Genomic DNA, 56,030 nt, shown 5'->3' on the forward strand with positions numbered 1-56,030 from the left:
GAAGTCCGCGCCCAGGCCCAGGCTGACGGCGCCGGCCGGCAGGGTGAAGATCTCGGTGGACGCGCGGACGTCGGCACCCTTGAGCGTCGTCGACGCTTCGCGGATCGTGCCGTGGTAGATCGAGTCGCGGATCAGCTGCTGCGTCGTCGCGCTCTGGTTGCCGGACGGCACGAACGGGTCGAGCGCACCGGTGGCGAGGATGTTGTTGAACTCCTTGGCCTTGAAGTAGCCGCCGACGTACTTCTCGTTGAGCGAGTTCTCCGACCAGGTCAGCGCGCCATTGATGGACCAGTCGCCGAATTCGGCGTCGGCACCGACGACGACATGCTTCGCGTCGGTGATGGTCTGCGAGTCGCGCGTGCCGAAATCGGTGGCGCGGTAGCTGGCGGACACCGTGTCGATGTGGGCGATCTGGGCCGGCGTCAGGTACGGGGCGACGTACTTGGTGAACAGCGGCGAGGTGGTCGCGATGGGCACCGGCACCGGGTTCGGCGCGATGCGCGCGGTCAGATCCAGGCGCGTGAAGGCCACGTCGGAGAACAGCTTGATCTTGTCGTTGATCTTCAGTTCGCCGGTGACGAACACCGAGTCGCGGGTCGATTCGGGATAGACGTCGATCGTGCTGACGAAGTCGAACGCGCACTGGGCGGTGCCGTTCTTGCTCGTCGAGTTCGCCGGGATGGTGTTGGCCAGGCTGTAGACGTTGTTCGGCGCGCACTGGCCGTTGACCATGCGGTACGGGTTGAAGGCGTACGCCGGGATCGTGTCGATCTTGGCTTCCTTTTCGCCGGGCAGCTGCTTGAACACGACCGAGGCGTTGGCCGGATCGGCCGACGGGCTGGTGCGGTCGTAGGCGTAGTTCCTGCCGTTGAAGGTGAACGGCAGGAAGGCGCTCTTGGCGAAGGAGCGATCGCCGGACTTGAGCTGCTTCTGCTCGTCACGGCGGTACGTGGCCATGACGTTGAAGCCGTCGCGCTGCAGGTCGCCGAAGCCGTAGCTGCCGCTGACGTTGTAGGCGGTGCCGCCGTTGCCGACCGGATTGCTGTAGTTGGCGGTGAGGTTGCCGCCCTGCACGTTCTTCTTCAGGACGAAGTTCACCACGCCGGCGATGGCGTCGGAACCGTACAGCGCGGAGGCGCCGTCGGTCAGCACCTCGATGCGCTCGATGGCGCTCATCGGGATGGAGTTCAGGTTGATCCGGCTGCCCGAGCCCGTCGGGGCGATGCGGCGGCCGTTCAGCAGGACCAGCGTGTAGCTTTCACCGACGCCGTGGATCGAGGCGGTGGCGATGCCGCCGGAGTTCGAACCGATGGCGACATCGCCGATCGTCAGGTTGCCGCCCATGGCGGGCAGGCGCTGGATCAGGTCGGCGACGTTGTTCGCGCCCGAGGCCTTGATTTCTTCCTGCGTGATCAGCTGGACGGGCAGCGCCCCTTGGTTGGCGACGCGCTTGATGCTGGAGCCGGTGATCTCGATGCGCTCGAGCTGGGTGCTCTCCTGAGCGTGGGCGGCGCCGATCGAGGCGGCGAGCAGCGCGGCGGCGAAGCTCACGCGGCGGAGTTGAAGCGAAGAGGTCATGCCGGATCCGTGAAATGGCAAAAATGATTCCAATGCTGATGACTTTGTGTCATCAAACACTGCGTTTAAGTTAACAAACTTTAAGTAACGATCATTCGTCGCCATCTCAGGGCCGGCCCCTAAGGGTTTTCCATGCTTGAAGGACTGGATTTACCGCACGGCGTCATGACCAAAAGCAGCCCTATTCCAAAAGTCATGGGTCGCCGTTTCACCTAAATGATGAAATCGGTAACCGACGGAAAGAAAAAAGCGACCCGCGGGTCGCTTTCTTGGTGGACGCGTACACCGCACGATGGCGGTGATTCGCGGGAGATGGGTACCGTTGTCTGAATGATCAGCGGGCGACGGCGGTTGCTGCCGCCTTGCGCTTCTGCCGCCAGGCATGCAGCAGCGGTTCGGTGTAACCGCTGGGCTGTTCACGCCCTCTGAACACCAGCGCCAGCGCGGCCTGATACGCCATGCTGTTCGGATGACCGGCCATTGGTTCGTACGCCGTGTCGCCCGCGTTCTGACTGTCGACCACGGCGGCCATGCGTTCGAATGTCGCCCGAACCTGTTGTTCGGTGACGACGCCGTGATACAGCCAGTTCGCCACGTGCTGACTCGAGATGCGCAAGGTGGCACGGTCTTCCATCAGGCCGACCTGGTTGATGTCCGGCACCTTCGAGCACCCGACCCCTTGATCGATCCATCGCACCACGTAGCCGAGGATGCCCTGGATGTTGTTGTCGAGCTCCTGCTGCTTCTCGGTGTCGGTCCAGGACGGGTCGGCGGCCACCGGGATCGTCAGCAGGCGCTGCAGCAGGTCGGCGCGGTCGACGTTCGGCGCCTCGGCCTCGATCTGCTGCTGGACCTGCGCCACGCTGACCTGGTGATAGTGCAACGCGTGCAGCGTCGCGGCGGTCGGGCTGGGCACCCAGGCGGTATTGGCGCCGGCTTTTGGATGGGCGATCTTCTGTTCCAGCATCGCGGCCATCAGGTCGGGCATCGCCCACATGCCCTTGCCGATCTGGGCGCGGCCGCGCAGTCCGGCGCTCAGGCCCGCCAGCACGTTGTTGCGCTCGTAGGCCTGGATCCAGGCGCTGCTTTTCATGTCGCCCTTGCGCAGCATCGGACCGGCGAGCATCGCGGTGTGCATCTCGTCGCCGGTGCGGTCGAGGAAGCCGGTGTTGATGAAGGCCACACGGCTCGGTGCCGCGGCGATGCAGGCGGCGAGGTTGACGCTGGTGCGGCGTTCCTCGTCCATGATGCCCAGCTTGACCGTCGAGGCCGGCAGACCGAGCAGCTGCTCGACGCGGCCGAACAGTTCGTTCGCGAAGCCGACCTCGGCCGGGCCATGCATCTTCGGCTTGACGATGTAGATCGAGCCGCGGCGCGAGTTGCGCAGCCCCGAGCCCGACAGCTGCTTCAGGTCGTGGACCGAGATCAGCGTCGTGATCACGGCGTCCAGGATGCCTTCGGGGATCTCGCGATCGCCCTCGAGCAGGATGGCCGGGTTGGTCATCAGGTGGCCGACGTTGCGCACGAACAGCAGCGAGCGGCCCGGCAGCACGACGTCGTCGCCGCCGCCGGCGGCCTTGTAGACACGGTCCGGATTCAGGCGCCGGACGAAGGTCCGGCCGCCCTTGCTGACCTCCTCGGTCAGCGAGCCGCGCAGGATGCCCAGCCAGTTGCGGTAGGCCAGCAGCTTGTCCTCGGCGTCGACGGCGGCGATCGAGTCCTCGAGGTCGAGGATGGTCGACAGCGCCGACTCCATCAGCAGGTCGGAGACGCCGGCGGCGTCCGTCTGGCCGATCGTCGAGGCGCGATCGATCTGGATCTCGAGGTGGATGCCGTGGTGGCGCAGCAGGACCGCCGTCGGTGCGGCCGCGTCGCCCAGATAGCCGGCGAACTGGGCCGGATCGGCCAGCGCGACCGTGCGGCCGTCCTTCAGCGACACGGCCAGGGCGGTGCCGTCCACCGCATAAGCCGCCGCATCGGCGTGGGACGCGCCCGCCAGCGGCGCGGCCTGGTCCAGCACCTGACGCGCGAAGGCGATGACCTTCGCGCCGCGGACCGGGTTGTAGCCGCCGGCGCGCTCGGCGCCGTCGGTCTCGGGGATGACGTCGGTGCCGTAGAGCGCGTCGTAGAGCGAGCCCCAACGCGCGTTCGCCGCGTTCAGCGCGTAGCGCGCGTTCAGGATCGGCACCACCAGCTGCGGACCGGCCTGGACGGCGAGCTCGGCGTCCACGTTGGCGGTCGTCGCCTTCGGCTCGGCGGGCAGCGGCACCAGATAGCCGATCTGCGTCAGGAAGGCCTGGTAGGCCGCCATGTCGGCGATCGGGCCGGGATGGGCGCGATGCCAGCCGTCGATCTCGGCCTGCAGGCGGTCGCGCTCGGCCAGCAGCGCGGCGTTCTTCGCCGACAGCTCGTGCGCCAGCGCGTCGAAGCCCTGCCAGAACGCCGCCGGCTCGACGCCGGTGCCGGGCAGCGCCTCGGTCTCGATGAAACGGGCCAGGGCGGCATCGACCTGGAGACGGTGGTGTTGGCTGCGGACGGTCATGGCGGCTCCGAAAGACGGTTCAACGGTGCGTCGACTGTAGGGCGTGAGGCGGTGCCGATTCATGTCGGCCGCGGTCGAAGATCCCTGACTTTTTTGCACAAATAACAACGACAAGGGTCGTCATTCATTGCTTGCGGCGATGCAACGGTCCAACAATCGCCGCTCATGGATCGCCTCAAACAGATCGAGTCCTTCGCGCTCGTCGCGACGAAGGGCAGCCTGACGGCCGCCGCGCAGGCCGAGGGCGTGGCACCGGCGGTGATGGGTCGGCGGCTCGACGCCCTGGAGGCGCGGCTCGGCGTGAAACTGCTGCTGCGCACGACACGCAAGCTGACGCTGACGCACGAGGGCATCGCCTTCCTCGAGGACTGCCAGCGCCTGCTGGCCGAGTTCGCCAGCGCCGAGGCCAGCGTGAGCGCCGGCGGTGTGAAGGCCAGTGGCCATCTGCGGATCACCGCGCCGGCGGGCTTCGGCCGTCGCCACGTCGCGCCGCTGGTGCCGGACTTCCTGTCGCGTCATCCGGAGGTCAGCGTCTCGCTGAACCTCAGCGATCGCGTCGTCGACATCGTCAACGAGGGCTTCGACTGCGCGGTGCGCGTCGGCGACCTCAGCGATTCCAGTCTGATCAGCATGCGGCTGGCCGACAACCGGCGGCTGTGCGTGGCCGCGCCGTCCTACCTGAAGCGCGCCGGTACGCCGAAGCATCCGTCCGAGTTGATGCGGCACGAATGCCTGACGTTGAGCTCCGACGCGAGCCAGACCCGCGGCTGGGCCTTCCGCATCGACGACCAGGTGCAGCACCTGAGGCCCAGCGGGCGGCTCGACTGCAGCGACGGTCAGGTGCTCCACGACTGGTGCCGGCAGGGACTCGGCCTGGCCTGGCGCAGCACCTGGGAGGTGGCCGCGGCGCTGCAGGCCGGCGAGCTGGTCAGCGTGCTCGACGAGTTCGCCGCGCCGCCCAACGGCATCTTCGCGGTGCTGCCGCAGCGCAAGCACCTGCCGCTGCGGGTGAGGCTCTGGATAGACTTCCTGAAAGAGCACCACGGCAGCCCCGACTACTGGGCCCGCGCCTCCACCTGGGAGACCCCATGACCCTCGAAGCCCTGCTCGCCGGCCTGCACCTCGTGGCCATCCTCAGCCTGGTCGTGTTCCTGTCCAGCCAGGCGGCGCTGTGCCGCAGCGAATGGATGAATCCTGCCGTCGTGCGGCGCCTCTCGCGGCTGGACATGATCTACGGCATCACGGCGGTGGCCGTGCTGCTCACCGGTCTGGCCCGCACCTGGTGGGGCCTGAAGGGCCTGGGCTGGTACTGGCACCAGCCGCTGCTGCACTTCAAGTTCGGCATGTTCGTCGTGATCGGGCTGATCTCGATCAAGCCGACGCTGACCTACCGCCGCTGGCTCAAGACGCTGGACGGCGGCGGCGGCCTGCCCGGCGAGACCGAGATCCGCGCAACGCGCCGCCTCGTGATGATGCAGGCGCACCTGCTGATCCTGATCCCGATCGCGGCGGTGATGCTCGCGCGCGGCGTCCTCACGAAGTGAACAAGGCCCTCGCGAGAGGGCCTTGTCCATGGAACCTGACGCGCGCCCTGACGCGTCACTTGGCGGACAGACACTCCTTCATGAAGGCCTTGCGGGCGTCGCCGGTCTTGCCCTTGGCGTCGGCGTTGCAGGTCGTCATCTTGGTCTGCTGAGCGGTCTTCGCCGGCGCCGAGGCCGTCTCGCCCTTCAGGCAGCTGCTCATGAAGGCCTTGCGCTCATCGCCGGACTTGTCCTTGGCGTCGGCGTTGCAGCTCTTCATCAGCTGCTGCTGCTTCAGCTGCTTCTCGGACGGCGCCTTCTTGGCGTCGTCGGCGGCGTGCGCGCCCAGCGCGGCCACGGCCAGCAGGACGCCGGCGAACAGCGAGGTCGGGGTCAGGTGTTTCATCACTCTCTCCTACGGGGGCTACAGGGGGTTGGGGAAGGACCTGTGGGCAGTTGAGCACAGCAACGAACGGCTCTCAAGAGCGGTTGACGCCCGTCAAGAGAAACGGTGACCCGGACCGGTTGACGTCGATCCGACGCGAACCCACATCCGCGAGTCAGGCGCGCACTCACATGATCCGGCGCGGAGAAGCCAGTGCCTCATGGGCGAGATGGAGCCGCCTGACCAGCACCTGTATGAAAGCCCGGTCGAAACGGTGCTGGCACTCGGGGCTGAGCTGCCCCAGCGAGTCCGGCGTGAAGGACACGGTGGTGCAAAGTTGGGTCACCCTGATGTCGGTGCTGTGGCGGCGCAGGTCGGGATTCGGCGCGAGGTAGGCCATCTCGCCGACCGAGGTGCCGGTGCCCAGCGTCGCGACCAGCGCGCCGTCGCGCCAGACCTCGACCTCGCCCTGCGTGATGATGTGGAAGGTGTTGCCTTCCTGGCCCTTCTTGAACAGCAGGTAGTCGAGCGGATAACGGCGCCACCGCGCGCGCCGCACGACCTCCCAGAGCTCGACGTCGCCGAAGCCCGCGAAGAACTCCAGCCCGCGCAGCAGGTTGAAACGCTCCGAGTCCTTGACCTCGTTGAGGCGCGCCAGCGGCACCAGCTGCTTCGCGACCAGTTCCGACAAGGCCTGGCCGAAGGACTCCCAGTCGGGATAGCGCTCGGACGGATGCTTGTAGAGCGCGCGCTGGATGACCGCGTCCAGCTCCGCCGTCACGCCGCCGCGCTGCCCGAGCAGCGGCTGCGGCGCCTGGTGGTAGATCTGATGCATCAGCGCCATCTGGTTGGGCGCGTCGAAGGGCGGCCGGCCGCTGACCATGTGGTACAGCACGGCGCCCAGCGCGTAGATGTCGGCCTGCGCGCCGACGTCGCCCCCTTCGATCTGCTCCGGCGGCATGTAGGCCAGCGAGCCGACGCGATGCACCTGCGTCATGTCGGCGTTGAGGTTGAGCGCGCTGCCGAAGTCGCTGACCTTGACGTCGGTGACCTGACCCTGGCCGTCGAGTACCGCCAGCAGGTTCGCCGGCTTGATGTCGCGGTGCACGACACCCTGGCGGAACACGTAGGACAGCGCCATCGCGCACTTGAAGCCGAGTTCGACGATCTGGTCCAGCGGCAGCAGCCGGTCGTTGCGGCAGAAGTGCTTCAGCGTGACGCCGTGGACGAACTCCATCACCAGGTAGGGGAGATCGCCGTCCTGCACCGCGTCGAGGATCTGCACGACGTTGGGGTGCTGCAGCCGGCCGGCCAGCGCGGCCTCGGCGGCGAAGAAGCGGATGCTGAGCGTGTCTTCCTCGCTGCGGCCGCCGGCCGACCAGGCGCGCATGCGCTTGATGGCGACCTCCTGGCCCTTGAAGTCGTCCATCGCCAGGAACACGTCGCTGGTCGCGCCTTCGCCCAGCCGTCTCAGCACGCGGTACTTGCCGATCTGCTCCGGCAGGTCGGCCAGTCCGCCGAGCGTCGATTCGGAAAAGGTGGAGGGACGGAGATCGTCGGAGGCGCTCATCGGAGGGCCATCCTGCCCCAGGGAGAGGGTGCGGGCAAGGGGTGCCACGGTCTCTTACAGGGGAGGTCCCCTAAAATGCGGCCCCATGATCCAAGCCAAGCAGGAATTGCTCGCCGCCCTCGGCACCGTGCTCCAGGGCCTGAGCCAGGAGGCCGTCGACGCCGGCCTCATCAAGGCCGCGCCCGCCGCCGCCTTCGAGAACCCCAAGCAAGCCTCCCACGGCGACTTCGCCTGCACGGCGGCGATGCAGCTGTCCAAGGCGCTGAAGAAGAATCCGCGCGAACTGGCGCAGACGCTGATCGCCCAGCTGCAGGCGCAGCCTGCGTTCGAGCGCTGGGTCGAGGCGCTGGAGATCGCCGGCCCCGGGTTCATCAACATCCGCCTGAAGCCGGCGGCCCGCCAGGCCGTGGTCGGCGAGGTGTTCGCGGCGACGTCGCGCTTCGGCCATCAGCCGGCGCGCGACACGTCGGCGCTGGTCGAGTTCGTCTCCGCCAACCCGACCGGCCCGCTGCACGTCGGCCATGCGCGCCAGGCGGCGCTGGGCGATTCGCTCTGCCACCTGTTCGAGACGCAGGGCTGGAAGGTCAGCCGCGAGTTCTACTACAACGACGCCGGCGTGCAGATCGGGACACTGGCCCACAGCACGCAGCTGCGCATCAAGGGCTTCAAGCCGGGCGACCCGGTCTGGCCGACCGAGGAAGACAACCCGGAGAGCAAGAAGTTCTACAACGGCGAGTACATCCAGGACATCGCCGACGCCTTCCTGCGCAAGGAGACGGTGAAGGCCGACGACCGCGAGTTCACCGCGTCCGGCGATCCGGAGGACATCGACTCGATCCGCCAGTTCGCCGTGGCCTTCCTGCGCCACGAGCAGGACCTGGACCTGCAGGCGTTCGGGCTGCGCTTCGACAATTACTTCCTCGAGTCCTCGCTGTACAGCGGCGGTCAAGTCGAGGACGCGGTGGCGCGTATCGTCGCCAATGGCAAGACGTATGAAGACGGCGGCGCGCTGTGGCTGCGCGCGACCGACTACGGCGACGACAAGGACCGCGTGATGCGCAAGTCCGACGGCACCTTCACCTACTTCGTCCCGGACGTCGCGTACCACGTCAACAAGTTCAAGCGCGGGTTCTCCAAGTGCATCAACGTGCAGGGCAGTGACCACCACGGCACGATCGCCCGGGTGCGCGGCGGCCTGCAGGCCACCGGCGTCGGCATCCCGCAGGGCTTCCCCGACTACGTGCTGCACAAGATGGTCACCGTCATGAAGGACGGCGGCGAGGTCAAGATCTCCAAGCGCGCCGGCAGCTACGTCACGCTGCGCGACCTGATCGACTGGACCAGCCGCGACGCGGTGCGTTTCTTCCTGATCAGCCGCAAGGCCGACACGGAATTCGTCTTCGACGTCGACCTCGCGCTCAAGGCCAACGACGAGAACCCCGTGTTCTACGTGCAGTACGCGCATGCGCGCATCTGCTCGGTGCTGCGCAAGGGCGTCGAGCAGGGCCATGACGAGGCCGCCGTGGCCGGCGCCGACCTGTCGCTGCTGACCGCGCCCACCGAGGCCGCGCTGATGCTCAAGCTGGCGGACTATCCGCGCATGCTGACGGCGGCGGCGCAAGACCTGGCCCCGCACGACGTCGCGTTCTATCTGCGCGACCTGGCCGGTGCGCTGCACAGCTACTATGGCGCCGAACGCGTGCTGGGCGACGACCCGGCCCTGACGCGCGCGCGCCTGGCGCTGCTGGCCGCGACGCGGCAGGTGATGCGCAACGCGCTGGCGGTGCTGGGGGTGTCGGCCCCGGACGCGATGGAACGTGACTCGCAGGAGCAGCAATGAGTAAACAGAAGCAGCGCGGCGGATTCGCCATGGGCCTGATCGTGGGCCTGCTGCTGGGGCTGGGGATCGCGCTGGGCGTGGCCCTGTACGTGACGAAGGCCCCGGTGCCGTTCGTCAACAAGCTGCCGCAGCGCACCGCGGAGCAGGACGCCCAGGAAGCCGAACGCAACCGCAACTGGGACCCGAACGCGCCGCTGGCCGGCCGCGCCGGGGCGAAGGCCGCGTCGGGCGTGGTGACGCCGGCGGTGACGCCGCCCGCGGCCCAGCCGGCGCCGCAGGTCAGCACGGGCACGACGCCGGCACCGGCGGTCGAAGGCCGCCCGGTGGAACGCGCCCCGGCGGTTCAGCCGCAGGCCCAGAGCCAGATCCCGTCCGTCAAGCCGGAGCAGCGTCCCACCGAGCCGCGCGCCGACGGCGCGCGTCCCGACGGCTCGCGCGGCAGCTTCTTCGTCCAGGCCGGCGCCTACACGCGCATGGAAGACGCCGAGCAGCAGCGCGCGAAGCTGGCGATCCAGGGTTTCGCCGCCAAGGTGATGGAGCGCGAGCAATCCGGCCGCACCGTCTTCCGCGTGCGCCTGGGCCCGTTCGACACGCGCGACGAGGCCGAGGCGCAGCAGAAGAAGCTCGAAGGCGCCGGCGTCGAGGCCAACCTCGTGGCGATCCAGCGCTGATCGCCCGCACCCGGTTAATGCCGCTCTAAGTTTGACTTTCTAGGATGGCCGGCCGCCATGGCGCCGGCCGCAGCGGAACCAACAAGGAATCGAAGATGAAGCGTCGCGAATTCAACGCCCTCACGGCCCTGTCGACCGCCGCCGGCGGCGGTCTGCTCCTCGCCGGCGCCCCGGCGCACGCGCAGGGCGGCCCGGTCGAAGGCCGCCAGTACCAGCGCCTGGCCACGCCGGTCGCGGGCTCGGCACCCGGCAAGATCGAGGTGATCGAGTTCTTCTGGTACGGCTGCCCCCACTGCTACGTCTTCGAGCCGACGATCGAGGCCTGGGCCAAGCAGCTGCCCGCGGACGTCGTGTACCGCAAGGTCCACGTGGCCTTCCGCGCCAACGTGAAGATCCACCAGCAGCTGTTCTTCACGCTCGAAGCGATGGGCAAGGAAGCGCAGGTCCGCCCGGCGATCTTCAACGCGATCCACCGCGGCGGCCAGGGCCTGACCACCGTCGAGGAGATGGCCAAGTTCCTGGCGCCGCTGGGCGTGGATGCGGCCAAGTTCAAGGAGACCTACAACTCCTTCACCGTGCAGACCAAGAGCCAGCAGGCCGAGAAGCTGCAGAACCAGTACAACATCGACGGCGTCCCGACCGTGGCGATCGGCGGGCGTTATCTGACGTCGCCGGCGATGGCCGGTTTCGGGGTGCGCGTCAGCGAGGAAGAGCTCGGCCAGCGTTGCATCGCCGTCGCCAACTTCCTGCTGCCGCTGGCTCGCAAGGGCGCCTGAGTCCGGCGACGGCCGCCGGCCCTCACCCCCGCCTCTCCCGCACCGCGGGAGAGGGCGTCCGGCAGACCTCCTGCGGAAGCGCCCCTCGTGGGCGCTTTTTGCTTGCTGGCCCCTCTGTTGGGGGAGATCGAGGGCCAGGGCTTGCGCAACCGGGCCCCAGAGGCTTAAAGTGATATCACCTTTTTGGAGGAGTTGGTGATGAGCACGACCGCAGTCCCGAAAACCCCCTGTCGCGCGCCGCCGCGCCGGCGACGATGGAGCGCCGTGCCGGGACGGCCAACGGCTACGCCGCGCTGCTGGTCGGCCTGGGTCTGCTGGCTTTCGCGGCCTGGCGCTTCGTCGCGCTCGGCCATGACGCGGTCGGCCTGCCGCAGCTGGTGCTCATCGTGGTGGGCCTGATCCTGCTGTCGGGCCTGTACATCCAGCAGCCGAACGAGGCGCGGCTGCTGACGCTCTTCGGCCGCTATGTCGGCACCGACCGCGTTTCCGGGCTGCGCTGGACGATCCCGCTGTTCATGGCCAAGCGCCGGCTCTCGCTGCGCGCGCGCAACCTGGACGCGCCGACGCTGAAGGTCAATGACAAGCGCGGCAATCCGGTCGAGATCAGCGCGGCGGTGGTCTGGCGCGTCGAGGACACGGCGCGTGCGGTGTTCGAGGTCGACGACTTCGAGCAGTACGTCAGCATCCAGGCGGAGGCCGCCATCCGGCACGTCGCCTCGCAGTTCGCCTACGACGAGGGCGACGACATCGACAGCCGCGAGATCACGCTGCGCGCGGGCGCCGACGAGGTGATGGCCGCGATGATCGCCGAGTTGCAGGCGCGTCTCCAGCCGGCCGGCGTCAGCGTCGAGACGGCCATGCTGACGCACCTGGCCTATGCGCCTGAGATCGCGCAGGTGATGCTGCGTCGCCAGCAGGCCGAGGCCATCATCAGCGCGCGCAAGAAGATCGTGCACGGCGCGGTCAGCATGGTCGAGGAAGCGCTCAAGGGCCTGAGCGAGCGCGAGATCGTGCAGCTCGACGACGAGCGCAAGGCGGCGATGGTGTCCAACCTGCTGGTGGTGCTGTGCTCCGACAAGGACACGCAGCCGATCATCAATGCGGGCACGCTCTACAACTGAGCGCGACGAGGGAGCGGGCATGGCCACGACATCAGGCACCCCATCGAGCCGGACCGCCGCGGCGCCGGCCGTTCCCGCGGGGGTGGTGGCGGGGGCTGGCGCCTCTGGCGTGCCTTGTTCCTCGCGTCCTGGGGCGCGCACCTGTCGTTCATCCTGCTGGCCTCGGGGTCGCTGCCGGCCGTCGTGGTCGACCCTTCGGCAGCAGGCAAGACCTGGAGCCGGGACGCCTTCGTCGCCCTTTCGCTCGGCATGGGCATCCTGGTGCCCGCGATGTGCACCTGGGGCGTGGCCTTCGTCGCCCGGCACTTCACCGGCGTGCTGAACATGCCCAACAAGGACTACTGGATGGCGCCGGAGCGCCGCGCGTCGACGCTGGTCATGCTGGGTCGGTGGATGTGGCCGCTGGGATTGCTGATCGTGCTGCAACAGGCCGGCTCGACCGTGATGACGCTGGCGTCGGTGCTGCACTGGCCCTTGGACGCCAGGATCCCCCTGGCGGGCGGGGTGCTGTGGACTGCAGCCATGCTGGCCTGGGTGGGCGGGGTGCTGTGGGTCTTCCGGTTGCCCGAACGTCGATCCACCGCCACCGGCGACCGCCAGAGACCGCGCGCGCCTCACCGCCGCCCGGGGCGCTGACGACGGAGCGACGCAGTCATGGGCAGTCCCGGCAAGAAGCAGTTTCCGCTGCGCCTCGATCCGGCGTTGTGGGAGGAGATCGAGCGTCTGGCCGCGATCGAGCTGCGTTCGTCCAACGCGCAGATCGAGCTGCTGCTGCGCGAGGCCCTCAAGCGCCGCGGCATCAAGCCCGCGCTCTCGCCGACGCCGCGTCGGGGCCGTCCACCGGCGGGCGATGCCGACGCCGCCATCGAGGGCGACGAGGCATCCGGCATCTCCGACGCGTCCCGCAACGCGGACGACACGGACCCCGCAGACGAATGACCCATCGGCCGTCCCCGTCATCACGGCCGTCAGCGAACTTCGCACGACCGTGCTAAATTCGGTGTCATGGAAGCCAAGACCGCCCGCAGCGGACTGACGCAGAGCGCCATCGTCGATGTCGCGCTGGAGATGGCTCGCCTGGACGGCCTGGACAGCCTGTCGATCGGCGAGGTGGCCAAGCGGCTGAACCTGTCCAAGAGCGGCGTGTTCTCGCGGATCGGCTCGCGCGAGGCCTTGCAGGCCGCGGTGCTCGACGCGTTCGAGAAGGTCTTCCAGCAGGAGGTCATCCTGCCGGCGATGCGCGAGCCGCGCGGCCTGCCGCGGATGGATGCCATGGTGCGGGCCTGGTTGAACCGGGTCGAGGGGCCGCACGGCAACTGCCTGTACGTCGCTGGCGCCTTCGAGTACGACGATCGCGATGAAGCGATGCGCGACCATCTGCTGGACGGCGTCCGCCGCTGGCGCGCCACGTTGCGGCGCACGCTGCTGCAGGCGCAGGATGCCGGCCAGCTGCGCGCCGACGCCGACCTTGATCAGCTGATCTTCGAGCTCGACGGCCTGTTCACCGCGCTGGTCCGCGAGGTGCGTTTCCTGCGCACGCCGGACGCCGTCGATCGGGCCTGGACCAGCTACCGCCGCCTGATGGCGCCTGCGCTGGTCGCGGGCGTCCCGCCTTCCCCCACGTCTCCCGCCTGAGGCCGCCGCCCATGAACTGCATCGGCCCCATCGCGACCACCAATTTCGCACGATCGTGCGAAGTCGCTGGCGGCCGCTGCCGACGCGTCGTTTTCAGACCTTCAAGGAGTCGACCATGACCGTCCTGCTGATCCTGAGCCTTCTGTTCGGCGGCGCACTCTGGCGTGCCTGGGTCTCGTGGCGCCGGCTGCTGAAGCAGCTGCCGCGACGCAACCACGACATGGTGCTGTTCTGAGTCCCGGCCCGAGACCGCGAGACTGCTCCTCGCCCGCTTCGCCTGTCTGAACGCCGATCCGCCGCCGATCCGCCGCCGAGCCCCCACCCGGTCACGGGATAAGCCGGAGTGGCGATGCCATGAGCGCTCCTTACACTCGACGGCTTGTCCCATTGAGGTAAGTCCATGGCGTGGTTGATGCGCTGGCGGCCCGTGACCGTCGGCCCCGAGAAGGCGATTGCCCCCGATGAGCGCCTGTCCTGGCCGCAGACCGCGGCACTCGGCCTGCAACATGTGATCGCCATGTTCGGCGCCACCGTGCTGGCGCCGCTGCTGATGGGCTTCGATCCCAACGTCGCCGTGCTGATGAGCGGCGTGGGCACGCTGCTGTTCTTCTTCCTGACCGGCGGCCGCGTGCCGAGCTATCTCGGCTCGAGCTTCGCGTTCATCGGCGTGGTCATCGCCGCGACCGGGTATGCCGGCAGCGGTCCCAATCCCAACCTGCCGCTCGCGCTGGGCGGCATCATCGCCTGCGGTGTGCTGTACACCGCCATCGGCCTGTTGGTGTCGGCCACCGGCAGCGGCTGGGTCGAGAAACTCATGCCGCCGGTGGTCACCGGCGCGGTGGTGGCGGTGATCGGGCTCAACCTCGCGTCGGTGCCGATCAAGAACATGGCGCCGACCCCCTTCGACGCCTGGATGCAGGCGGCGACCTTCGTCAGCGTCGCGGTGGTCTCGGTCTTTGCGCGCGGCATGCTGCAGCGCCTGCTGATCCTGGCGGGCCTGATCCAGGCCAGCCTGATCTACGCGCTGCTCACCAACGGCTTCGGCCTGGGCGCGCCGATCGACCTGTCGAAGGTCGCGGCGGCGGCGTGGGTCGGTCTGCCGCAGTTCCACGCACCGGTCTTCGACGGCGCGGCGATGCTGATGATCGCGCCGGTCGCGCTGATCCTGGTCGCGGAGAACCTCGGCCACCTGAAGGCGGTCGGGGCGATGACGGGACGCGACATGACGCCCTTCCTCGGTCGCGCCTTCATCGGCGACGGCCTCGCGACGATCGCCAGCGGCGCGGTCGGCGGCACCGGCGTCACGACCTACGCCGAGAACATCGGCGTGATGGCCGCGACCCGCATCTACTCGACCGCGGTCTTCGTCTTCGCGGCGCTGATGGCGCTGGCGCTGGGCTTCTCGCCGAAGTTCGGCGCGCTGATCCAGGCCATCCCGCTGGCCGTGATGGGCGGTGTCAGCATCGTCGTGTTCGGCCTGATCGCGATCGCGGGCGCCCGCATCTGGGTGGATCATCAGGTCGACTTCCGCGACCCGCGCAACCTGATGGTGGCCGCGATCACGCTGGTGATCGGCACGGGCGACTTCACCTTGAAGCTGGGTGGGTTTACCCTGGGCGGCATCGGCACCGCCACCTTCGGCGCGATCCTGCTGCATGCGCTGCTCCGGCGCGGCCGCACGGACTGACCCCACGCCGCGTGCACGGTTGCAAACTCGTGCACGCTTCATCCGGGCGACAAGGCCGAGGCGCCATTCAAGGGACGTACAACTCGACATCAGCACGATGAGCAAGGTTGGGGTGTTGCGAGCAGCGGTGGAAGCACAGTCGTCGGTGGGCGTGGCCGACAGGCAGGCGTGTGCGCTCGCGTCGCTTCGCGTCCCGGCCCTGGCGCTCGCCGCGGCCCTCGTGCTGCCGCTGCTGTCCGCTTGCGGCCCGGGGGATGGCGCCGGCTCGCGCGGGACTGCCGCTTCGGCCGGGCCGGCCGTGCAGGATCGCGCGCTGCAGGCCGAGCTCGAACAGCAGGAGCGCGTCGGCCAGTCGCATCCCCGCGAGCACGTGCGCGAACTGCAGGCGATTGAGACCCGCGCCGAGGTCGGCAGCGCCGAGCGTCTGGAGGCGCTGAGCCAGCGTGCGGCCCTGCTCGCGCAACTGCGCGACCGCAGTGGCCATGAGGCGGCGCTCGAGGAGATCAAGGCCTGGCCCGAGTCCTCGCCGACGCGGGGGCAGGTTCCGCTGGCGTTGATGCTGGCGCGGGCGCAGTGGTTGAAGGCCAACGGCGAACTGGGGGCCGGCGCGCGGCTGCTGGGCGGCCTGGCCGACATCGACGCGGCCACTGCGGACCGGCGCCTGATGTGGCGCGCGACCGAATTGCGCGCCTACATCCAGGGCGACTACGGCGAAGTCGACGCGGCGGTCGAGAGCGGCCTGAAGGCGCTCGAGCAGGCACGCGCGATGGGGTCGCGCTGGCGCGCCGCGGCCACCGAGGCCACCCTCGCCTTCAACTACTACCGCAGTCAGCAGATCGACCATGCCAAGCGGACCGTGCGCGAAGCACTGGGCGCCGCGCAACAGGACCCGGACCCCGTGCTGCTGTATCTGGTCCACACCATCCTGGGCATCGTGCACTCGCAGGACGAGGATCCGAAGTTCAGCCAGCAGGCGAGGGAACAGGCGCTGCAATACGCGCGCGAGGCGCAGGCGCCGGGTCTGCAGGCCCTCGCGCTGGGCAACCTGGCGGACTACGAACTGCGCAGCGGCAACTATGCGCGGGCGCTGGAACTGTCGACGCAAAGCCTGGCCCTGGCGCACGAGACCGGTGACATCTCGACGGAGATCCTCGCGCGCTACAACTCGGGCATCGCCAAGATCGGCCTGCGCAAGCTGGAGGAGGGCAAGCGCGACGTGCTGCAGGCGATCACGATGGACGCGCAGCGCGAGGCCGGCAGCTACACGGCGGAATCCTGGCTGGAGCTGGGTACCTATCTGGAGAAGTTCGACGACCTCCCCGGCGCGGTCCAGGCCTTCCATCAATCCCGCAAGGAATTCGACGAGGTGCTGCGCGACGAGACCCGCAAGGCGGTGCTGGAGGCGCAGGCGCGCTTCGAGGACCAGCAGCGCCAGCGCGAGATCCGGCTGCTCAACCAGGACAACAGCCTCAAGGCCGAGCAGATCCGCACCCGCGACCTGCAGCTGAAACTGTGGGCCGAGGTCGGCGGCTGCGTCCTGCTGTCCGGCGCGCTGCTGGCGTTGGCCTACCGGCGCATCCGCCGGACGAACGCCGCGCTGGCGCAGACCAACGAATCGCTGCGCGTGCAGAGCGAGCGGGACCCGCTGACCGGGCTCGCGAACCGGCGCCACTTCCAGCAGGCCATCGCGCAACGCACCCGCGAAGGCGGGTTGCGCGGCAGCCTGTTCCTGATCGACATCGACCACTTCAAGCGCATCAACGACCAATGGGGCCATGCGGCCGGCGACACGGTGCTGGTGGAGGTGGCGCGCCGTCTGAGCGGCGTGCTGCGCGAGCAGGACCTGGTGGTGCGCTGGGGCGGCGAGGAGTTCCTGATCCTGGTGAACTCCGAGGCGACCGAGGATGCGCGCCAGCTCGGCCAGCGTCTGCTGGACCAGATCGGCGGTCAGCCGGTCGACCACGGGCCGCTGCGCATCCCGATCAGCGCGTCCATCGGTTTCGCGAGCTTCCCGATGGCGCCGCAGGACCTCACGCTGGCCTGGGAGCGGGCCATCGACCTGGTCGACACGGTGATGTACATGGCCAAGGCGCATGGCCGGAACAAGGCCTACGGCGTGGCCGCGATGCAGGCGCGCGACGTCGACCAGTTGCTCGCGCTGGCGGGGCGCATCGAATCGGCCTGGCATCAGGGGCAGGTCCAGTTGGTCAGCCTGCTCGGGCCGACGCAGGAGGCGCGCGCATGACCCCGCGGACCCGTGCCTGCCTGATCGCCGCCGTGACGGCGGCCGTGCTGGGTCTCGGCGCGGTGCCGGCGCGCGCGGAGATCCCCGACCGTGCGCTGGATGCCCAGCTCGCCCAGCTGGACCGGTTCGGCTACAACGAGCCGGAGAAGGCTGCCCAGCAGTTGCGGGTGCTGCTCGCGGAGCCGGCGCATGCGCCGCATCGCCTCCACATCGAGTACACGCTGGGCCGCAACGCGGTCCAGGCCGGGCGCCCTGACGACGTGCGCGGCATCGCCCGGGCGCTGGAGGCGACGCCGGGGGGCGCCCGCTGTCGCGCATGCTGCTGGCGGAGCTTCAGGATCGGCAGGGTCAGACAGGTCGTTCCGGCGAGATGGCGCAGCTGGCGCTGGATGAGCTGGCGCCGGCCTGCGGATCGGCGTCGACGTCGTCGATCCCGTCCGGCTGCGATGCGCGCGTGATGATCCAGGCCCTGCGGCTGGTGGCCCGGGCGCAGGGGGCGCGCGGCGAGTACGCCTTCGCGGAGACCTCGTTGCGGCGGGCGCTGTCGCTGGCGCAGGCCGTCCAGGACCACAGCGTGACCGGCACGATGATGGGGTCGCTGGCGGTCAACAGCCAGGTCCGGGATGAGCCCGCCGCAGCCCAGCAATGGATGGCGCAGGCCTGGCAGCTCGCGCAAGGCGACGTATCGGCGATGAGCCGCGCGAAGATGGTCGAGTCGATGATCGCGTCCCGGCGCGGGGACCGGACCACCCAGCTCGCCGCGCTGGAAGACGCGCTGCGGCTCGCCGAGCAGTCGGGCGGCCGGCGCGACGTGGCGCTGCTGCAGAACAACCTGCTCGATGCCTACATCCACACCGACCAGTCGGCCAAGGCGGTGCAGCTCGCGCGGCTGGCGCTGCCGGTCGTGCAGTTCTACAACGACCAGACCGTCGAGCGCACGCTGCGGCACAACCTGTCGGTCGCCCTGGTCCAGCAGCGCCAGTTCGACGCGGCGCGGCGCGAGAGCGCGCGGGTCCTCGAGATGGCGCAGGGCGACCTGGACCCCGTGCGGCGCGCGTTGCAGCTGCGCGAGCTGGGCGAGGCCTATGCGAAGGTCGGTCAGGCCAGGGAAGCACTGCGGCTCTATCACGAGGAACGCGCGCTGAGCGCGGACACGGCGCGCCGCAACCGCGAGTCTTCGCTGCAGCAGCTGCGGTTGAAGTACGACAGCGAGGCCAAGCAGCGCGACCTCGAACTGCTGCGGCGCGAACAGACGCTGCAGGACCGCGAGCTCGGCAACCGCCGGCTGGCGCAGTACGTCGGCGTCGGCCTGGCGGCGCTGCTCGGTCTGTCGCTGATCCTGATCGGCGTGATGCTGGCACGTGTGCGCGAGGCCAACCGCAAGCTCAAGGCCAACCAGAGCCTGCTGCGCGCGCAGAGCGAGCGCGATCCGCTGACGGACCTCGCGAATCGTCGCCACTTCCTCGCGGTCATGGACCGCCACGCGAAGGACATGTTCACCGGCGCGCTGCTGATGATCGACATCGATCACTTCAAGCACGTCAACGACCGCCACGGCCATGCGGCCGGCGATGCCGTGATCATCGAGGTGTCGCGGCGCATCGCGCAGGCGGTGCGCGCGGAGGACCTGGTCGTGCGCTGGGGCGGGGAGGAGTTCCTGGTCTTCGCGCGCAACGTCGCGCCGGACCAGCTGCAGCTGCTGGCCGAGCGCGTCCTGTTCATCGTCGGCGGGGAGCCGGTGCAGACGGCGGCGGGACCGCTGCGGGTGACCTGCTCGATCGGTTTCGCGCATTTCCCGCTGCCGCCGGCGCAACTGGCGCTGCATTGGGAGCAGGCGGTGAACTGGGCCGACATGGCGCTCTACACGGCCAAGTCGCAGGGCCGCAACCGCGCGCGCGGCATCGTCACCGTCGAGGCCGGCGATGCCCAGGCGCTGATCCAGATCGAGGCCGACTTCGACGCGGCCTGCAGCTCCGAGCGCGTGCAGTTGCAGACCCTCCTGGGTCCGGAGTCACCCGAGGTCTCCGGCGCCGACTAGTCGCCCATACTGGGGCGGCCAAGATCACAACATCGGAGACGCCCCCATGAGCCTGAACCGCCGCGCGCTGCTGGCGCTGTCGTCCACTGTCTGGCTGCCGGAACTGGTCCGCGCGCAAGCGGCCTGGCCATCGCGCCCGCTGCGCATCGTCGTGCCCTTCCCGCCGGCCGGCACCACCGACCTGATGGCGCGCGCGATGGCGCCCGAACTGCAGAAGGCGCTGGGCCAGCCGGTCATCGTCGAGAACAAGCCCGGCGCGGGCGGCAACACCGGATCGGCCGACGTGGCGCATGCGACCGACGGGCACTCGCTGCTGATGGGCACCGTGGGCACGCACGCGATCAACCAGTCGCTGTACCCGAAGATGCCCTTCGATCCGGTCAAGGACTTCGCGCCGATCACGCTGGTCGCGGCCGTGCCCAACGTCCTGGTCATGAATCCGGCGAATGCGCAGAAGTACGGCATCAACAGCGTGGCCGACCTGGCCCGTGTCGCCAAGGCCAATCCGGGCAAGCTGAACATGTGCTCCAGCGGCAACGGCACGTCGATCCACCTCGCGGGGGAACTGTTCAAGAGCCTCACCGGCACCTACATGATCCATTTCCCGTATCGCGGCTCGGGTCCGGCGCTGCTGGACCTGATGGGCGGGAACATGGACCTGATGTTCGACAACCTGCCCTCCGCGCTGCCGCACATCAAGTCCGGCAAGCTCAAGGCGATTGCCGTCACCAGTGCGAAGCGCAGCGAGGCCTTGCCCGACCTGCCGACGATCGCCGAGAGCGGTCTGCCCGAACTGAAGGGCTTCGAGGCCTCGTCATGGTTCGGCCTGCTGGCGCCGATCTCGCAGCCGGCGGATCAGGTCGCGCGGGTGCAGCGCGAGGTGGCGAAGGCGCTGGCGACGCCGGCGATCAAGGAGCGCCTGGCCGCGCAGGGCGCGGTTGCTGGCGGCGGCACGAGCGCCGAGTTCGCCGCGCTCATCGCCCGCGAGACCACCAAGTGGGCCAAGGTGGTGAAGGTGTCCGGCGCGAAGGTCGACTGAACTCGCCCCCCGCACCCCATCCCCACCCTCGAGGCCGTCCCCGGTTCGACGGCGACACCGCCGGTTCCCCCGGAGCGAACCCTGGACCGAAGGGAAGACTGTGAGCTCCGGGGGGAACCGGCGGTGTTGCCGGAGCGCCCGAACAAACCTCAGAACTTGAAGTCGTAATCGATCGTCAGCGGCGCATGGTCGCTGAAGCGCTGGTCCAGGTAGATGGCTTCCCGCGTGGCCAGGTGGGCCATGCCGGGCGTGGCCAGGTGGTAGTCCAGCCGCCAGCCCACGTTCTTCGCCCAGGCTTGTCCGCGGTTGCTCCACCAGGTGTACTGCTCGGGCTTGTCGTTGAGGACGCGGAAGACGTCCACCAGGCCGATGTCCTTCTCGAGCAGCCGGGTCATCCAGTCGCGTTCCTCGGGCAGGAAGCCGCTGTTCTTGCGGTTGCCCTTCCAGTTTTTCAGGTCGATCTCCTTGTGGGCGATGTTGACGTCGGCCACGAGGATGAACTCGCGCTCGGCGCGCAGGGCCATCAGGTAGGGGTACATCTCGGCCAGGAAGCGGAACTTCGCGGCCTGGCGCTCTTCGCCGCTGGAGCCGCTGGGGAAGTAGCAGCTGATGAGGCTGAGCTTGCGGCCGGGCTTGTCGAAGCGCTTCTCGATCCAGCGGCCCTCGTTGTCGAACTCGCTGCTGCCGAAGCCGACGATCACGTCGCTGGGCGTCTCCTTCGTGTAGAGGCCGACGCCGGAGTAGCCCTTCTTCTGCGCGTAGTGGAAGTGGCCGGTGAGGGTGTCGTACCCGGCGAACTGGGATTCGACGACGTCGGCTTGCGCCTTGAGTTCCTGCACGCCGACCACGTCGGCCTGTTGAGGCGGCAGCCAGTCGAAGACGCCCTTGGTGGCAGCCGACCGGATGCCATTGAGGTTGAGGGTGATGAAGCGCATGGAAGGGGCCCCTGAAAGAGGGCGGCAGTATCGCAAAGCCCCGTTCCGAAGTTGGCAGCAGCCGGGCGGAACATGCCCGCCGCCGAGGGGGGCACCGCACCAGTTAGCGCCCGCGCCGTGCGCCGTCCACGCCCATTCGGGCGACACGCGAGCAGGTGCAGTGTTTGGGCAACAGAAACCGCACCTCCATGGTGCGTAGGGTGACGTCTTGATGACGAACTTGCTAGATTCGCGTCCACCGCGCCAACCCGCGCCCACATTTTTGCTGCCTGCGACCTCGGTTTACCCATCGGTGCCGCAGCCGGTACCCCCGGTTTCCCCATCCTTCCCCGGAGTACTCCCCCATGAATCGATTCGCCACCCAGCGCGCAGCCGTTCCGGCCTTGCGCGAGGCCGCCGCGGCCGTGTCGCTGGCCTTGCTCGCCTGGCCCGCGCTGGCCCAGGAAGCCACCGATGCGGCCGCCAAGGAGAAGGGGCAGCTGGAGACGGTGACGATCACCGCCGAGCGCCGGGTCGAGAACATCAAGGAAGTGCCGAACGCGGTCACCAAGATCTCCGGCGAGAAGCTGGACGTGTTGAATTCGGCGGGCCAGGACGTGCGTTTCCTGTCGGGTCGCGTGCCCAGCCTGAACATCGAATCGTCGTTCGGTCGCGCCTTCCCGCGCTTCTACATCCGCGGCTACGGCAACACCGACTTCCGCCTGAACGCGTCGCAACCGGTCTCGCTGGTGTACGACGACGTGGTCCAGGAGAACCCGATCCTGAAGGGCTTCCCGGCCTTCGACCTGGCCGCCGTCGAAGTGGTGGCAGGCCCGCAGGGCACGCTGTACGGCCGCAACACGCCGGCCGGCGTGGTGAAGTTCGATTCGGTGAAGCCGTCGCAGCGCCAGGAAGGCTACCTGAACGTCTCGTACGGCAACTACGGCACGATGAACCTGGAAGGCGCCGCCAACGTGCCGCTGACCGGCGACTGGGCCGCCCGCATCTCGGCGCAGATCCAGCATCGCGACGACTGGGTCAAGAACGTGCCGGCCAACGGCAAGACGGGCGAACTCGAAGGCTACGACGACCGTGCCGTGCGCCTGCAGGCGCTGTATCAGCCGCACAAGGATTTCAGCGCGCTGTTCAACTTCCACGGCCGCGACCTGAAGGGCAGCGCGCGCGTGTTCCGCTCGTCGATCATCAAGACCGGCACCAACGACCTGGTCGACGGCTTCGATCCGGAGAAGGCCTACACCGACGGCGTCAACGAGCAGACCCTGCACGCCACCGGCGGCAGCGCGCGTCTGCGCTGGGGCCTGGGCGCGATCAACCTGTATTCGATCACCGGCTACGAGTCGGTGCGCCCGTTCAGCCGCGGCGACGTGGACGGCGGCTACATCTACGGCGGTACCAAGCCCTTCACGCAAGAGGGTCAGGCCACGTTCCCGTCCGAGTCTTCCAGCTCGATGAGCGGTCATCGCCAGATCACGCAGGAGTTCCGCGTCGAATCCGCCGCGGCCGGTCCGCTGCGCTGGCAAGGTGGCGTGTACCTGTTCGACGAGCGCTACACCGCCCGCAGCACCGACTACACGACCTCGACCGGCGCCTCGGCCGGTTATATCGACACGCATCAGAAGAACACCGCCTGGGCGGCCTTCGGCTCGGTGAACTATGCGGTCACGCAAGACTTCCAGTTGCGCGGCGGTCTTCGCTTCACGCACGACAAGAAGGACGTGGACGTCACGAGCAGCTACGCCAACCTGAACACCAGCACCGGTGTGTCTGCCAACACCAGCGACTCGAAGTGGAACTGGGACGCGTCGGGGACCTATAAGGTCACCAAGGACACCAACGTCTACGCCCGCGTGGCCACCGGTTTCCGTGCCTCGTCGGTGCAGGGGGCGTCGCTGTTTGCCGGTCAATCGCAAGCGGCCCCGGAGAACGTCACGTCGTACGAAGTAGGCGTGAAGTCGGACTTCTGGGATCGTCGCGCGCGCCTGTCGGCCAGCGCCTTCACCTACACCGTGAAGGACCTGCAACTGACCGCCGTCGGCGGCCAGAACAACGCGAACCGTCTGCTCAACGCCAAGAAGGCGGAAGGCAACGGCGTCGAGTTGAACCTGGAAGTCCTGCCGGTCGATCAGCTGCTGATCACGCTGGGCGGTAGCTTGAACAACACCAAGATCCGCGACAACACCCTGTCGCTGCCGCGCTGCGGCGGCGGTTGCACGATGACGGATCCGCTGGTGGCGGGCTCGACGACCAACTACAGCATCGACGGCAATCCGCTGCCGAATGCGCCGAAGTGGGTCGCCAACCTGACCGCGCGTTATTCGATCCCGACCGCGGCCGGCAACGAGTTCTACATCTACACCGACTGGGCCTACCGTTCGAAGGTCAACTTCTTCCTGTACGAGGCCAAGGAGTTCACCGGCAAGTCGCTGACCGAGGGTGGCCTGCGCGTCGGCTACATCTGGAACAACGGCAAGTACGAGGTCGCGGGCTTCGTCCGCAACATCACGGACCAGATCCGTGTCACGGGCGCGATCGACTTCAACAACAACACCGGTTTCATCAACGACCCGCGCACCTACGGCGTCCAGTTCAAGGCGATCTTCTGATCGGCTGACCGCGTCCTCTCGCGCAGCAGAGCGGCCGGCGCGCCGCCCTGCAAAAACGGGCCTGCTTCCGGCGACGGAGCAGGCCTTCTTCTTGCTTGAAAGGCTGGATTCAGGCGACATGACACGCTGCGTCACCCTCAAGGTGGCGACGACCCGCGCCCTACAATTCCGCCCCAATTTCACTGACACGTCCCAACGTCGCGCCGCCATGACCTCCGCTGCCTCCCTGCAGGATTCCCAGGACGACCTGGCCCAGGAATTCGTCGCCTTCGCCGTCGAGACCGGCGTGCTGCGCTTCGGCGAGTTCAAGACCAAGGCGGGTCGCCTCAGCCCGTACTTCTTCAATGCCGGCCTGTTCGACGACGGCCTCAAGATCGGCCGGCTCGCGCAGTTCTATGCGCAGCGGCTGCTGGCCTCGGGCGTCGAGTTCGACATGATCTTCGGCCCTGCCTACAAGGGCATCACGCTGGCCGCGGCGGTCGCGATCGAGCTGGCGCGGCTGGGCCACAACAAGCCGTTCGCCTACAACCGCAAGGAGGCGAAGGACCATGGCGAAGGCGGGACGCTGGTCGGCGCCAAGGTGCAGGGGCGCGTGCTGATCATCGACGACGTCATCTCCGCCGGCACCTCGGTGCGCGAGTCGATCGCGATGATCCAGGCGGCCGGCGCCGTGCCCTGCGGCGTGACCATCGCGCTGGATCGCCAGGAGAAGGCGGCCGAGAATGGCCAGGATCTGCCATGGTCGGCGGTACAGTACGTGCGTGACCAGTTGAAACTGCCGGTCGTCGCCATCGCGGGACTGTCGGATCTGCTCCAGTACCTGCAGACCACCAGCAGCGCCGCCGTGTCCGCCCATGCGACGGCGGTCCATGCCTACAGAGATCGCTACGGAGTCTGATGAGCGCTTTTCTCTCACGCCGTCTGCTGTCCCGATCGATCAGGAGGTCGACCCTGTCGGGCCTGCTGTTGACCGGCGCTTTGACCGGCGCTTCGACGGGCACGATGTCGGGCGTTGCCTGGGCGCAGACCAAGGCGCCTCCGCCCAACATCTATACCTGCACGACGCCTGACGGCCGGCGCCTGACCTCCGATCGTCCGATCGCGGAATGCCAGGCGCGCGAGCAGCGCGTATTGAACTCCGACGGCTCCGTCCGCAAGATGATGCCCCCGGCGATGTCGCCCGAGGAGCAGGCGGCGGCCGACCAGCGCAAGCGCATGGAGGATGTCCAGCGCGCCGCCCAGCAGGATGCGGTCCGACGCGACCGCAACCTGCTGCAGCGGTATGCGGACCTGGCCGCCCATCAACGCGCACGGGAGGCGGCGCTCGACGACATCCGCGAGGCGATGCAGCAGTCCGAGAAGCGTCTGCAGGTACTGGCGACTGAACGCAAGCCGATGCTGGAAGATGCCGAGTTCTACAAGGGCAAGCGCGTGCCGATGAAGTTGCAGCATCAACTCGAAATGAACGATGCGTCCGCGGCCGCGCAGCGCGATTCGATCGACAACCAGAAGGCCGAGATCGTGCGCGTCAACAAGATCTATGACGAGGAACTCGCGCGACTGAAGCGGCTGTGGGCCGGCGCGGCGCCGGGCTCCCTGGAGCCGCCGGCGTCGGTGAAGCCGCCAGTGCAGGCCTCGCCGGCCAGCGGACGCTGACGCCCGCGGCCGCCGAGGCTGCGGAAATACCTCGGGCCGGCGTGCAGCCGGCCCTGTGGCTCAAGCTCCTCAGGCGCCGAGCTTCTTCTTCAGCAGTTCGTTGACGGTGGCCGGATTGGCCTTGCCCTTGGCCGCCTTCATCGCCTGACCCACCAGCGCATTGAACGCCTTCTCCTTGCCGGCGCGGAATTCCTCGACCGACTTGGCATTGGCCGCCAGCACCTCGTCGAGGATGCGCTCGATCTCGCCGGTGTCGTTGGACTGCTTCAGGTCCTTGGCATCGATGATCGCGTCGACATCGGCGCCTTCGCCCGTCCACAACACCTCGAACACCTGCTTGGCGGAGTTGTTGTTGATCGTGCCGTCCTGGATGCGCTTGATCAGCGCGCCCAGCTGCGCCGGCGATACCGGAGCGCTCTCGATGCCACGCTCCTCGCTGTTCAGTCGACGCGAGACCTCACCCATCAGCCAGTTCGCGACCAGCTTGGGCGCGCCGCACAGGTCGCGCGCGGCTTCGTAGAAGCGCGCCGTCGCCAGGCTCTGCGTCATCATCGTCGCGTCATAGGCGGGCAGGCCGTCGGCCTCCTGGAAGCGCGCCGCCATCACGGTCGGCAGCTCGGGCATCTCGCCGCGCACGCGGGCCACCCATTCCGCCGAGATCATCAGCGGCGGCAGGTCCGGATCGGGGAAGTAGCGGTAGTCGGCCGCATCCTCCTTCGTGCGCATCGCGCGGGTCTCGCCGGTGTTCTCGTTGTAGAGCACCGTCGCCTGCTGGATCGCCAGGCCGTCTTCGATCTGGTCGATCTGCCAGTTGACCTCGAAGTCCACCGCGTCAACCAGGTGGCGGAAGCTGTTCAGGTTCTTGATCTCGCGGCGGGTGCCGAAGGGCGCGCCGGGCTTGCGGACCGAGACGTTGACGTCGCAGCGGAACGAGCCCTCCTGCATGTTGCCGTCGCAGATGCCCAGCCACATCACCAGCGCATGCAGCGTCTTCGCATACTCGACGGCCTCGGCGCCGGAGCGCATCTCGGGCTCGGAGACGATCTCCAGCAGCGGCGTGCCGGCGCGGTTCAGGTCGATGCCCGACTGGCCGTGGTAGTCCTCGTGCAGGCTCTTGCCGGCGTCCTCTTCCAGATGCGCGCGGGTGAGCTTCACGACCTTCTTCTCGTCGCCGACGAAGAACTCGATGTGGCCGCCCTGCACGACGGGAATCTCGTACTGGCTGATCTGGTAGCCCTTGGGCAGGTCCGGATAGAAGTAGTTCTTGCGCGCGAAGATCGACAGCGGCGCCACCTTCGCGCCGACCGACAGGCCGAAGCGGATGGCGCGCTCGACCGCGCCGCGGTTGAGCACCGGCAGCGTGCCGGGCAACGCCAGGTCCACCGCGCTGGCCTGCGTGTTGGGCGCCGCGCCGAAGGCGGTCGAGGAGCCGCTGAAGATCTTCGATTCGGTCGAGAGTTGGACGTGGTTTTCCAGGCCGATGACGACCTCGTAGCCCCGCACCAGTTGACTGTTCTTGCTCATGACGTTCACACCCCCGCCGGCGTCTGGCGGTGCCAGTCGGTGGCCTGTTGCAGCGCGTGCGCGGCGTGCAGCAGCGTGCCTTCCTTGAAGTAGTTGCCCAGCAGCTGCAGGCCCACGGGCATGCCGCCCTCGCCGGTGCCGACCGGGACGCTCATGCCGGGCAGGCCGGCCAGCGAACCGGGCAGCGTGAAGATGTCGGCCAGGTAGGCCTTGACCGGATCGTCCGCACCTTCGCCCTGCTTCCACGCGACCGTCGGCGCCACCGGGCCGGCGATCAGGTCGCAGTGCTGGAAGGCCTGCTGGAAGTCGTCCGCGATCATGCGGCGCAGCTTCTGCGCCTGCAGGTAGTAGGCGTCGTAGTAGCCGTGCGAGAGCACGTAGCTGCCGATCATGATCCGGCGCTTGACCTCGGCGCCGAAACCTTCGGCGCGGGTCTTCTCGTACATGTCGATCAGGTTGCCGTGGTCCTTGGCGCGGTGACCGAACTTCACGCCGTCGAAGCGCGACAGGTTCGAGCTCGCCTCGGCCGGGGCAATGATGTAGTAGACGGGAATCGCGAGCTCGGTGCGCGGCAGCGACACGTCCACCAGCGTCGCGCCGAGCTTCTCCAGCTCCGCCAGGCCGGCACGCACGGCGCTGTCCACGTCGGACGACAGCGCGGCCGGGAAGAACTCCTTCGGCAGTCCGATGCGCAGGCCCCTCAGCGGCTGCGCCGCGGTCGCGCCGTCACGGGCGGCCAGCATCTGCGCACTGAAGTCCTGCGGCGGCTGCTGGACGCTGGTGGCGTCGCGCTCGTCGAAGCCGCTCATTGCCGACAGCAGCAGCGCGCAGTCCTCGGCGGAACGCGCGAACACCCCGGCCTGGTCCAGGCTGGAGGCGAACGCGATCATCCCGTAGCGCGAGCACACGCCGTAGGTCGGCTTGATGCCGGTGATGCCGGAGAAGCTGGCGGGCTGGCGGATCGAGCCGCCGGTGTCGGTGCCGGTCGTCACGGGGACGAGGCCCGCGGCCACGGCCACGGCGGAGCCGCCCGACGAGCCACCCGGGACGCGCGTGCGGTCCCAGGGGTTGAGCGCCTTGAAGTAGGCGCTGTTCTCGTTGGCCGAGCCCATCGCGAACTCGTCGCAGTTCAGCTTGCCCAGCGACACGGTGCCGGCGGCGTTCAGGCGCTCGACGACGGTGGCGTCGAACGGGCTCAGGTAGCCCTCGAGCATCTTCGAGCCGGCCGTGGTCGGCATGTCGCGGGTGACGAAGATGTCCTTGTGCGCCAGGGGTATGCCGATCAGCGCGCCGGCTTCGCCCTGTGCCAGGCGTGTGTCGGCATCCTTGGCCCGCGCCAGCGCGTAGGCCTCGTCGATGTGCAGGAAGGCGCCGAGATCCTTCGTCGCGGCAACACGCGCAAGCAGATGTTGCGTCAGTTCCGTGCTGGACACGGTCTTCGCGCGCAAGGCGCGGCCGAGCTCGGCCACGCCGAGGTGGTGGAGGGGCGGGGTCATTCGATGACTTTCGGGACCAGGAACAGGCCGTCCTCGACGGCGGGAGCGCTGCGCTGGTTGAGCTCGCGCTGGTCGGTTTCGGTGACGCGGTCCTCGCGCAGCCGCAGGGCCACTTCCTGGACCGCCGACAGGGGCGTGTAGAGGGGGTCGACGCCACTGGTGTCGACCGCGCTCATCTGCTCGACGATCGAGAAGAAGCCGTTGAGCTGCGGCAGCAGCGCGGCCTGCTCGTCGCCTGAAAGTTGCAGCCGGGCCAGTTTGGCGATGCGGCTGACGTCGTCGTGGGTGAGTGCCATGGGAATGTGCTCGTGGGCCGGTCGGACAGGCAGGGCGCCCGGCGCGCGAATCATTCGATGAACGCTGACGGAAGCCTTGCAGACGGGCCAAACCAGGGGGTGATCAGTTATTATCCCCGCTTATCTCCATGAGCCGAGGCTGCCAGCGCAGCCTCGTTCCTTATGGCAAGGAATCTCGCTCGCGCGGACGCCGCCGGTCCGCGCGGTATACCGACCCGAACCGCCCCGAATCGCAGCCGCCCGGACAGAACGCAGACGAACGCCGCTTGATGCCGTCGAATGCCGCCGATTGCGTGTAGTTCGACGATGACGGGCGGCTCCAGGTGCCGAAGCGTCTTGTCCAGGTCTTGCCTACACACATGTTCGCCTCCCTGCGCCGCTACTTCTCTACCGACCTCGCCATCGACCTGGGCACCGCCAACACGCTGATCTATGTCCGCGGAAAAGGCGTGGTGCTGGACGAGCCCTCCGTCGTCGCCATCCGCCATGAAGGCGGACCCAACGGCAAGAAAACGATCCAGGCCGTCGGCCACGAGGCCAAGGCCATGCTGGGCAAGGTGCCCGGCAACATCGAGGCGATCCGCCCGATGAAGGACGGCGTGATCGCCGACTTCGTGGTGACGGAGCAGATGATCAAGCAGTTCATCAAGATGGTGCACGACACCAAGCTGCTGCGTCCGTCGCCCCGCATCATCATCTGCGTCCCCTGCGGCTCCACGCAGGTCGAGAAGCGCGCGATCCGCGACGCCGCGCTGGGCGCGGGCGCCTCGGAGGTCTACCTGATCGAGGAACCGATGGCCGCCGCGATCGGCGCCGGCCTGCCGGTGTCGGAAGCGTCGGGCTCGATGGTCATCGACATCGGCGGCGGCACGACCGAGGTCGGCGTGATCTCGCTGGGCGGCATGGTCTACAAGGGCTCGGTCCGCGTCGGCGGCGACAAGTTCGACGAGGCCATCATCAACTACATCCGTCGCAACTACGGCATGCTGATCGGCGAGCCGACGGCGGAATCCATCAAGAAGAACATCGGCTCGGCCTTCCCCGGCTCCGAGGTCAAGGAGATGGAAGTCAAGGGCCGCAACCTCAGCGAAGGCGTGCCGCGCAGCTTCACGATCTCGTCCAACGAGATCCTGGAAGCGCTGACCGACCCGCTGAACCAGATCGTCTCGGCCGTGAAGAACGCGCTGGAGCAGACGCCGCCGGAACTGGGCGCCGACATCGCCGAGCGCGGCATGATGCTGACCGGTGGCGGCGCGCTGCTGCGCGACCTGGACCGCCTGCTGGCCGAGGAAACCGGCCTGCCGGTGCTCGTGGCCGAAGACCCGCTGACCTGCGTGGTCCGCGGTTGCGGCATGGCCCTGGAGCGCATGGAACGCCTGGGCTCCATCTTCACGAACGAATAAGTGGATGCGGCCTCGGACGGCCGCTTTGCGTTGACTCTCCTTCGCTGAGACCTCCATGCCTCTCGGCACTCTCGACCGCAATCCACCGCCGCTGTTCCGCGAAGGCCCGTCCGCGTTGACGAAGCTGGCCTTCTGCGCGGCATTGGCGGTGTTCCTCATGGTGGCGGACTCCCGCTTCCAGGTCACGGCGCCTGCCCGCGCGGGGTTGGCGCTCGCGCTGCATCCGCTGCAGCGTGCGCTGCTGGCGCCCGTCGATGCCTGGGAGCAGGCCGGCGACTACGCCCGCGGCATGGAGAAGGCCACCGAGGCCGAGAACCAGGCCCGGCAGCAACTCGCCTCGCAGGCGGTCATCCTGAGCCGCGCCGCGCAGCTGCAGGCCGAGAACACGCGGTTGCGCGCGCTGCTCGACCTGCGCGAGGCGCTGCCGGTCAAGGGTCTGGCGGCCGAGGTGCTCTACGAGGCGCCGGATCCGTTCTCGCGCCGCATCATCATCGATCGCGGCGGCCATGGCGGCGTGCGGCTGGGCGCGCCGGTGGTCAACGACGCCGGCGTGCTCGGGCAGGTGACGCGGGTCTATCCACTGTCCGCCGAGGTGACCCTGCTGACCGACCGCGACGCCACCATCCCCGTGCTCAATACCCGCACGCAACAGCGCGGCGTCGCCTACGGCGGCGAGCGCGGCGTGATGGAGCTGCGTTTCATCGCCGCCAACGCCGACATCAAGCCGGGCGACGCGCTCGCGACCTCGGGGCTGGACGGGCTCTATCCGCCGGGCCTGCCGGTGGCCAAGGTCGCCGAGGTGGAGCGCCGCGGCGATACCAGCTTCGCACGTGTCGGCCTGGCGCCGATTGCGCAGCCCGACAGCGCGCGTCACGTGCTGGTGCTGGAGCCGCTGGAAGGGCAGGAATCGGCGCGCACCGAGGCGGCGCAGGAAGCGGCCAGCGCGGCCATCGCCGCTGCCGCCGAAGCCGCCAGCAGGCCGGCGCGCGGTCGCGCGGCTTCGGCCGCGTCCGCGCCCAAAGGAGGCACCCGATGATCATGCCCCGTGGCGCAAGCCAGCTGCTGCTGCCCGCCAACCCCCTGTTCATCGCGTTCAGCCTCGTCGTCGGCCTGCTGATCGACATGGTGCCCGTCGGCCGGCAACCCTGGATGCCGGACGTGCTGGCGCTGGTGCTGGTGTTCTGGAACGTCCATCAGCCGCGCCGCGTCGGCGTCGGCTGGGCCTTCGTCTTCGGCCTGATGATCGACGTGCATCACGGCGCGCTGCTGGGGCAGCATGCGTTGGCGTACAGCCTGCTCGCGTTCGGCGCGGTCGCGCTGCATCGCCGGTTGCTGTGGTTCACGCTGGGCGCGCAGGCGTTGCATGTGCTGCCGCTGTTCGTGCTCGCCACGGCCATCGCCGTGGTCGTCCGGCTGATCGTGGGCGGCATGTGGCCGGGCTGGAGTCTCGTGCTGGCGCCGCTGCTGCAGGCGGCGTTGTGGCCGATCGCCGCGGCGCTCCTGCTCGCGCCCCAGCGCCGCGCGCCGGATCCCGACGCGCACCGCCCGCTCTGAGCGCGCCGTGATCGGGCCAGCGATGACGGTCATCAAGAACCTCCAGGCGGAGTTGAGCCGCTTCCGGTTGCGGCTGTTCGCCGCGGCCGCGTTCGTGCTGTTCTGCTTCGGCCTGCTCGTCGCGCGGCTCGTCTACCTGCAGATCACGCAGCACGACACGCTGCTCGAGCGCGCCGAGACCAACCGTGTCTCCGTCGTGCCCATCGTGCCCAACCGCGGCCTGATCGTCGACCGCAACGGCGTGGTGCTCGCGAGCAACTACTCGGCCTACACGCTGGAGATCACGCCGTCGAAGGTGCCCGACCTCGAGCGCACGATCGACGCGTTGTCCGCCGTCATCGAGATCCAGCAGCGCGACCGCCGGCGGTTCAAGCGCCTGATGGAGGAGAGCAAGAACTTCGAGTCACTGCCGATCCGCACGAAGCTGACCGATACCGAGGTGGCCCGTTTCGCCGCGCAACGCTTCCGATTCCCGGGCGTGGACATCAAGGCGCGGTTGTTCCGCAACTATCCGCTGGGCGATGTCGGGGCGCACCTGCTGGGCTACATCGGTCGCATCAACCAGACCGAGAAGAAGGCGATGGACGACTGGTCCGAAGAGGACGTCGCCAACTACCGCGGCACCGAGTACATCGGCAAGCTGGGCCTGGAGCAGGCGTACGAGCGCGAGCTGCACGGCCAGACCGGCTTCGAGGAAATGGAGACGAGCGCCGGCGGACGCGCGGTGCGCCGGTTGCGCAACCGCCCGCCGACGCCCGGCAACACGCTGCACCTGTCGATCGACATCAAGCTGCAGGCGTTGGTGGAGCGCCTGTACGGCGACCGACGCGGCGCGCTGGTGGCGATGGATCCGCGCACCGGCGAGGTCCTGGCCTTCGTGTCCAAGCCGAGCTTCGACCCCAACCTGTTCGTCGACGGCATCGACGCGGACAGCTGGCGCGAGCTCAACGAGGACATCGACAAGCCGCTGCTGAACCGCGCGCTGCGCGGCACCTATCCGCCGGGCTCGACCTTCAAGCCCTACATGGCGATGGCCGCGCTGAACACCGGCAAGCGCGCCGCCAACGTGGTGATCCAGGACAACCTGAACTTCAGCTTCGGCGGGCGGGTGTTCGGCAGCGCAACCGGCGACCGCGCGGGTCCGAAGGACATGCGACTGGCGATCGTGACGTCGTCGAACGTCTACTTCTATTCGCTGGCCAACGAGATGGGCGTGGACATGATCCATGACCAGCTCGAGCCGTTCGGCTTCGGTCGCAAGACCGAGATCGACCTGCAGGGGAGGTCACCGGCCTGCTGCCCAGCACCGAGTGGAAGCGCCGGGCGTTCAAGCGGCCGGATCAGCAGAAGTGGTACGCCGGCGAAACGATCTCGCTGGGCATCGGCCAGGGCCAGAACAACTTCACGATGCTGCAGCTGGCGACGGCGATGTCGACGCTGTCCAGCGGCGGCCAGCGCTACCGGCCGCGCCTGGTGCGCGAGATCGAGGACGTCGTCAAGCATGCGCAGCGGCGCGTCGCGAGCGACGCGCTGGAGCCGCTGGCGCTGCGCAAGGCGGACGTGGACGTGATCCGCAATGCGATGCACGACGTGACTTTGGAGGGCACGTCGCGCGCGGTGTTCGCCGGCGCGCAGTATCAAAGCGCCGGCAAGACCGGAACCGCCCAGGCCGTCGGCCTGCGCGCCGGCCAGACCTACAGCAGCATCAAGGCGGACGAGCGCAAGCGCGACCATTCCTTGTACATCTCGTTCGCGCCGTACCAGGCGCCGACGATCGCCGTGGCGCTGATCGTCGAGAACGCGGGCTTCGGATCCGAATCGGCGGCGCCGATCGCGCGCCGCGTGTACGACTACGTGCTCACCGGCACCTACCCGAGCGAAGAGGACATCGCCAAGGTGCGGGTCGGCCAGGTCGGCGCGCCGATCGGCACGCCGCGCCGCGTCGAGGACATCCCGCTGCCGAATGCCGCGGCCAGCGCGCCGGAGGCGGCGAGTTCGGCGGCGTCCGCGTCGGTGTCCGCGCCCGCCGCGTTGCCCAAGCCTCCGACCTCGCCGATGCCGCCAACGGCGACCACGCGGCCCGCCGCATCCGCAGCGGTACCACGCCCCACGCCGGGAGCCTCACGATGAGTGCCGTCTTCAGCAAACCCAGCCTGCTGCAGCGCGTGAAGCCGCTGTTCCAGGGGTTCGACATCCCGCTGCTGCTCGCCATGGCCTGGCTGATGGGGCTGGGCCTGATGTGCATGTATTCGGCGGGCTACGACCACGGCACCCGCTTCGTCGATCACGCGCGCAACATGGGCCTGGCGATGGGCGTGCTGTTCGTGACCGCCCAGGTGCCGCCGCAGCGGTTGATGCAGCTCGCGCTGCCCCTGTACGCGATCGGTGTGACCTTGCTGGTCGCGGTCGCGTTGTTCGGCATCACGAAGAAGGGCGCGACGCGCTGGCTGTACGTTGGCACGCAGATCCAGCCGTCCGAGCTGCTGAAGATCGCCGTGCCGCTGATGCTGGCCTGGTGGTTCCAGAAGCGGGAGGGGCAGCTGAGATTGCCCGACTTCATCGCCGCTTTCATCCTGCTTGTCGTGCCGGTCGGCCTGATCGCGAAGCAGCCGGACCTGGGCACATCGCTGCTGGTGCTGGGCGCCGGCCTGTATGTGATCTTCTTTGCCGGGCTGTCGTGGAAGCTGATCATCCCGGCGATGCTGCTGGCCGGCGCGGGCATCACGGCGCTGGTGTTCAGCGAGGACCAGATCTGCCAGCCCGACGTGAAGTGGGTGGTGCTGAAGGACTACCAGAAGGACCGCGTCTGCACGCTGCTGGACCCGACGAAGGACCCGCTGGGCAAGGGCTTCCACATCATCCAGGGCGAGATCGCGATCGGCTCGGGCGGCGTGACCGGCAAGGGATTCATGAAGGGCACGCAGACCCACCTGGAGTTCATTCCGGAGCGGACCACCGACTTCATCTTCGCCGCCTATGGCGAGGAATTCGGGTTGATCGGGGCGGCGGGGCTGCTGATCGGCTTCACCGCACTGATCCTGCGCGGACTCGCGATCGCGCATGAGGCGCCGACGCTGTTCTCGAGACTGCTCGCGGGAGCGATCACGCTGAGCTTCTTCACCTACGTGTTCGTGAACATGGGGATGGTCACCGGCATCCTGCCCGTGGTGGGCGTGCCGCTGCCGTTCATCTCGTATGGGGGGACCGCGATGGTGACGCTGGGCCTGTCGCTGGGGATGCTGATGTCGATCGCCAAGAGCCGGGGCGGGACGCAGCGCTGATCAGGCGGCAGAACGGTCAGGATGCGGCGCTCGACAACGGATGCGCCGCAAAGCGGACCGTGAAGCGCGCTCCGGGTCCGACGCCTTCCGACTCTGCCTGCCGGCGCGCCCGCGTGTCGTCGACCGCGATCTCGGCCTCGTGCTGCTGGACGATCTCGCGCACGATCGCGAGCCCCAGTCCGGAGCCGTCGACATTTGTGCCCAGCGCCCGGTAGAACGGCTGGAAGATCTGCTCGCGTTCGGACTCGACGATGCCGGGACCTGAGTCCTCCACCTGCAGCACGCACACCTGCCCGAACGGGTCCTCGACCACGCGCACTGTGACCGTGCCGCCGCTGGGCGTGTAGAGCAGCGCGTTGTCGACGAGGTTGCGGATCAGTTCGCGGATCAGCAGCGGATGCCCGTTGACGCGCAGTCCGGCCTGGCTCGCCTCGGGGCCTTCGTAGCCGAGGTCCAGCCGCTTTTCCATCGCGCGCGGCACGAAGTCCCGCACGGTCTCGATCGCCAGCACGGCGAGGTTCACTTCGCTGCGCCGGGCGGCATGTTCCTGGTCCTCGGCGCGCGCCATCGCCAGCAGCTGGTTGACCATGTGCGCGGCACGCTGGCTGGACACCGCGATCTGCTTGAGCGAGCGGCGCAGCTCCGCTGGCGAGCTGCGGCCCTCGTCGATCTCGCGTTGTGCGAGCTCCGCCTGTGTGCGCAGGCCGGCGAGCGGCGTCTTCAACTGATGGGCGGCGTCGGCGAGGAAGTGCTTCTGCGATCGGATCGACTGGTCGAGGCGCTCGAGCAGATCGTTGATCGCCTGCACCAGCGGCGCGACCTCGTCGGGGATGCGCTGTTCGTCGATGGGGCTCAGGTCCGAACTGTCGCGCGAACGGATGCGTCGTTGCAGGTCGTTCAGCGGCGCGATACCGCGTGCCAGCGCCAGCCACACGAGCAGCACCGCCAGCGGCAGGATCACGAACTGCGGGAGGATCACGCCCTTGATGATCTCGTTGGTGAGCCGGGAACGCTTGCCCAATGTCTCCGCGACCTGCACCAGCATCATCCGGTCGCTGCCCGCCATCCCCTCCGGCACCACCCAGAGGTAGGACACACGCACGGCCTCGTTGTTGATCTCGTCGAAGCGACGGTTCACCTCCCAGGGGACGATCGGCGGCTCGACCTCGGGCACCGGCAGTTGGGCGTCTCCGCTCAGCAATTCGCCGCGCAGGCCCAGCACCTGGTAGTAGACGGTGTCGGACTCGTCTGCCCGGAGCAGGGCGGCCGCCTCGGGCGCGAGCGCGTACCGGGAGCGGCCGCGCCGGGAGATCGCATCGCCAGGCGTCGGTTCGGTCACGACCTGCAGCCCGAGGGTGCGCGCCATCTCGTCGAGTTCGCGGTCGTACGGCTTGTTGGCGATGCCCTGCGCCACCAGCCAGGTCAGCGCGACGCTGATCGGCCAGATGACCAGCAGCGGCGCGAGCATCCAGTCGAGGATCTCGCCGAACAGCGAGCGATGGCCGGAGGAATCAGCCGCCATGCGGCAGCTCAGCCGGGAATCTTCTCAAGGCAATAGCCCAATCCGCGCACCGTGGCGATGCGGATCGGCCCCTGTTCGATCTTCTTGCGCAGCCGGTGGATGTAGACCTCGATCGCGTTGTTGCTGACTTCCTCGCCCCACTCGCACAGCCGCTCGACCAGCTGGTCCTTGCTGACGAGACGTCCGGCGCGCTGCAGCAGCACCTCCAGCAACGACAGCTCGCGTGCCGACAGCTCCACCATCTGCTCGTTGATGTAGGCGACACGTCCCGTCGCATCGAAGGTCAACGGACCATGGCGGATCACGCTCGACGCGGTGCCCAGACCGCGGCGGGTGAGCGCGCGCACGCGGGCTTCGAGCTCCTGCAGCGAGAACGGCTTGGCCATGTAGTCGTCGGCACCGAGGTCCAGTCCTTTGACGCGTTCCTCGATGCTGTCCGCGGCGGTCAGGATCAGCACCGGCACGGACGAGCCGCGCGCCCGCAAGCGTCGGAGCACCTCCAGGCCATGCAGTTTCGGAAGACCGAGGTCGAGGATCAGGAGGTCGAATTCGTGGGAGGCGAGGGCCGCATCGGCCTCGCTGCCGCTGCCGACTTGATCGACGGCGCAACCCGACGCCCGCAACGAGCGCAGCAGGCCGTCGGCCAGGACCTGGTCGTCTTCGGCGATCAAGATGCGCATGTGTCGTCCCCTCTGGTTATGGAGACATTCTAGGGAGCGGCCTGCTGGTGTTCCCTAGGCGTTTCCGAGGCGTCCGCCTAGCGGTTGTCGGGGGTGTCAGGTCAGGCCGGCGACAGGTTCGCGGGGGTGACTCCCACCCATGGCGGAAAGAAGTGTGAATGACCGGTATTGGCTCATCCAGTGAGCTACCTGATGCCTAAGATGGCTGCATCAACCCGATACCGGCCCCGCACAGCGGGTCGGCCGGTTCGACAAACTACTGTACAGATATACAGATTGCGCCATAATCCGTCGCAGCCAACAGGAGAAGATTGCATGGACGCCCCCGTGAAGAACGCCAACACCGAAAAAGCCAAGGCCCTTCAGGCCGCCCTCGCCCAGATCGAAAAGCAGTTCGGCAAGGGCTCCATCATGCGGCTGGCCGAAGGCGAGAAGATCGAGGACATCCAGGTCGTCTCCACCGGCTCGCTGGGCCTGGACATCGCGTTGGGCGTCGGCGGTCTGCCGCGCGGCCGCGTGGTCGAGATCTACGGCCCGGAATCCTCGGGCAAGACCACGCTGACGCTGCAGGTCATCGCCCAGATGCAGAAGCTGGACGGCGTGTGCGCCTTCATCGACGCGGAGCACGCGCTGGACGTCCAGTACGCGCAGAAGCTGGGCGTCAACCTGCAGGAACTGCTGATCAGCCAGCCCGACACCGGCGAGCAGGCCCTGGAGATCGTGGACTCGCTGGTGCGCTCCGGCTCGGTGGACCTGATCGTCATCGACTCGGTCGCCGCGCTGACGCCGAAGGCGGAACTCGAAGGCGAGATGGGTGACTCGCTGCCCGGCCTGCAGGCCCGCCTGATGAGCCAGGCACTGCGCAAGCTGACCGCGACCATCAAGAAGACCAACTGCACCGTCGTCTTCATCAACCAGATCCGGATGAAGATCGGCGTGATGTTCGGCAGCCCGGAAACGACCACCGGTGGCAATGCGCTGAAGTTCTACGCCTCGGTGCGCCTGGACATCCGCCGCATCGGTTCGATCAAGAAGGGCGAGGAAGTCATCGGCTCCGAGACCAAGGTCAAGGTCGTCAAGAACAAGGTCGCGCCGCCGTTCAAGACGGCGGAGTTCGACATCCTCTACGGCGAGGGCATCAGCCGCGAGGGCGAGATCATCGACATGGGCGTGGCCAACAAGATCGTCGAGAAGGCCGGCTCCTGGTACGCCTACGGCGGCGAGAAGATCGGCCAGGGCAAGGACAACGCGCGTGAGTTCCTGCGTGAGAACGCGGATCTGGCGGTCGAGATCGAGAACAAGATCCGCGACTCGCTGGGCATCCCGCTGCTGGGCGCCGCCCCCGGCGGCGACGCCGAGTAAGCGCGGGGCGTTCGCATGACCCCGCCCGACGGTCGGCGGGGCCGTGCCTCGCAACCGCTGTCGCTGAAGGCGCGTGCCGTGGCGCTGCTCGCGCAGCGCGAGCACAGCGCGATGGAGTTGCGGCGCAAGCTGCTGCGCATCGCGCGCGACCGGCAAGCTGCAGCAACCGTCGAAGGCGCAGAGGCTTCTCGCGATGAGTTCGCCGAGGACGGTGAGTCGCCGGACCTCACCCCCGAGGTCGACGCCGTGCTCGACTGGCTGACGGCCAACGGATACCTCGACGAGTCGCGATTCGTCGAATCCCGCATCCATATGCGCTCGCAGCGTTTCGGCCAGCGGCGCATCGAGCAGGAGCTCGCCCAGCATGGGCTGTCCTTGGATGCGGAGCAGCGTTCGACGCTCGCGGCCGGTGAGCTCGATCGCGCCTGCGACCTGCTCAGACGCAAGTTCGGCGACGGCCCGGCCATCGACACCGCGGCGCTCGCCAAGCGTCTTCGCTTTCTCATCGGACGGGGTTTCGGCGGGGACCTCGCGCGCCGCGCGATCCGTCGGGTTGCTGCGGGCAGCGACGACGACGCGTGAGGCTTGGCGAGGAACTCGGGTTCGACGCTGGGTTTTGCCGCCTGAAAGAGCGACAGCGCCTGAAACTCCCCGAAACTTCGTGCGTCACGAGCACCTTGCGACGCGCTGACAAGCCAACGCCGGTGCGCGTCTCAACCGCGCCAAGGGCTTGATGCAACGCAGCATGCTACATTTTCGGCTTCGCAAAACAGCCCGCCGGCGTTCGTCCGCGGGCGTGTTTTCGCGTGTTTGCATCGGTTTTATGTCTTCCTCCGCCTCCCCGAGCGCCATCCACCGCATCCTCGTCGCTCCGTCGACGTGCGGTCCTATGGCCGCGACGACGGGTGTCCTGCTGCGGGGATCCGGCTGAATCCGGCGTTGCAAACCTCCTCTCCAAGCTGGTATCGCGGAGCGTCCGCGGCACTGGCTGCTTCTTCCTGATTCATCCATCAAGCGAGACCTCCCTATGAAGATTCACGAGTACCAGGGCAAGGAAATCCTGCGCCAGTTCGGCGTGCCGGTGCCGCGCGGCATTCCCGCGTTCACGGTGCAAGAGGCGGTCGAAGCCGCGCAGAAGCTGGGCGGCCCGGTCTGGGTGGTCAAGGCGCAGATCCACGCCGGCGGTCGCGGCAAGGGCGGCGGCGTCAAGCTGGGCAAGAGCCTGGACGACGTGAAGGCGCTGTCCGAGCAGATCCTGGGCATGCAGCTGGTCACGCACCAGACCGGCCCGGTCGGCCAGAAGGTCCGCCGCCTGTACATCGAAGAAGGCGCGGACATCAAGAACGAGCTGTACATCTCGCTGGTGACCGACCGTGGCACGCAGAAGGTGGCCTTCATCGCGTCGAGCGAAGGCGGCATGGACATCGAGGAAGTCGCCCACTCGACCCCCGAGAAGATCATCACCGAGTACATCGACCCGCTGACCGGCATCACGACCGAACAGTCGAAGAAGATCGCCGCGGCCATCGGCCTGAGCGGCGCTTCGGTGGACCAGGCCGTCGACCTGTTCGCCAAGCTGTACAAGTGCTACATGGACACGGACGCGTCGCTGGTTGAAATCAACCCGCTGAACTGTGATTCCAAGGGCAACCTGGTCGCCCTGGACGCCAAGTTCAACTTCGACGCCAACGCCCTGTTCCGTCACCCGGAAATCGTCGCCTACCGCGACCTGGACGAAGAAGACGCGGCCGAGATCGAAGCTTCCAAGTTCGACCTGGCCTACATCTCGCTGGACGGCAACATCGGCTGCCTGGTGAACGGTGCCGGTCTGGCCATGGCCACGATGGACACCATCAAGCTGTTCGGCGGCGAGCCGGCCAACTTCCTGGACGTCGGCGGTGGCGCCACGGCCGAGAAGGTCACCGAAGCCTTCAAGATCATGCTGAAGAACCCCGAGGTGAAGGGCATCCTCGTGAACATCTTCGGCGGCATCATGAAGTGCGACACCATCGCCGAAGGCGTCATCACGGCCTGCAAGGCCGTCAACCTGAGCGTGCCGCTGGTCGTCCGCATGAAGGGCACCAACGAGGAGCTGGGCAAGAAGATGCTGGCCGAGTCCGGCCTGCCCATCATCGCCGCCGACACCATGGCCGAAGCCGCGACCAAGATCGTCGCCGCCGTCAAGTAAGCCGCAGACCCAGCCAAGGAATACGACATGAGCATCTACATCAACAAGGACACCAAGGTCATCACCCAGGGCATCACGGGCAAGACCGGTCAGTTCCACACCCTGGGCTGCCAGGCCTACGCCAACGGCAAGAACGCGTTCGTTGCCGGCGTGAACCCGAAGAAGGCGGGCGAGAAGTTCTCGGACATCCCCATCTACGGCACCGTGAAGGAAGCCGCTGCCCAGACCGGCGCGACCGTGTCGGTGATCTACGTGCCGCCCGCCGGCGCCGCTGCCGCGATCTGGGAAGCCGTCGAGGCCGACCTGGACCTGGCGATCTGCATCACGGAAGGCATCCCCGTCCGCGACATGCTGGAAGTGCGCAACAAGATGCGCGCCAAGGAACTGGCCGGCGGCAAGAAGACGCTGCTGCTGGGCCCGAACTGCCCCGGCCTGATCACGCCCGACGAGATCAAGATCGGCATCATGCCTGGTCACATCCATCGCAAGGGTCGCATCGGCGTGGTCTCGCGCTCGGGTACGCTGACCTATGAAGCGGTGGCGCAGCTGACCGAAATCGGTCTGGGCCAGTCCTCGGCCGTCGGCATCGGCGGTGACCCGATCAACGGCCTGAAGCACATCGACGTGATGCAGGCTTTCAACGACGATCCGGACACCGATGCCGTCATCATGATCGGCGAGATCGGCGGACCGGACGAGGCGGAAGCCGCCCGTTGGTGCAAGGCCAACATGAAGAAGCCGGTGGTCGGCTTCATCGCCGGCGTGACCGCGCCCCCGGAAAGCGCATGGGCCATGCCGGCGCGCTGATCTCGGGTGGTGCCGACACGGCCGATGCCAAGCTCGCCATCATGGAAGAGTGCGGTTTCACCGTGACGCGCAACCCGTCGGAAATGGGCAAGCTGCTGAAAGGCCTGCTGTAAGTAGCAGGAAAAACCTGATGCTGGAAGCCGTTGCTGCGTAATTTCACGCACTGCGGTTCCGGGGGCGGGCGCGGACAATCCGCCGCACCCCTCGAACCAAGGAAGGGCCCGATGGGCCCCTTCCTTCGTTTGCCCCTCCAACGCTTTAGACTGGGCCCTCGTTGCGCGAGGCCCGGCGCGGGTTCCCCCACATGGACATGCTCACCAGCCCCGAGTTCTGGCTCGCCGTCGGCCAGATCATCCTGATCGACATCCTTCTCGGCGGCGACAACGCCGTCGTCATCGCGCTTGCCTGCCGCAAGCTGCCGCCCAATCTGCGCACCAAAGGCATCCTCTGGGGTACCGCCGGTGCCATCGTGTTGCGCGTCGTGCTGATCTTCTTCGCGCTGACGCTGCTCAAGCTGCCATTCCTGAAGCTGGTCGGCGGGGTGCTGCTGCTGTGGATCGGCATCAAGCTCCTGATCCCGGAGGCCGAGGACGATCACGCGAAGATGGAAGCGAGTGACAAGCTCTGGGGTGCAGTGAAGACCGTCATCATTGCGGACTTCGTGATGAGCCTGGACAACGTCATCGCCATCGCAGGCGCCGCCGAAGGTGCGGGTGGCCAGCATCAGATGCCGCTGGTGATCTTCGGCCTGCTGGTGTCGATCCCCATCATCGTCTGGGGCAGCCAGCTGGTGATCAAGTTGATGGACAAGTTCCCGATCGTGATCACGCTTGGCGCGATGCTGCTGGGGTGGATCGCCGGCACGATGCTGGTGACCGATCCGGCGCTCAACAGCTGGGTGCCGATGCAGCCGGGCAGCAAACCCGGCACGACGGAAGTGCTGCCGCAGGTGTATTACGCGCTGGGTGTGGGCGGCGCGTTGTTCGTCCTGCTCGTCGGCAAGCTGCTGGCCGCGCGCCGGCCGGCGCAAGCCTGACGAAAGGCCCGCCATGTCATGAGCGCCTCCGGCTTCCTGAAGCGACTGCTGGGCCGGGGCGCGTCTGACGACCAGGGGCTGGGTGCGTCCGATACCCAGCCGACGACACTGCCGATGCCGCGGGAGGCCGGCGTAGCGCTTGACGATTACGAGATCGGCGATGAAGTCGGCCGCGGTGCGATGGCGGTCGTGCACCGCGCCGTCGATCGCCGCAGCGGCCGGACCGTCGCGATCAAGCGCCTGGCGCTGCAACGCGAATTCGCACCGGAGGATCTGATCGACGTCCGGGACCGCTTCATGCGGGAAGCGAGCGCGGCCCGACATCTGGATCATCCCGACATCCTGCGCGTCCTGGACGCGGGCGAATGCGCCGGCGAAACCTGGATCGCGATGGAATATGTCGTCGGGCAGGACCTGAGTCACCACACGCGACCCGGTCAACTGCTGCCCCTGCGCGACGTGCTGCTGCTGGGTGCTCGCCTTGGACGGGCGCTCCAGTACGCTCACGGCCATGGCGTGGTCCACCGGGACATCAAGCCTGCCAACGTCATGCTGGAGCGGGAGTCCGGCAGCGTGAAGATCATGGACTTCGGGATCGCGCGCGTCGCGGACGGCAGCAGGACACGGACGGGACTGGTCCTGGGTACTCCGTCCTACATGTCGCCAGAGCAACTGGCAGGCCTGCAGGTAGACGGTCGCAGCGACCTCTACTCGTTGGGCGCCATGCTGTTCCAGCTTCTGACCGGCCATCTGCCGCACCAGACCGAATCGATGGCCACGTTGATGCACCAGATCATGAATCAGCCAGCGCCGGATGTTCGCCGGCTCCGGCCAGAACTGCCGGAGTCGCTGGCGATGGTCGTGGCGCTGTCACTGGAAAAGCGTCCGGAACTTCGATATCAGCGCGGCGACACGCTGGCACAGGATCTGGAGTCGGTGTTGAGCCAGATTCCGGTGGAACTGGCCAATAGCACAGGCGCCACACCCCCCACCGGCGGGACAGGCATTCGAGCAAACTTTGCGGCTACAGTCCCAGGGCGCAGTGCACAATCCCCTTCCCCCAGCCGATCCCGCCAGCAAGACATGACCCTGGAGTTCTTCAGCGCCACCGATACCGGTCGTGTGCGCGACAACAATGAAGACTCGGTCGCCCTGGAACCGGGCGTCGGGCTCGCAGTGCTTGCCGATGGCATGGGGGGCTACAACGCCGGGGAGGTGGCCAGCCAGATGCTGACGACCTTCATCAAGTCGGAATTGGGTCGATGGCTGGCAGAGGCTGGCCAGCATGCGACCGACATCGATGTCCGGCGCGCGATGGACATCTGCGTGGACAACGCCAACCGCGCGATCTTCAACGCCGCCAATACCAACCCACGTTATGCGGGCATGGGGACGACGCTCGTACTGGCCGTGTTCCGGGAACAGAGCTTGTTGCTGGGACACGTGGGCGATTCGCGAGCCTATCGATTTCGAGAGGGCCAGCTCGTGCAATTGACGCGTGACCATTCGTTGCTGCAGGAACAGCTCGATGCAGGTCTACTGACGCCGGAAGAAGCCGTCTTCAGCAGCAACAAGAATCTGGTCACGCGAGCCGTTGGTGTCGAGGATACGGTGATGCTGGAGGTTCATCAGCACGAGTTGCTGCCCGGCGATCAGATCCTGCTGTGCAGCGACGGTCTCTCCGACATGGTGGATGACGTCAGCGTGGCACAGGTGCTTCAAAGCCACAACGATCTGCCCGAAGCGGCGCAGGCGCTGGTGGACACGGCCAATGACATGGGCGGCAAGGATAATATTGCGATCGTTCTGGTTCGCGCGGAAACTCGCACCAAGCCATGGGCGTGGTGGCCATTCAGTCGCAACAATGGGCGCCGTTGAGGCGGCCCTCTACAAATAAAGACAGGACTCGAGGTCAAGCATGGGCAAGCTGGTGGTGTCGCTCGACGGTGTGGTGATCAAGGAAGTGCAGATCACCAAGGACAAGACCACGCTCGGCCGGCGGCCGTACAACGATATCGTCATCGACAATCTGGCGGTCAGTGGCGAACACGCCGTGCTGCAGATGGTCGGGGCGGATGTCTTCATCGAGGACCTGAACTCGACCAACGGCACGTACATCAACGGCAAGGCCATCAAGAAGCAGTTGTTGTCGCACAGTGATGTGATCGAGGTCGGCAAGTACAAGATCAAGTTCCTGATCGAAGACAACGCTGACTACGAGAAGACGATGATCCTGCGTCCTGGCACCGCGCCAAGCAGTGGTTTCGGTCTGCCGTCCTCATTCGGCGGGCTTGGGCCGGCGCCCGTGTCCACCGCGCCGGCAGCGATCAAGGTACTGAACGGACCCGCTGCAGGCCGGGAGGTGTCGCTGACCAAGGTCGTGACGACGGTAGGCAAGCCCGGTGTCCAGGTGGCGTCGATCACCAAGCGGCCCAGTGGGTATGTGTTCGCGCACGTCGAGGGTGGCGCCCGCCCGATGGTGAACGGTGCGCCTCTGACGGCCGAATCGGTTCCGCTGAAGAACGGTGACGTGATTGAGCTGGCCGGTACGCAGATGCAGTTCGTCCAGGCCTGAGTGCTGACGTCTCTATGCGAAGGGCCCTGCGGGGCCCTTCTTGCTGCCTGCGGGCGGCTAATCCGCGTGGTTTTGGCGCGCCATCCTGTATCGAGATGATTCGCTTCTGTCGGGCGAACACCTACGCGCGTGCATGTTTTCACGGCATCGGGCCGGGGTCGCGTAAGCGACAGCAATAAATCTTCGAATCGAGGATTCGGCGCTTAGCGCCGCACGAGGGTGCCTCTACAGTCTTCCGCATGAAGATTCGCGTGCTCGGTTGCGCCGGCGCCTTGGCGGCTGGCTACAGAACCACTTCCTTCCTGCTTGATGACGATGTGCTCATCGACGCGGGCAGTGGTGTGGCCGAGCTGACCGTGGACGCGATGGTCGAGGTGGACCACATCCTGGTGACGCATTCGCATCTCGACCATGTTCTGGCGATCGGGCTGCTGGCCGATACGGTCCAGCGTCGACGTGCGCAGGCTGGTCGTCCCCCAGTCAAGGTACACGCACTCCCCGAAACGCTGCAGGCGCTCCGCGCCCACGTCTTCAACGGCGTGATCTGGCCTGACTTCACCCGCCTTCCATCACCCGAACGGCCGGCATTGACCTTCCACGAATTTGCCGTCGGTGACCGGCTGGACTTGGGTGCGGGCCGACACATCGAGGTCATCAGCGCCGTTCACACGGTGCCGGCCGTGGGCTTTGCCGTCGACGGGGGCGCAGTGGGACACTGGGTCTTCACGGGTGATACCGGGCCGAACCCGGCGCTCTGGCAGCGGCTGTCGGAGATCAAGGTGGCGCACCTGGTCATCGAGTGCGCTTTCGGTGACGAGGAATGCGGCTTGGCTGGCATCAGCAAGCACCTCTGCCCAACGACGCTCCGGGAGGAGCTCGGGAAGCTTGGCGGTGCGATCGACGTGCACATCACCCATATCAAGCCGGGAGAACGTGCCGCGGTGATGGATGCGGTGAGAGCGCTGCGCACGAAGCACAGGATCTCGGCGTTGGAGAACTTCCAAGAGTTTTCGCTCGACTGACGAACTTCGAGATGTTTTCTCTCGTCGCAGCCCGCATCGGATGTCCGCTGTGGGCTGTGTTGCTTTGGAGCGCGAGGTTGGAAAGTCGAAGCCATCTGACAAACCTTGTCAGGGACGGTGCGGGTGACAAATCTGGGCAGCCGGCCTGACAAAAAACGTCACTTGACGTCCTGCCTGGGGCCGCCAGTCCGTGACGTCATGCACAGATCAAGGAAAGAAGCGGCTGGCACGGGCCCTGCGTACATACGCTTCGTCTCTACCCCACTTCCTCTCTGGAGTTTCTATGAAGCGCGTTCAACAAGGTTTCACCCTGATCGAACTGATGATCGTCGTGGCGATCATCGGTATTCTGGCTGCCGTGGCTCTGCCGGCTTATCGTGACTACATCACCAAGACCAAGGTCTCGGAAGTGATGGCCGCCGCCACGCAGCCGAAGGCGTCGATCCAGGAGTTCTACACCGTGAAGGGCGTGATGCCCGCAGCGACCAGCGTCCCGACCGACAACATCAAGAGCAAGATGGTCAGCGGCGTGGTGTACGCCAAGACGTCCGACACCGTTTCCACGATCACGGCAACTTCCATCGTTCCGGATGCCGCTGGCACGATCGTCCTCACCGGTACCGGTGGCGCTACTGACAGCCCTGAGTCGATCAGCTGGGTTTGCAGCTACAACACGATCAGCGCTAAGTTCATCCCGGCTTCGTGCAAGTCGACCTGATCTGCTGATCAATGAACTGAAAAAGGAGCCTTCGGGCTCCTTTTTTAATGGCTGTTAGACAATCCGCCTGGGCTAGACCATCACGTTAGGTATCAAGCCTTGAACCAGTTCCCTTGCCATTCCGTCCGTTGTCATCTGCATCGCTGGCTGCCATTGGCGCTGGCAGTGCTGCTGTGGGCCGTGCCGTGCATGCATAGCGCCCTGCCGACCCAGCTGAATCCTCATGATTTCGCGCGTTTGGTGCAGCTGGGCGTGCTGTTGATGGCAGCGGCAGTTTGGACCTTCTCTCTGCCAACCAGGTCACATTCTCGAATCTTCGCCAAGCATTGGCCGCACGTCGTGCTTGGCTTGTTGGTGGCGGCCTCCTGTGTACACGCGGCACACCCGCTTGTCGCAGCGAGAGAAGTAGCGGTCTTTGTCGGGCTACTGTTGCTGGCTCTTCAATTGTCCCGTGGCTTCGCAGAGCCTGACGTGCGGGATCGCTTCCTCGACCTGATCACCATCGGCGCAGCCGTGTATGGGGTCATTTGGTCGCTGACATTGCTGATCGGCGCGGCACTCAACCAGGACCTGTTTGCTCCTTGGGAGGTCATTTTCGGCTTCGACAACGCCCGCTTTCTCAACCATGTCCAGTCGATCTCGTTGCCATTGGCTGGCGTGGTGCTGTTGCGACCAGCCGCGCCACGATGGCTGCGAGCGGCGGCGGCCATTGCTTTGATCACTGGTGGCGCGATCCTTTCGCTGTATCTGGCACGGGCGTCGATACTGGGCCTGACGGTCGCCGCCATTGTGACTGTCACCATATTCGGCCGCTTGAGTTGGCGATATGTCCTCACGATGGTCGCGACCCTCGGCTCCGGTGCCGCTGCCGTGGGGTTGCTGTGGCTCATCTGGCTCCAGCACAGCTCTGCGGCCATGACGGATGGGATCCTGAACTCGCACTTCCGCGGATTCCTTGTCGGACAGGCCATCGATCTTTTCGCCAGTTCGCCGTGGCTGGGCGTGGGGCCCATGCATTTCTCCAACACCGTCAATCTCGTCGCTGCTCATCCCCACAACGTCTATGCCCAAGTGATTGCGGAGTACGGACTTCCCGCCACGCTATTGATTGTCTGGCTCGCCTTCAATTTTCTTAGGCGAGCATTTGTCAACGTGTCCCGCCTCTCGAAGACTCAGCCGGTCCTGGCCGCCGCGTTGACGTCTGCGACGGTCGCGGTGCTTGTCGACAGCGCCTTCTCCGGCAACTGGGTCATGCCGATCTCGCAGATGTGGATTGCGGTTCTGGCAGCGTTCCTGCTGGCGGTGGATTCGAATGACGCCCACGCTCCGGTGCAAGTGCATCAAGCGCAGCCGAGAATCATCCTGCGTGGCCTCGTGCTGTCGGTCATGGCGGCGTTCACGATCCAGGCTGTCACGGAGGCGCGTGACGACATTCCTCATATCCACACCGGTGAGTCCATGAAGAAGCCGATCGGCGAGCAATTCCTGGCGTTCCGTTTCTGGTCTTACGGCTGGTTCTGATGACAACTGCTTCGAAGGCACCTTTCGAATGGCAGCGCCGCACGCGTGCTTCCGCCGTCCATCTGCTGAGCTGCCTGGGGATCGCGGCACTGGTGGCGATGCTGGTGCTGCTGCTCTGGTATCCCTGGCCCTACCGGATCATCTCTGGCGGTGACAACCTGCTCCTGCTCGTGATGGGCGTGGACATCGTCATGGGCCCGCTGATCACCCTGGCAATCTTTGACATTCGCAAGCCGATGCGCGAACTCACACGAGACCTTGCCATCATCGTCGTGCTTCAGCTGGCGGCCCTGGGTTACGGCTTGCACACCGTCTATTTGGCGCGGCCTGTGGTGTTGGCGCTGGAGGGCGAACGCTTTCGCCTGACCACCGCGAACGACGTGGTCGCCGAGGAACTGCCCCAGGCCGAAGACAGCCTGCGCGCACTGCCGCTGGATGGTCCTCGCCTGGTAGACACGGCAGAGCCGACGGCGGAACAGCGTGGCGATGCGGTCATCCAGGCGTTGTCGGGCACGGACATTGGCAGTCGCCCCCTCTTCTGGCGCCCTTGGGGAGATGAGGGGCGTCAGCGTGCGCTGAAAGTGGCCAAGCCGCTGACACCTCTGATTGCGCGCGTGAAGGAGCGTGCGGCGATGGACGAGGCCATCGCCCGTACCGGCAGGCCGATCGAGCAGCTCCTGGCGGTCCCCATGATCGCGCGCAGCAATGACTGGTCGGTGCTGATCGACAAGAACACGGGCGACCCGGTCGGCTTCGCACCGATCGACGGATTCTGAGGACGAAGCAGCGTGGGCTTGAAGGGGCGTTAGAGTTCCGCCCTGACCTCACGACCCGGATCGTTCATGACGCTTGCCGCGACGGCGCCCGCCGCCGACTTTTCTGCCGCTGTCACCGAGCCCAACCGCCAGATACTGACCCTTCTCGGATTGCTGGTAGGTGTGACGCTGGCACCGCTGATCGCCTACAACCAGACGCCGTCGGCCACGCTCTACAACCAGCTGGCGGCGTTCGCGGGCCTCGGATTGCTGGTCGCGGGGCTGGCGTGGGGTCGCTCCCTGGCGTCTGGCTGGCGGCTTGACGGCGTGTCGCTGGGTCTGCTGTTGATGACGGCCGTCGCAGCCGTCGCGCCCTTCACCCATGGACTCCCCTGGTCGATGGCGCTCACGAGCATGGCGATGCTGCTGGGCGCGCTGGTGGCGGTGCAGGTCGGCCTCGCGGTCACGAGCAGTCAGCGCGATGCGGTGCTGACACTCTTCTGTATCGCGCTCGTCGGCGCCGGGCTGCTGAGCGTGGTGGTCTGCATCGTGCAGATGTTCTTCCCGGAGTTGGCCCAACGGTGTCCTGATCGCCCGATCGGGTGTGGTGGGAAGTGCCGTCGGGAACATGCGGCAACCCAATCACCTCGCCAGTCTGCTGATGTGGGCCTGTGTCGGCGCTGTCTGGCTCGAGCAGGGGGGCTGGCTGGCCCGGCGGCTCCGCAGTGCGCTTGCCGGCACGGCAGCGCTGTACGTGCTGCTGTTTCTGTTCGTGTTCTGCGTGGTGCTCAGCGGGTCCCGAACCGGATGGATCGGCATCGCCTTGCTGGTGGTCTGGGGAGCGATCGACTGGCGATTGGCGCCTCGCGTCCGGATCGCGCTGGCGTCTACCGCACTCATGTTCGGGATCTGCTGGGGCCTGATGGATCTGTACGCCGCAGGCGGGCACCACGCCTTCCGTGCGCAGTCTCGCCTTTCCGACGAAGGGGCCGGCTCGCCGTCGCGTCTCGCAATTCTCAAGAATGCCGTCGGCCTGCTCCAACAGTACCCCCTGACGGGCTCGGGCTGGGGGATTTCAACCTCGCCTGGACCTTGACCCCGTTCCCGGATCGACCGGTCGCGTTCTTCGATCACACGCACAACCTCGAGATGCAACTGCTCGTCGAGATGGGCCTGCCGTTGGGATTGCTGACGCTGGGCCTGCTGGCCTGGGGCTTGGCGATCGGGCTCTGGCGCGCCATTCAGGGCGGACCCGCCGGGCACTGTGCCGGCATGCTCGTGGCGATGATCGGTGTCCATAGCCAGGTCGAGTACCCGCTCTGGTATGCCTATTTCCTGCTGCCTGCCGCGCTGGCCTTCGGCTTGTGCCTGTCGGGCAAACGCACCGCCGATGTGGCGGTGGAACGCGCCCCGGTCGCGCGCCCTGCGGATATGCCGTTGTCCCGGCGTCCTCTGCTGGCCGTGCTCGGGCTGGCGATCACGGCGGCGGTGCCGTTGGTGGTTGTCGACTATCTGCGCATCGTCCATATCTATGCACCGCCGACGGGTGCCGCGTCGCTTGACGATCGAATCCTCTCGGGCCAGCGCTCTCCGCTGTTCGCGCTGCAGGCCGACTATGCCGAGGCGACCGTGCAACCCCCGGCGCGGTGGCGCTCGAAGCGTCACGGCGGACCGGGCATCACCTGATCGATACCCGCCTGCTGATGGCTTGGGCGAAGTCGCTCAACGCGGTGGGAGAAACCGACAAGGCCCGCTACCTGGTGCAGCGGCTGCGCGAATTCCGCAACGCGGCCAGCGCGGATTGGCTCGGTGAATGCGAAGAAGTCGCCGCGCTCGGTGCGGCGGCAAAGCCGTTCCAATGCGAACCGCCGCAGCGCGAATACAGCTTCCGCGAATTGCGTTGATCGCGTCCGTGACGGGTCGCAATCTCAGACGCGGCGCAGGGCGTTCAGACCTCGGCGCGCCACTCGCCCGACTTCCCGCCTTGCTTCTCCAGCACGCGGATCTGCTCCATGACCATGCCGCGATCTGCCGCCTTGCACATGTCGTAGACGGTGAGCAAGCCGACCTGCACGGCGGTCAGCGCTTCCATCTCGACACCGGTGCGCCCCAGCGTCTCGACCTGCACGGTGCAGATCACGGCATTGGCCGGTTCGTCGAGCGCGAACTCGACGGCGACACGCGTGATCGGCAGCGGGTGGCAGAGCGGGATCAGCTCCGAGGTCCGTTTCGCGGCCTGGATGGCGGCGATGCGCGCCACCCCGATCACATCGCCCTTCCTGGCGTTGCCATCGCGGATCAACGCCAGCGTCTCGGCCTTCATCCGGATGCGGCCCGCGGCCCGGCCACGCGGTGCGTGACATCCTTGCCGGAGACGTCCACCATGTGGGCTTGTCCGTTGGCGTCAAAATGGGTCAGAGGCGAGCTCATGAGCGCGGCAACAATCGCGAAACCGAAGAGCCCTCATCATAGTTCCCGCCCTGGAGATCCCTTGAAGCGAACGAACCCCATTCCCTTCACCCGACGCTGCCTGGCTGCGCTGCTCAGCGCGGCGTTGCTCGGCCAGGGCGCTGTCGCGCAGGTGAACCTGCCGGCGCTGGGCGACTCGGTGTCGGCCGACGTCAGCATCAGCGCCGAGAAGAAGCTCGGCGACCAGGTCATGCGGCAGATCCGCCCGGACCCGGACTACATCGACGATCCGCTGCTGCTCGAGTACGCGCAGAACACCTGGCAGCCGCTGGTGGATGCCGCGCGCCGCCTCGGGAACATCAGCGATGACACGAGCGATCGCTTCGCCTGGGAGCTCTTCCTGGTCCGCGACCGCTCGGTGAACGCATTCGCTCTGCCGGGCGGCTACGTCGGCATCCATCTGGGGCTGATCGCGATGACCGGCGCGCGCGACGAACTGGCCTCGGTGATGGGGCACGAGTTGTCGCACGTCACGCAGCGGCACATCGCGCGCAGCATCGTCGGCGACGCCCGCACCAGCGCGCTGGCCACGGTCGGTCTGCTGCTGGGCGTCCTGGCCGCGGCGAAGAGCCGCAGCATCGACGGCGCGCAGGCGGCCATCGTCACCAGCCAGGCGGCGGCGGCCCAGGCACAGCTGAACTTCTCGCGCGACATGGAACGCGAGGCCGATCGTGTCGGGTTCCAGGTGATGACGCAGGCCGGCTACCAGCCCGCCGGCATGGCCAGCATGTTCGAACGCATGGAGCAGGCCTATCACCTGATGGATTCCGGGGCCTACCCCTACCTGCGCAGCCACCCGCTGACCAGCGAACGCATCGGTGAAGCCAAGGCGCGGCTGGGCACGAGCAGCCAGGCCAGGCTGGTCGGCACCTCGGAACATGCGTTGATGGCAGCGCGTGCGAAGGTGTTGATGGACCAGCGGACCGATCCATGGCGGGTGCTCCAGGGCCTGGACGCCGGATCGCGGGCCGGGGAGAAGAACATCGATCAGCTGGCCGCCCGCTACACGAGCGCGCTGGCCTCGATCAAGCTGCGCGACTTCTCCCGCGCTGAAGCCACCTTGAAGACTGCCGATGCCTTGGCCGGTCTGCTTGGGGCCGATCCGGGCGCGAAGCGGCTACTGGTGTATGCGCATGTCGAACTGGAAGTGGCTCGTGGGAAGCCCGAAGCCGGCTTCGCGGCGCTGGAGCCGTTGAAGAGCGAACGCTCGCGCCCGATGCTGATGATCCGTGCCGACCTGGCCCAGGCGGATCCGCGACCGGACGTGAAGCGCGAGGCCGCCGAAGCGCTGCAGACACACCTCGCGCTGCACGCACAGGACGCGTTGGCCTGGCAGGAAAGCGGCACCTTGTGGCAGCAGCTCGGCCAGCCGCTGCGTTCGCTGCGCGCTCAGGGCGAGACGCGTGCCGCGCTCGGCGATATCACCGGCGCGATCGACCGCCTTGCCTCCGCGGAACGTCAGGGCCGGGCCCGGTCCGCCGATCAGTTTGAAGCGTCGGTGATCGATTCGCGCCTTCGCGACCTTCGCTACGAACGTCGACAGATGCTCATGGAGATGTACCCCCGCGGCGTGCCGCAGGGGGCGGAGCCTTGAGCGATTCGAGGGCGGTGGCTTACTCGCTGTCGGGGAACAGGCGTTCGATCAGCACGTCGATCGCCATGCCGCACAGCGAGTAGATCAGCGAGCCGATCAAGGCAGCGCCGAAGCCCGCGACGGTGAAACCATCCAGCACGCTGGCCGTTGCCCAGAACAGCAGCGCATTGATGACGAAGAGGAACAACCCCAGCGTCAACAGCGTCACGGGCAGCGTGAGCAGCACCAGCACCGGTCGCAGGATCGTGTTGAACAGACCCAGCACGAAGGCAGCGATCAGCGCGGTGACGAAGCCCTTCACCTGGACGCCAGGGTAGAGATGCGCCACCAGCAGCAGCGCAGCCGCCAGCAGCATCCAACGGGTCAGCGTTTTCATGCGCTCAGCATACCGGCATCGATCGTCAGGAAAATGCGAACTTGAAATTGTCAACAACGCAGGATAATTCGAACCTTCCGAAGGGGAGTAGCCGCGCGGCCCAGGCCGCGGCAGACGCCCGTCAAGACGTTGCCGTGAAGGCAGCCGGGCCCTGCACCTGACGCCGGACTCACCAGGTCAACCGACCCCGAGTCCGCATCAGCCTTGCAAGACCTTTCGGCCACACCGTGCCGCCCGTGGCGGCGCGTTGTCGTTGAAACCGGGATGGCGCATGCTCGCCATCCACCTCTTGCAAGGAGCTCTCATGAGCACGATCGTCCCCATGTGGCTGTGGGTGGTATTCGTCGGCATCGTCGTGGTGTCGCTGATCCTGGACTTCGTCGTCCTGCGCAAGCAGGGCGCGCATGACGTGGGGGTCCGGGAAGCGATCAACTGGTCGCTGGTGTGGGTGGCGTTGAGCGTCGCCTTCATGGGCCTGCTCTGGTGGGCCGTGCGTGACGGCACGGGCAGCACGGAACTCGCCAACACCAAGGCGCTGGAATTCATCACCGGCTATCTCATCGAGAAGTCGCTGGCGGTCGACAACATCTTTGTCTTCCTGATGATCTTCACCTACTTCGCGGTGCCGTCGGCCTACCAGAAGCGGGTGCTCATGATGGGCATCATCGGCGCCATCGTGCTGCGCACGGTGATGATCCTGGTCGGCGGCTGGCTGATCGCGCAGTTCCACTGGATCCTCTATCTCTTCGGCGCCTTCCTGCTGATCACCGGCATCAAGATGTGGTGGGCGGCCGGCCAGGAACCGGACCTCGAGGACAACCCGGCGCTGAAGCTGCTGCGCCGCGTGCTGCCGGTGAGCAAGAACTTCGACGGCGAACGCTTCTTCACGCTGGAGAACGGCAAGCGCATCGCCACGCCGATGCTGCTGGTGATCGCGCTGGTGGGCATGACCGACGTGATCTTCGCGGTGGACTCGATCCCGGCGATCTTCGCGATCACCAACGATCCGTTCATCGTGCTGAGCTCCAACATCTTCGCGATCCTGGGTCTGCGCGCGATGTACTTCCTGCTGGCGGCGATGGCGTCCAAGTTCCATCTGCTCAGCTACGGCCTGGCGGTGGTGCTGGTGTTCATCGGCGCCAAGATGATGCTGATCGACGTGATCAAGATCCCCGTGCTGCTGTCGTTGGGCGTGGTGGTGGCGATCCTGGCGATCACGATGGTCTGGAGCCTGCGCACTGCACCGAAACTGCCGGCGCACTTGTCGGACGAGCCCGGCAAGGCGGCCGACTGACGCTGGCGTGACCGGATCCGGGCGGATGTCCCGGTCCGGCCTGAAAGATCTTTGAAACCCGCGCGACGCGCCAGCGTCCCGCGGGTTTCGTGCTTTACAGAACAGAAACAGGGACGTCGCGCGTTCGCCACGCGGAACGACCTCCGCAACGCAAATCTTTGACACACTCAAATGAGAATGCTTAGCATTTGCGGCCTTTGAGACCCGTCCGGCCTCAATCACCCGCTACCGCCAGCCAGTCGCGATCAGGGAGGGGCCTCGCCACCGTGCGCCGTGAAGCGCCGGGACAACGCCGCCAGCACGCGCAGCCAGCCGAGCCGATTCCAACAAGAACTTCCCTCGGAGCTCGATTCCATGTCCCGCTACATCAAGAGCCGCAAGCATGCGGTGGCCCCGCTGGCCGCACTGGCCGCCTCCCTGACCTTCCCGCTGGCCCACGCCGCCGAAACCCCGGCACCCGCGGACGCCTCGACCGCTTCCGCCGCCGCCGCGCCCTACCTGCCGCAGGTGAAGGTCGAAGGCACGGCCCAGTCCGACTACAAGACCGACAAGAGCGCGTCCTCGAAGCTGACCCAGCCACTGCTGGAAACGCCCAAGACGATCTCGGTGATCAAGAAGGAAGTGCTGCGGGAGCAGGGCGCGGTCTCGCTGATCGACGCGCTGCAGAACACCCCCGGGATCACGATGCAGCTGGGTGAGAACGGCAACACCTC

The 56,030-nt window shown here is 67.1% G+C and carries 49 protein-coding genes and 4 pseudogenes (2 of these 53 running past the window's edge); 40 read left to right on the forward strand and 13 right to left on the reverse strand.

Annotation, left to right across the window (positions count from 1 at the left end; translation table 11 throughout):
* Both ACQ86G_RS07800 and ACQ86G_RS07805 read right to left on the reverse strand, forming a co-directional pair.
* Positions 1-1,578, reverse strand: the 5' portion of a protein-coding gene (locus ACQ86G_RS07800; protein ID WP_431260054.1) for a TonB-dependent receptor. The gene continues 1,227 nt to the left of window position 1, outside the view; 1,578 of the gene's 2,805 nt are visible here — the first part of the coding sequence; its start codon is at positions 1,576-1,578; its stop codon lies beyond the left edge, outside the window.
* A 334-nt stretch (positions 1,579-1,912) separates the two neighbouring features.
* Positions 1,913-4,120 (reverse strand): malate synthase G, encoded by a 2,208-nt coding sequence (locus ACQ86G_RS07805; protein WP_431260055.1) that lies wholly within the window; start codon positions 4,118-4,120, stop codon positions 1,913-1,915.
* A 165-nt stretch (positions 4,121-4,285) separates the two neighbouring features.
* Between ACQ86G_RS07805 and ACQ86G_RS07810 the strand changes: the two genes are divergently transcribed.
* The gene (locus ACQ86G_RS07810) at positions 4,286-5,212 is read left to right on the forward strand and encodes a LysR family transcriptional regulator (RefSeq protein ID WP_431260056.1); all 927 of its coding nucleotides are present in this window, start codon (positions 4,286-4,288) and stop codon (positions 5,210-5,212) included.
* Positions 5,209-5,664 carry a DUF2214 family protein gene (locus ACQ86G_RS07815; RefSeq protein ID WP_431260057.1) on the forward strand — a complete coding sequence of 152 codons (456 nt, stop codon included), beginning with the start codon at positions 5,209-5,211 and terminating at the stop codon, positions 5,662-5,664. The genes ACQ86G_RS07810 and ACQ86G_RS07815 overlap by 4 nt, the downstream gene beginning before the upstream one ends.
* A 55-nt stretch (positions 5,665-5,719) precedes the next feature.
* Here the strand turns inward: ACQ86G_RS07815 and ACQ86G_RS07820 are convergent, their stop codons facing one another.
* Together ACQ86G_RS07820 and ACQ86G_RS07825 are read right to left on the reverse strand one after the other, a co-directional pair.
* Entirely contained in the window at positions 5,720-6,049 is a 330-nt protein-coding gene (locus ACQ86G_RS07820; RefSeq protein WP_431260058.1) for a PsiF family protein, read from the reverse strand.
* Positions 6,050-6,215: 166 nt separating this feature from the next.
* Positions 6,216-7,598: a serine/threonine-protein kinase gene (locus tag ACQ86G_RS07825; RefSeq protein ID WP_431260059.1), complete on the reverse strand. Its 1,383-nt coding sequence runs from the start codon at positions 7,596-7,598 to the stop codon at positions 6,216-6,218.
* 85 nt (positions 7,599-7,683) lie between these two features.
* On the opposite strand from ACQ86G_RS07825, the gene argS reads away from it, so the two are divergent.
* The 12 genes from argS to ACQ86G_RS07885 all read left to right on the forward strand — a co-directional run bounded on the left by argS (position 7,684) and on the right by ACQ86G_RS07885 (position 20,650).
* Complete coding sequence (gene argS / locus ACQ86G_RS07830; protein ID WP_431260060.1) at positions 7,684-9,438, forward strand: arginine--tRNA ligase; 1,755 nt, start codon at positions 7,684-7,686, stop codon at positions 9,436-9,438.
* Positions 9,435-10,109: an SPOR domain-containing protein gene (locus tag ACQ86G_RS07835; RefSeq protein WP_431260061.1), complete on the forward strand. Its 675-nt coding sequence runs from the start codon at positions 9,435-9,437 to the stop codon at positions 10,107-10,109. The genes argS and ACQ86G_RS07835 overlap by 4 nt, the downstream gene beginning before the upstream one ends.
* Positions 10,110-10,204: 95 nt before the next feature.
* Positions 10,205-10,885, forward strand: a complete 681-nt coding sequence (locus ACQ86G_RS07840; protein ID WP_431260062.1) for a thiol:disulfide interchange protein DsbA/DsbL — start codon at positions 10,205-10,207, stop codon at positions 10,883-10,885.
* A gap of 254 nt (positions 10,886-11,139) precedes the next feature.
* Positions 11,140-12,006, forward strand: coding sequence for an SPFH domain-containing protein (locus ACQ86G_RS07845; RefSeq protein ID WP_431260063.1), 867 nt, complete (start codon positions 11,140-11,142; stop codon positions 12,004-12,006).
* Positions 12,007-12,120: 114 nt separating this feature from the next.
* Complete coding sequence (locus ACQ86G_RS07850; protein WP_431260064.1) at positions 12,121-12,642, forward strand: hypothetical protein; 522 nt, start codon at positions 12,121-12,123, stop codon at positions 12,640-12,642.
* Between the two features lie 18 nt (positions 12,643-12,660).
* Entirely contained in the window at positions 12,661-12,945 is a 285-nt protein-coding gene (locus tag ACQ86G_RS07855; protein WP_431260065.1) for a hypothetical protein, read from the forward strand.
* A gap of 66 nt (positions 12,946-13,011) precedes the next feature.
* Complete coding sequence (locus tag ACQ86G_RS07860; protein WP_431260066.1) at positions 13,012-13,641, forward strand: TetR/AcrR family transcriptional regulator; 630 nt, start codon at positions 13,012-13,014, stop codon at positions 13,639-13,641.
* A 400-nt stretch (positions 13,642-14,041) separates the two neighbouring features.
* The gene (locus ACQ86G_RS07865; RefSeq protein WP_431260067.1) at positions 14,042-15,328 is read left to right on the forward strand and encodes a solute carrier family 23 protein; all 1,287 of its coding nucleotides are present in this window, start codon (positions 14,042-14,044) and stop codon (positions 15,326-15,328) included.
* Positions 15,329-15,425: 97 nt separating this feature from the next.
* The gene (locus ACQ86G_RS07870) at positions 15,426-17,573 is read left to right on the forward strand and encodes a diguanylate cyclase domain-containing protein (RefSeq protein WP_431260068.1); all 2,148 of its coding nucleotides are present in this window, start codon (positions 15,426-15,428) and stop codon (positions 17,571-17,573) included.
* A complete protein-coding gene (locus tag ACQ86G_RS07875; protein ID WP_431260069.1) occupies positions 17,570-18,031 on the forward strand; it encodes a hypothetical protein in 462 nt (153 codons plus the stop codon). The genes ACQ86G_RS07870 and ACQ86G_RS07875 overlap by 4 nt, the downstream gene beginning before the upstream one ends.
* A complete protein-coding gene (locus ACQ86G_RS07880; protein WP_431260070.1) occupies positions 17,944-19,611 on the forward strand; it encodes a diguanylate cyclase domain-containing protein in 1,668 nt (555 codons plus the stop codon). The genes ACQ86G_RS07875 and ACQ86G_RS07880 overlap by 88 nt, the downstream gene beginning before the upstream one ends.
* Before the next feature lie 46 nt (positions 19,612-19,657).
* The gene (locus ACQ86G_RS07885; RefSeq protein WP_431260071.1) at positions 19,658-20,650 is read left to right on the forward strand and encodes a Bug family tripartite tricarboxylate transporter substrate binding protein; all 993 of its coding nucleotides are present in this window, start codon (positions 19,658-19,660) and stop codon (positions 20,648-20,650) included.
* A 149-nt stretch (positions 20,651-20,799) separates the two neighbouring features.
* Here ACQ86G_RS07885 and ACQ86G_RS07890 read toward each other — a convergent pair whose 3' ends face one another.
* Positions 20,800-21,585 (reverse strand): exodeoxyribonuclease III, encoded by a 786-nt coding sequence (locus tag ACQ86G_RS07890; protein ID WP_431260072.1) that lies wholly within the window; start codon positions 21,583-21,585, stop codon positions 20,800-20,802.
* A 344-nt stretch (positions 21,586-21,929) separates the two neighbouring features.
* Here ACQ86G_RS07890 and ACQ86G_RS07895 point away from each other — a divergent pair, with 344 nt between their 5' ends.
* From ACQ86G_RS07895 to ACQ86G_RS07905, 3 genes are all read left to right on the forward strand, one after another.
* A complete protein-coding gene (locus tag ACQ86G_RS07895) occupies positions 21,930-24,188 on the forward strand; it encodes a TonB-dependent receptor (protein WP_431260073.1) in 2,259 nt (752 codons plus the stop codon).
* A gap of 208 nt (positions 24,189-24,396) precedes the next feature.
* Positions 24,397-25,086, forward strand: a complete 690-nt coding sequence (pyrE, locus tag ACQ86G_RS07900; protein WP_431260074.1) for an orotate phosphoribosyltransferase — start codon at positions 24,397-24,399, stop codon at positions 25,084-25,086.
* Entirely contained in the window at positions 25,086-25,844 is a 759-nt protein-coding gene (locus tag ACQ86G_RS07905) for a hypothetical protein (RefSeq protein ID WP_431260075.1), read from the forward strand. Before pyrE ends, ACQ86G_RS07905 begins: the two co-directional genes overlap by 1 nt.
* 69 nt (positions 25,845-25,913) lie before the next feature.
* Here the strand turns inward: ACQ86G_RS07905 and gatB are convergent, their stop codons facing one another.
* Genes gatB through gatC form a run of 3 tightly spaced genes read right to left on the reverse strand, consistent with a single transcriptional unit; the run spans position 25,914 to position 29,160 of the window.
* The gene (gene gatB, locus ACQ86G_RS07910) at positions 25,914-27,368 is read right to left on the reverse strand and encodes an Asp-tRNA(Asn)/Glu-tRNA(Gln) amidotransferase subunit GatB (protein WP_431260076.1); all 1,455 of its coding nucleotides are present in this window, start codon (positions 27,366-27,368) and stop codon (positions 25,914-25,916) included.
* 5 nt (positions 27,369-27,373) lie between these two features.
* Positions 27,374-28,864, reverse strand: coding sequence for an Asp-tRNA(Asn)/Glu-tRNA(Gln) amidotransferase subunit GatA (gene gatA, locus ACQ86G_RS07915; RefSeq protein WP_431260077.1), 1,491 nt, complete (start codon positions 28,862-28,864; stop codon positions 27,374-27,376).
* A complete protein-coding gene (gene gatC, locus ACQ86G_RS07920; protein ID WP_431260078.1) occupies positions 28,861-29,160 on the reverse strand; it encodes an Asp-tRNA(Asn)/Glu-tRNA(Gln) amidotransferase subunit GatC in 300 nt (99 codons plus the stop codon). The genes gatA and gatC overlap by 4 nt, the downstream gene beginning before the upstream one ends.
* Positions 29,161-29,519: 359 nt before the next feature.
* Here gatC and ACQ86G_RS07925 point away from each other — a divergent pair, with 359 nt between their 5' ends.
* From ACQ86G_RS07925 to rodA, 5 genes and pseudogenes are all read left to right on the forward strand, one after another.
* Positions 29,520-30,563: a rod shape-determining protein gene (locus tag ACQ86G_RS07925; RefSeq protein WP_067280645.1), complete on the forward strand. Its 1,044-nt coding sequence runs from the start codon at positions 29,520-29,522 to the stop codon at positions 30,561-30,563.
* 55 nt (positions 30,564-30,618) lie between these two features.
* The gene (mreC, locus tag ACQ86G_RS07930) at positions 30,619-31,599 is read left to right on the forward strand and encodes a rod shape-determining protein MreC (RefSeq protein WP_431260079.1); all 981 of its coding nucleotides are present in this window, start codon (positions 30,619-30,621) and stop codon (positions 31,597-31,599) included.
* Positions 31,596-32,117: a rod shape-determining protein MreD gene (mreD, locus tag ACQ86G_RS07935; RefSeq protein ID WP_431260080.1), complete on the forward strand. Its 522-nt coding sequence runs from the start codon at positions 31,596-31,598 to the stop codon at positions 32,115-32,117. The genes mreC and mreD overlap by 4 nt, the downstream gene beginning before the upstream one ends.
* A gap of 22 nt (positions 32,118-32,139) precedes the next feature.
* A pseudogene (mrdA, locus tag ACQ86G_RS07940) lies at positions 32,140-34,247 on the forward strand (penicillin-binding protein 2).
* Positions 34,244-35,398: a rod shape-determining protein RodA gene (gene rodA, locus ACQ86G_RS07945; protein ID WP_431260081.1), complete on the forward strand. Its 1,155-nt coding sequence runs from the start codon at positions 34,244-34,246 to the stop codon at positions 35,396-35,398. Before mrdA ends, rodA begins: the two are co-directional and overlap by 4 nt.
* A 16-nt stretch (positions 35,399-35,414) precedes the next feature.
* Here the strand turns inward: rodA and ACQ86G_RS07950 are convergent, their stop codons facing one another.
* Together ACQ86G_RS07950 and ACQ86G_RS07955 are read right to left on the reverse strand one after the other, a co-directional pair.
* Positions 35,415-36,920: a sensor histidine kinase gene (locus tag ACQ86G_RS07950; RefSeq protein ID WP_431260082.1), complete on the reverse strand. Its 1,506-nt coding sequence runs from the start codon at positions 36,918-36,920 to the stop codon at positions 35,415-35,417.
* 8 nt (positions 36,921-36,928) lie between these two features.
* Complete coding sequence (locus ACQ86G_RS07955; RefSeq protein WP_067280662.1) at positions 36,929-37,600, reverse strand: response regulator; 672 nt, start codon at positions 37,598-37,600, stop codon at positions 36,929-36,931.
* A gap of 315 nt (positions 37,601-37,915) precedes the next feature.
* Here ACQ86G_RS07955 and recA point away from each other — a divergent pair, with 315 nt between their 5' ends.
* The 12 genes and pseudogenes from recA to ACQ86G_RS08015 all read left to right on the forward strand — a co-directional run bounded on the left by recA (position 37,916) and on the right by ACQ86G_RS08015 (position 49,605).
* Positions 37,916-38,962, forward strand: coding sequence for a recombinase RecA (gene recA, locus ACQ86G_RS07960; protein WP_431260083.1), 1,047 nt, complete (start codon positions 37,916-37,918; stop codon positions 38,960-38,962).
* Between the two features lie 15 nt (positions 38,963-38,977).
* Entirely contained in the window at positions 38,978-39,544 is a 567-nt protein-coding gene (locus ACQ86G_RS07965) for a regulatory protein RecX (protein ID WP_431260084.1), read from the forward strand.
* A gap of 445 nt (positions 39,545-39,989) precedes the next feature.
* Entirely contained in the window at positions 39,990-41,150 is a 1,161-nt protein-coding gene (gene sucC / locus ACQ86G_RS07970) for an ADP-forming succinate--CoA ligase subunit beta (protein WP_088408663.1), read from the forward strand.
* Between the two features lie 27 nt (positions 41,151-41,177).
* Positions 41,178-42,070: pseudogene (sucD, locus tag ACQ86G_RS07975) on the forward strand (succinate--CoA ligase subunit alpha).
* A 191-nt stretch (positions 42,071-42,261) separates the two neighbouring features.
* Complete coding sequence (locus ACQ86G_RS07980) at positions 42,262-42,993, forward strand: TerC family protein (protein ID WP_431260085.1); 732 nt, start codon at positions 42,262-42,264, stop codon at positions 42,991-42,993.
* A 114-nt stretch (positions 42,994-43,107) separates the two neighbouring features.
* Positions 43,108-43,881: pseudogene (locus ACQ86G_RS07985) on the forward strand (serine/threonine-protein kinase); the annotation flags it as partial.
* Between the two features lie 195 nt (positions 43,882-44,076).
* Positions 44,077-44,871, forward strand: coding sequence for a Stp1/IreP family PP2C-type Ser/Thr phosphatase (locus tag ACQ86G_RS07990; RefSeq protein ID WP_431261358.1), 795 nt, complete (start codon positions 44,077-44,079; stop codon positions 44,869-44,871).
* 40 nt (positions 44,872-44,911) lie between these two features.
* Positions 44,912-45,568 (forward strand): FHA domain-containing protein, encoded by a 657-nt coding sequence (locus ACQ86G_RS07995; protein ID WP_431260086.1) that lies wholly within the window; start codon positions 44,912-44,914, stop codon positions 45,566-45,568.
* A 239-nt stretch (positions 45,569-45,807) separates the two neighbouring features.
* Positions 45,808-46,590 (forward strand): MBL fold metallo-hydrolase, encoded by a 783-nt coding sequence (locus tag ACQ86G_RS08000; protein ID WP_431260087.1) that lies wholly within the window; start codon positions 45,808-45,810, stop codon positions 46,588-46,590.
* A 283-nt stretch (positions 46,591-46,873) separates the two neighbouring features.
* Complete coding sequence (locus ACQ86G_RS08005; protein ID WP_431260088.1) at positions 46,874-47,308, forward strand: pilin; 435 nt, start codon at positions 46,874-46,876, stop codon at positions 47,306-47,308.
* Between the two features lie 99 nt (positions 47,309-47,407).
* Positions 47,408-48,829, forward strand: coding sequence for an O-antigen ligase family protein (locus tag ACQ86G_RS08010; RefSeq protein WP_431260089.1), 1,422 nt, complete (start codon positions 47,408-47,410; stop codon positions 48,827-48,829).
* Complete coding sequence (locus tag ACQ86G_RS08015; protein ID WP_431260090.1) at positions 48,829-49,605, forward strand: TfpX/TfpZ family type IV pilin accessory protein; 777 nt, start codon at positions 48,829-48,831, stop codon at positions 49,603-49,605. Before ACQ86G_RS08010 ends, ACQ86G_RS08015 begins: the two co-directional genes overlap by 1 nt.
* Before the next feature lie 48 nt (positions 49,606-49,653).
* Here ACQ86G_RS08015 and ACQ86G_RS08020 read toward each other — a convergent pair whose 3' ends face one another.
* Entirely contained in the window at positions 49,654-50,214 is a 561-nt protein-coding gene (locus ACQ86G_RS08020) for a hypothetical protein (RefSeq protein WP_431260091.1), read from the reverse strand.
* Between ACQ86G_RS08020 and ACQ86G_RS08025 the strand changes: the two genes are divergently transcribed.
* From ACQ86G_RS08025 to ACQ86G_RS08035, 3 genes are all read left to right on the forward strand, one after another.
* On the forward strand, positions 50,213-50,680 hold the full coding sequence (locus ACQ86G_RS08025) for an O-antigen ligase family protein (protein ID WP_431260092.1): 468 nt from the start codon (positions 50,213-50,215) through the stop codon (positions 50,678-50,680). The two genes, ACQ86G_RS08020 and ACQ86G_RS08025, sit on opposite strands and share 2 nt — an antisense overlap.
* A gap of 188 nt (positions 50,681-50,868) precedes the next feature.
* Entirely contained in the window at positions 50,869-51,270 is a 402-nt protein-coding gene (locus ACQ86G_RS08030) for a Wzy polymerase domain-containing protein (protein WP_431261359.1), read from the forward strand.
* Entirely contained in the window at positions 51,231-51,488 is a 258-nt protein-coding gene (locus tag ACQ86G_RS08035) for a hypothetical protein (RefSeq protein ID WP_431260093.1), read from the forward strand. The genes ACQ86G_RS08030 and ACQ86G_RS08035 overlap by 40 nt, the downstream gene beginning before the upstream one ends.
* A gap of 44 nt (positions 51,489-51,532) precedes the next feature.
* On the opposite strand, the pseudogene moaC reads toward ACQ86G_RS08035, so the two are convergent.
* A pseudogene (moaC, locus tag ACQ86G_RS08040) lies at positions 51,533-52,014 on the reverse strand (cyclic pyranopterin monophosphate synthase MoaC).
* On the opposite strand from moaC, the gene ACQ86G_RS08045 reads away from it, so the two are divergent.
* The gene (locus ACQ86G_RS08045; RefSeq protein WP_431260094.1) at positions 52,013-53,647 is read left to right on the forward strand and encodes a M48 family metalloprotease; all 1,635 of its coding nucleotides are present in this window, start codon (positions 52,013-52,015) and stop codon (positions 53,645-53,647) included. The pseudogene moaC and the gene ACQ86G_RS08045 overlap by 2 nt on opposite strands.
* 19 nt (positions 53,648-53,666) lie before the next feature.
* Here ACQ86G_RS08045 and ACQ86G_RS08050 read toward each other — a convergent pair whose 3' ends face one another.
* Positions 53,667-54,023: a phage holin family protein gene (locus ACQ86G_RS08050; protein ID WP_088408643.1), complete on the reverse strand. Its 357-nt coding sequence runs from the start codon at positions 54,021-54,023 to the stop codon at positions 53,667-53,669.
* 304 nt (positions 54,024-54,327) lie between these two features.
* On the opposite strand from ACQ86G_RS08050, the gene ACQ86G_RS08055 reads away from it, so the two are divergent.
* Both ACQ86G_RS08055 and ACQ86G_RS08060 read left to right on the forward strand, forming a co-directional pair.
* A complete protein-coding gene (locus tag ACQ86G_RS08055) occupies positions 54,328-55,317 on the forward strand; it encodes a TerC family protein (protein ID WP_431260095.1) in 990 nt (329 codons plus the stop codon).
* Positions 55,318-55,671: 354 nt separating this feature from the next.
* Positions 55,672-56,030: the start of a catecholate siderophore receptor Fiu gene (locus tag ACQ86G_RS08060; protein WP_431260096.1), read on the forward strand. Its footprint extends 2,023 nt past the window's final position; only the first 359 of its 2,382 coding nucleotides appear in the window; the start codon lies at positions 55,672-55,674; the stop codon falls past the right edge of the window.

Source organism: Roseateles chitinivorans (genome assembly GCF_050632145.1).
GTDB lineage: Bacteria > Pseudomonadota > Gammaproteobacteria > Burkholderiales > Burkholderiaceae_C > Roseateles > Roseateles chitinivorans_B.

Excerpts from the sequence above, each read along its gene's own strand:
- ACQ86G_RS08045 (WP_431260094.1), top strand. The coding sequence starts at position 52,013 with ATGAGCGCGGCAACAATCGCGAAACCGAAGAGCCCTCATCATAGTTCC.
- sucC (WP_088408663.1), top strand. The coding sequence starts at position 39,990 with ATGAAGATTCACGAGTACCAGGGCAAGGAAATCCTGCGCCAGTTCGGC.
- ACQ86G_RS07980 (WP_431260085.1), top strand. The coding sequence starts at position 42,262 with ATGGACATGCTCACCAGCCCCGAGTTCTGGCTCGCCGTCGGCCAGATC.
- ACQ86G_RS08030 (WP_431261359.1), top strand. The coding sequence starts at position 50,869 with ATGATCGGTGTCCATAGCCAGGTCGAGTACCCGCTCTGGTATGCCTAT.
- ACQ86G_RS07840 (WP_431260062.1), top strand. The coding sequence starts at position 10,205 with ATGAAGCGTCGCGAATTCAACGCCCTCACGGCCCTGTCGACCGCCGCC.
- ACQ86G_RS07885 (WP_431260071.1), top strand. The coding sequence starts at position 19,658 with ATGAGCCTGAACCGCCGCGCGCTGCTGGCGCTGTCGTCCACTGTCTGG.
- ACQ86G_RS07860 (WP_431260066.1), top strand. The coding sequence starts at position 13,012 with ATGGAAGCCAAGACCGCCCGCAGCGGACTGACGCAGAGCGCCATCGTC.
- ACQ86G_RS07955 (WP_067280662.1), bottom strand. The coding sequence starts at position 37,600 with ATGCGCATCTTGATCGCCGAAGACGACCAGGTCCTGGCCGACGGCCTG.
- argS (WP_431260060.1), top strand. The coding sequence starts at position 7,684 with ATGATCCAAGCCAAGCAGGAATTGCTCGCCGCCCTCGGCACCGTGCTC.
- ACQ86G_RS07865 (WP_431260067.1), top strand. The coding sequence starts at position 14,042 with ATGGCGTGGTTGATGCGCTGGCGGCCCGTGACCGTCGGCCCCGAGAAG.
- ACQ86G_RS08005 (WP_431260088.1), top strand. The coding sequence starts at position 46,874 with ATGAAGCGCGTTCAACAAGGTTTCACCCTGATCGAACTGATGATCGTC.
- rodA (WP_431260081.1), top strand. The coding sequence starts at position 34,244 with ATGAGTGCCGTCTTCAGCAAACCCAGCCTGCTGCAGCGCGTGAAGCCG.
- mreD (WP_431260080.1), top strand. The coding sequence starts at position 31,596 with ATGATCATGCCCCGTGGCGCAAGCCAGCTGCTGCTGCCCGCCAACCCC.
- ACQ86G_RS07890 (WP_431260072.1), bottom strand. The coding sequence starts at position 21,585 with ATGCGCTTCATCACCCTCAACCTCAATGGCATCCGGTCGGCTGCCACC.
- ACQ86G_RS07845 (WP_431260063.1), top strand. The coding sequence starts at position 11,140 with ATGGAGCGCCGTGCCGGGACGGCCAACGGCTACGCCGCGCTGCTGGTC.
- ACQ86G_RS07905 (WP_431260075.1), top strand. The coding sequence starts at position 25,086 with ATGAGCGCTTTTCTCTCACGCCGTCTGCTGTCCCGATCGATCAGGAGG.
- ACQ86G_RS07810 (WP_431260056.1), top strand. The coding sequence starts at position 4,286 with ATGGATCGCCTCAAACAGATCGAGTCCTTCGCGCTCGTCGCGACGAAG.
- ACQ86G_RS07880 (WP_431260070.1), top strand. The coding sequence starts at position 17,944 with ATGGCGCAGCTGGCGCTGGATGAGCTGGCGCCGGCCTGCGGATCGGCG.
- ACQ86G_RS07990 (WP_431261358.1), top strand. The coding sequence starts at position 44,077 with ATGACCCTGGAGTTCTTCAGCGCCACCGATACCGGTCGTGTGCGCGAC.
- ACQ86G_RS07855 (WP_431260065.1), top strand. The coding sequence starts at position 12,661 with ATGGGCAGTCCCGGCAAGAAGCAGTTTCCGCTGCGCCTCGATCCGGCG.
- ACQ86G_RS08055 (WP_431260095.1), top strand. The coding sequence starts at position 54,328 with ATGAGCACGATCGTCCCCATGTGGCTGTGGGTGGTATTCGTCGGCATC.
- ACQ86G_RS07835 (WP_431260061.1), top strand. The coding sequence starts at position 9,435 with ATGAGTAAACAGAAGCAGCGCGGCGGATTCGCCATGGGCCTGATCGTG.
- ACQ86G_RS07965 (WP_431260084.1), top strand. The coding sequence starts at position 38,978 with ATGACCCCGCCCGACGGTCGGCGGGGCCGTGCCTCGCAACCGCTGTCG.
- ACQ86G_RS07870 (WP_431260068.1), top strand. The coding sequence starts at position 15,426 with ATGAGCAAGGTTGGGGTGTTGCGAGCAGCGGTGGAAGCACAGTCGTCG.
- ACQ86G_RS08025 (WP_431260092.1), top strand. The coding sequence starts at position 50,213 with ATGCGGCAACCCAATCACCTCGCCAGTCTGCTGATGTGGGCCTGTGTC.
- gatC (WP_431260078.1), bottom strand. The coding sequence starts at position 29,160 with ATGGCACTCACCCACGACGACGTCAGCCGCATCGCCAAACTGGCCCGG.
- ACQ86G_RS07895 (WP_431260073.1), top strand. The coding sequence starts at position 21,930 with ATGAATCGATTCGCCACCCAGCGCGCAGCCGTTCCGGCCTTGCGCGAG.
- ACQ86G_RS07875 (WP_431260069.1), top strand. The coding sequence starts at position 17,570 with ATGACCCCGCGGACCCGTGCCTGCCTGATCGCCGCCGTGACGGCGGCC.
- ACQ86G_RS08015 (WP_431260090.1), top strand. The coding sequence starts at position 48,829 with ATGACAACTGCTTCGAAGGCACCTTTCGAATGGCAGCGCCGCACGCGT.
- gatB (WP_431260076.1), bottom strand. The coding sequence starts at position 27,368 with ATGAGCAAGAACAGTCAACTGGTGCGGGGCTACGAGGTCGTCATCGGC.
- mreC (WP_431260079.1), top strand. The coding sequence starts at position 30,619 with ATGCCTCTCGGCACTCTCGACCGCAATCCACCGCCGCTGTTCCGCGAA.
- ACQ86G_RS07820 (WP_431260058.1), bottom strand. The coding sequence starts at position 6,049 with ATGAAACACCTGACCCCGACCTCGCTGTTCGCCGGCGTCCTGCTGGCC.
- pyrE (WP_431260074.1), top strand. The coding sequence starts at position 24,397 with ATGACCTCCGCTGCCTCCCTGCAGGATTCCCAGGACGACCTGGCCCAG.
- ACQ86G_RS07995 (WP_431260086.1), top strand. The coding sequence starts at position 44,912 with ATGGGCAAGCTGGTGGTGTCGCTCGACGGTGTGGTGATCAAGGAAGTG.
- ACQ86G_RS07825 (WP_431260059.1), bottom strand. The coding sequence starts at position 7,598 with ATGAGCGCCTCCGACGATCTCCGTCCCTCCACCTTTTCCGAATCGACG.
- recA (WP_431260083.1), top strand. The coding sequence starts at position 37,916 with ATGGACGCCCCCGTGAAGAACGCCAACACCGAAAAAGCCAAGGCCCTT.
- ACQ86G_RS08050 (WP_088408643.1), bottom strand. The coding sequence starts at position 54,023 with ATGAAAACGCTGACCCGTTGGATGCTGCTGGCGGCTGCGCTGCTGCTG.
- ACQ86G_RS08020 (WP_431260091.1), bottom strand. The coding sequence starts at position 50,214 with ATGTTCCCGACGGCACTTCCCACCACACCCGATCGGGCGATCAGGACA.
- ACQ86G_RS07950 (WP_431260082.1), bottom strand. The coding sequence starts at position 36,920 with ATGGCGGCTGATTCCTCCGGCCATCGCTCGCTGTTCGGCGAGATCCTC.
- ACQ86G_RS07805 (WP_431260055.1), bottom strand. The coding sequence starts at position 4,120 with ATGACCGTCCGCAGCCAACACCACCGTCTCCAGGTCGATGCCGCCCTG.
- gatA (WP_431260077.1), bottom strand. The coding sequence starts at position 28,864 with ATGACCCCGCCCCTCCACCACCTCGGCGTGGCCGAGCTCGGCCGCGCC.
- ACQ86G_RS07815 (WP_431260057.1), top strand. The coding sequence starts at position 5,209 with ATGACCCTCGAAGCCCTGCTCGCCGGCCTGCACCTCGTGGCCATCCTC.
- ACQ86G_RS08000 (WP_431260087.1), top strand. The coding sequence starts at position 45,808 with ATGAAGATTCGCGTGCTCGGTTGCGCCGGCGCCTTGGCGGCTGGCTAC.
- ACQ86G_RS07925 (WP_067280645.1), top strand. The coding sequence starts at position 29,520 with ATGTTCGCCTCCCTGCGCCGCTACTTCTCTACCGACCTCGCCATCGAC.